The following is a 57,075-nucleotide window of genomic DNA, read 5'->3' on the forward strand; positions in this document are numbered from 1 at the left end:
ACCGACGGCAACATCTCCGTCCGCAAGAACATGGGCACCTACTTCGACGGCGGCACCCACTGGTCCACCGGCTGGGGACGCTTCGTCACCGGCAACGACATGGGACGACTCTACTTCGCCGACATCACCGGCGACGGCAAGGCCGACCTCATCGTCCACGGCACCGACGGCAACATCTCCGTCCGCAAGAACATGGGCACCTACTTCGACGGCGGCACGCTGATGGTCACCCTCTGACCCATGCCTCCTCGTCCCCTTGGCCCAACTGACGCAGCTGCCGTCAAGGGGGCGAGGACTCCCCCGATCACACGCCGGCCCTCGCATAACGAGCCGGTGTGTGATCGGGGTGGAGGCATGAGTGCCTGATCGAGGTCGTGGTCAGGCATCGGCCATGCGGTCGGAGACGAGGCAGGCGATGGCCCGGTAGGAGGTGGGCAGGATCTCTCGCCGGTGCGTCAGCTGGTCAGCTGCTTCCAGCGTTTACGGTCGGCGAGCGCGCGTTCGACCGTGATCCGCTTCGACGAGTGGCGGTGCCGGGCTTCGTCTCTGGCTGCGTGGACGTGCGGCAAAGCGATCTTGTTCGGTTTTCTGGGCGGCGTGACCGCCTGGCCGGGATGATCGTGCCTGAGGCCGGGGCAGTCGTCGTCCAGAAGCACTTCCACGTCCGGGAAGTGCTGGAAACAGGCCTCGATGCCTTCGTTGCGGGCGGCGGTCGCATCGTGCATCCGCCCTGGTCGCAGGGCGTCGGTCCAGAGCGTGCGGCCTTGATGGTCGGCGGTGACGGTGGCCTTCATGGTGTTCTGTTTCTTCTTGCCGGAGACGAACGCGCGTCGTCCGCCGCTGCCGGCCAAGGGTCGGCGGACCTGGACCTCAGTGGCGTCCAGCCGCAGCTCGACGCCTTCGGTTTGGGCATAGGCGAACGCATCCGCCAGGGTCCACAGCCGCAGACCCGAACGTTCGGGGACCGCGCATCCGCGTTCGGCCAAGAGCCCTCGTGTCTCTCCGATCGCACGGGGGACGGTGGAACGGTCGACGCCGTACAACAGGGCAAGGACGGAGTGCGGGAGATCTTGCCGCAGGTAAACCAGCGCGACGACCGACCGGTCGACGAACACCAGCCGATGCCGGGCACCGGCCCCGCCCCACGTTTGCTGGCCACGTCGCCCGCGTGCCGCGTGACGGTGGCCCTCGACCACGGCTGCCACGTTCCGCCCGACTCCTCTACCAAGCAAGCCGGATGCCGCCGGGAGACCCCTGTGAACAGCTGATGCGCGAGGATGTGCCGGTCGACTCTGATCACCACAGGCTGGATCACCCCCCCCCTCACCCGGCCCCCCTTACACCTCAATCACGTACCGGCTCGTTAGAGCCTCTCTCAACTGGTGAGGTGCCGTCGGATGAACGGTGCCGCTCCCAGGACGAGCGCGGCGAAGACGGTCAGCCGCTGAAGGCCGGGCTGAACGGCGAGGCTGCTGTGCTGGATGCCGTAGACCGCGTACAAGTTGGCGGCGAGGTCGGTCGCCAGGATGGCGCAAGCAAGGTCGGCTCCCCGACGTTTGCCCCGGATCAGGAACACGGCGGCGAGCGTGTCGAACAGTGCCAGCGACGACCAGTAGAGGTTGAGCCACCCCGGTGCCCAGTCATAGGGGTGCAGACCCTGGCTGAGGAGGTCGGTGACGTGCGAGGAAGCGCCGACGAAGAGCAGGACGGCCGCGATGACGCAGACCGATATGACCGTCCAGCGCGGGGTGTGGTGCATCCATCCGATCACGCCGTGGATCGTCCCATCCGCGGGCGCTGTCCGTCAGGCCGCCAGCCTGCGGAAGCAGATGAGGTGCAGCCCCGTTGACGACCCGGCTGATGACCGGGTCGAGGCGGGCTCGCCGTCCGACGGGCTCGCGGACGTCGCCACCGTGCGCGGGACGCCGCGATCCTGTTGGCCACCGCCTGACAGAGCTGTCCGACAGGCGGCTCACCCGCGCGCCTTGCGTACGGTACGGGGCGTCTCCGCCGCGGGTCTGAGGGACGTTCGATTCATCGCGCAACGCGAGCCGCCTCGTCGAGCGTCGCGGACTGTCCCGCTGACCTGTGACAGCGAACCTTGCCCGATCGCCACCGAAGATCGACTTCGCAGGTCGGGGATGCCGTGACCGGTCTGTTTCGATGACGTCCAGTGCGACTACCCCCGGCTGTTCCTCGCCCCTTGGACGCCGTTTTGCCGAAGCGGCAACAGGAGTGGCGGGACCGGGCCACGATGGGTGACGTTGGGCGCATGACCGACGACATCACAGCGGGATCGCCCGCGTCCGACACTTTTCTGCCCGGCGACGGATACGTCGGAGACCCCGCGGTGCGGGCGGAGTGGGACAACCGGTACGCCGACCGGCAACAGCTGTGGAGCGGCCGGCCCAACGGTGCGCTCGTGGCTGAGGTCGCCGGGCTCGTGCCCGGACGGGTGCTCGACGTCGGCTGCGGCGAGGGCGCGGACGCCGTCTGGCTCGCGCGCGGCGGCTGGGACGTGACCGCGCTCGAGGTCTCGGGCGTGGCACTGGCGCGGGCGGCGGGGCACGCGCGGGACGCAGGCGTCGACGTTCGCTGGGTACACGCCGGGCTGACGGAAGCGGCGCTCCCGCCGGCCTCCTTCGACCTGGTCTCCGCGCAGTATCCAGCCCTGCTGCGCACCCCCGACGCCGCGGCCGAGCGAGCACTGCTCGCGGCCGTCGCGCCCGGCGGCGTGTTGCTGCTCGTCCACCACGCGGGGATGGACACCCAGCACGCGCACGACAGCGGCTTCGACCCGGCTGACTACGTCTGGCCCTCGATGGTCGCCGCCCTGCTCACCGACGGCTGGAAGGTGGAGGTGAACGAGCAGCGACCCCGTGTGGCACCCGACGGCGGCGCCGGCGCGCACCATACCGACGACCTGGTGCTGCGCGCGCGACGACTGCGCTGAGGCCCTCCGCTCACAACAGGCCCCTCGTCTGGGCAGTCTGGGTGACCGTGCCACCCAGACCGGGCTGTGGCCCCTCATCGATCGAGGGTGTTCTCGCTACTTCGAGACCGCGCAGTCGTTCCGGCTCGGGTCCCCGTGAGCCCGCCTCAACGCCCTGCCCGTTCCAAGGCCACCGACAATCGGGACGGCGTCCAGCACAGCGACTTGGGCGGTCGACCTCGGTGGCACGAACGGAGCAGTGGTCGACCGTGGATGGCAAGCGGTCAACGTTCACCAAGGATCTTCAGCGTCGCCTCTCGAGGGTGAGGACGGCCTTGGTGATTGACGTGAGTCGGTCGGGGCTGATCCGGGCTTCGCGGAAGATCCGCCCTGCCTCGAGCCGGGCGAAGGCGCGCTCGACGGGGAAGCGGAGGCGTGCGTGTACTCGGTTGACGGCTGCTTGTCTGGCGGTGAGGGGCTGGAGGCCGACAACGGCCGTCGGCGGCGAGGGCCGGGAGCGCGAGGCTTCCCGCAGGAGGCGTTGTCGCGCCAGGTGACGCTGTTGTTGGGCCGTGCTTCGCCCCCGGGCCGGGCCGGGGCTCAGGACCTGTGGGCCGTGAGGCCGGCGGGGGTGTCAGGGATCAGGCGCGAGAGGTCGTAGGCAGCGGGGAACAGGTCGGCGGCGATGAGCAGGAGTTGCAAGGGCTGATTCCGCAGGTTCGTCACCGCCGTCCTGTACTGCGGGTCGCCCTGGGGGGCGGGGCAGAAGAGCATGCGCAGGCCGGCCACGTCGGTGAAGGACAGATGTTCCAGGTCCCACAGCAGGTCGATGACGTGGCCCGGTAGCCGCTTCACGGCCGTGTGCAGCGGAGGCAGGGTGTAGAAGTCGATCTCACCGTGCGGGGAGATGCGGGCGCTGGTGCCGGTGATCGTGGTGGTGACGTTCATGCTGGGCACGCCCCCTTTGGGGGGTTGATGAGCCCAAAGACGCAACACCCCCGGTTCGCGGAAGAGGGGGTGGACGACGATGGCGGGGCCCGGGTGCCCGGAGTGGGGGCAACTCCCGAGTCCCAAAGGCTGCCGCCTGTGGCGTCAGCCGGTCTCGTGTCCTTTCAGCGTCGCACACCCATGCCTGCACGCGAAACAGTGAACAGGCCACATTGTTGCCGCAGGGCAAGTTTCCAGGCCGGTGCGACGCGTCCCGTTCTCGTACCCAGCCGGCTTCTCCACGGTCGGTGGATGGCATGCAGCCCGCGCCCGAGGACAAAGACAACGTCGGCGTCCGGGGTGAGCGAGAGAGAAGACGGCCGCTTGCGGGAAGCCCCAGGGCGTCGTCACCTTCTGCGCCTAGGCCGAGTCGAGGGTGTCGGCCAGGACGAGGCGGACGGTGATGCGTTTGCCGACCGGTTCCTGCTCGACGAACAGTTTCTCGGCGACCGCTTTGATGATCTCCAGGCCGTGCTGGCCGACCCGCCCCGGATCGGCGCTCTGGGCCGAGGGAACGGCGGGGTCGCTGTCCCACACCACGATGTCCACGTGGTCGGTGCTGATGCGCAGCTCCATCAGGACGGGGCCGGGGGCGTACTTGTGGGCGTTGGTGACCAGTTCGCTGACGACCAGCGCGGTCAGGTCCCGCGTCCGTTGCGACACCGGCAGCCGATGCTCGGCGCGGGCCCGGTCCAAGAAGGCGGAGGCGTGCTGCCGGGCGGCGGCGATACGGCTTCCCCCTCCGTCCAGCGCGTAGCCGGCGCGCATCAGGAATCTGTCCAGCACGGACTCGGCACCGCCACCCGGGTCGGCATCAGGTCCCACTGCTCTCGTCCTCGTCCTCGTCCTCGTTCTCATCCACACGGCCCGGTTACCCGACAGGCCAAGCCCCATGCGACGAAGGCCCACCAGCGCCACCGTCCGAGTACGGCCGGGCCGGGGTGGTGAGGCGCAATCGTCCGCGCACTCCCCGGGCCGGGCAAGCCTAGACGCAGCGAGGAGACCACGCCCAGCGATGAGGAAACGGCCGGGCCGAACGGCTGTCCGTCGCACACCATATGGTCGGCGGCGTCCGGGGAGGGGGCCGAGGGCCTCTTGCTCTGTCTGCGCCATGAGCGTCCGGGGGCGGAACGCTTCTGCCTACCGCCGCGAGCAGGCCGTCGGCAGAAGCTGCCGGTCGGTCCTGCCCGACGGCGCAGACCAGCTGGTCCTGAGCATGTCCACCGTGCCGAACACGGCCATGCGGCACAGGCCCCCGAGACACTCCAGCCATGACGGAGGAAGTGCGAGAAGCCCTCGGGACACCACCAGCGCCGGCTTCGGGCCATGGGCGGCGTTCGGCGCAGGACCGTGGCGAGCAGAACGACCGCCCCGCGCCCGAAGGTAGGTACGGGGCGGGGCAGTCTAAGGACCACGAGCCGGCGGCGGGGCGAAGGGCCGCGAGCGGGGGCTCCGACCGCATCAGGCCCGTGTCGTCAGGCGCCCGCCTTGATCCCCACGCGAGAGGGGCGGTTCCGACGCAGGGGCGTCGGAGCCTGGCGGGAAGTGTGGGAGGTCAGGGCTTCTGGCGGCCTCGGAGGGAGTCCTTGACGCCCTTGGCCTGCTCCTCCGCCTTGCCCGCAGCCTCGCGCGTCTTGCCCTTGACCTGGTCGGTCTTGCCTTCGGCCTGCATCCGTTCGTTGCCGGTCACCTTGCCGGCGACTTCCTTGGCCTTGCCCTTGGCCTGCTCCATCTTGCCCTTGGCCTTGTCTGCCATGGGAGGTCTCCTTTCCTGGGGAACATTCATCCACAAGCTAGGGCAGATATGCGGGTTTCGCTCTTCGAGTCGAGGAGCGGGTCAGGGGAGGGAGCAGGTACGCATGCAGACCCCCTCAGCGCCCCCTCGACGGGCGCACCATCTGGGTGGCCCGCGAATACATCCACGACTGGACAGCTGGGGTTGGGGTGCAGGGGCCGGTTCGGGGGCCCAGGTTGGGTGGGCTGCTCGATCACCTGATCGTGGTCCGAGATAGCTTCCTGGCGCGGCGCGGTGGGACTGGTCGGTCTGTTGGCCGTAGTCGTACGGGACAGCGATGTCGTCCTTGCCGTCATTGTGGACCTGGTTGATGCCTTCGGCGTTCTGGCCGGAGATATGGAGGTAGGCATCCGCAGGGACGAAAATCCGAGCGCCCTGCCCGGTGACACGTCGCTGACACTCGCGACACGTCACCGCAGGTCAGCGCCAACACCGACGTTCTCACGCCAGTTCGCGTGCGGGAACGAGTGTCCGGACGGAACTGGACAGCGTCCGGCGGCGTTCCGCCAACGTTCACCGACCCGCTGCGATCTGGGCGCGTGATCGGCTGCACTGTTTCCTGGCCCCCTCAGGGCGGTCAGGAACGGTGCAGAGACGAGGGCGCGGGGCGGGAGCGGACTTCGCATGATGACGATCAACGTGGGGGTGCTGATGGCGGTCATCGTGGTGCTGCGGCTACGCCGCAGGACGCAGGCCCGAAGCCGAGTCGAGGAACGCAATACCGCGTTCATCGTCCTGACCCTGGGTATCGTGATCGCACCGACCCCATTGGGCCAGGGCATCTTCAACGTGCTCAAGCAGCTCGTGAGCGGCGTCTCGCAGGCCGGTACATGAGCCCCCGATCACGGCCGGGTACTCGCCGCTCCCCCGCCCCACGCCGGCGCCGTATGTCTTCCGCCTTCCGACGCCGGCCCGTGCCCAGGCGTCGCCAGGTTTCCTACCGTCGTAGGAGTGCCCCCAGCTGGGAGCAGGTCGGTCTGCTGCTCCTGGTGCTCGTCGCGGTGTGGAGTCTGGCTGTCGGCGCCGTGCGGTGGCTGGTCGCGCACCCCTGGGTGCCGACCGTGCTTCTGCTCGTCGCGTTGGCGGCCGGTGGAGTGTGGGTGCGCCGGTATCGGGAGACCGCCCGCTGGAACCGGGTGCGGGAGCAGGGACTGCGGTATGCGCTGCCGCAGATCGATGCCCTGCACCACCGGCAGTTCGAGGAGGCCGTACGGGATCTGATGCGTCGCGATGGCTGCCCTGCGGCGATCCGGGTCGGTGGCGCCGGCGACAACGGCGCCGACGTGAAGGCCACGGACCCGTTCGGACGTCTGTGGGTGATCCAATGCAAGCACCGCAAGGCCGGGCTGTCCGGCTCCGCGGTCGGAACCCCGGACCTGCACGTCCTCAACGGCACCGGCCGACCCGTCCACAACGGTGACGTCGTCGTACTGGTCACCAACGGCCGCTTTACCGACAAGGCCATCGCCTTCGCCCGCTCCCAGCGCCTCCACCTCGTCGATCGCCATCTGCTCGCCCGGTGGGCCGGCGGCTCCGACCCTCTGTGGGAACTCCTGAGCGCGGTTCCCTCCCACCGCCGTCGCGCCTCCGGATCCTGAACGCTGCCGAGGCGCCATGCCATCAGGTGTCCGAGCGCACGGACGATGGTGGAGTCGGTCGAGAATGTCCCCGTCGATCTCGCCGGCGGCGTCGGCCGCCGTCTGGACCTGCTGGAACAGGGTGTCCCCAGGTACCGTCGGCCGACCACAGGCTGCGTGAAGCAGTAGGCCCCACTGGCCTCATCACTCTCCCCCGCACCCACCACAACCGCCGCAACTGCTGTCGCTGCTGCTGCACGAGTCGACGTCGATGGCGGCGCCACCGGCGTCGCCGTTGTGGCCACGAGTGTGGTGTCGGGTGGGCTGCGGGGCTCGCCTGGTGCGGGCGATGGCCTGGCGGGTGGCGTCGGGGAGGGCTGCGCGGGCGCTCTCGGTCCGGTCCTGGCAGACGGTGTCGAGGGCCTTCCAGCGGCGTCGCTTCTCGGAGGGCCAGAGGCATGCCGGGGCCCATTGGACCAGCAGGGCGGCCATGCACACGTAGAGCCAGGACATGCGGTGGGTTCCGGGGAAGAAGGCCGTGGGGGCCAGGGCTCCGCCGGCGTGGACCCCCATGCCGAACGTGGTCAGCAGCGAGGTCGCGAGCATGAGGGACTGGCTCTTGCCCGAGGCGGTCAAACGGATTGCGGGGGAACGGTGTTCCACGTGTTGCCGGAACGCGGCGAAGCGGGCCTCGGTGGGGATCTCGTGGAGTCGGGTGGTCGTGCCCGAGGGGGTGGCGCGGAGGGCCTCCGCCAGGGCGCGGAGGGCGTGGTCGGTCTGTTTCCTTCCGCGGTGGGTGGGGCGCAGTTCGCCGCTGGAGGACACCTTCACGGCGCCGTCGGCGACGAGCATGCAGATCGCGGTCTCGGCGGCCTCGGTCATTCCGCCGAGCAGGAACGAGGCCCTTACGGGATGGGGCTTGAAGGCGAGGAGGCGCTCGACCTCGCGCCGCTCGTCCCGGTCACGGAACCAGCAGTACACGCCGCGCAGGACGTTGCACAGCGCGAAGATCAGCAGCCAGAAGGCCACGATCCCTTCGCTGTCAGTCAGCCACCAGTCCACCTGTCGCCCCCGTCCCGGTCTGGTTCCTGGCCGTAACAGGGGCCTTGGAGAGTGCAGTTGAGCGATCGGCCCCTCTGTCGGTACCAGACCCCTGCGTGCTCGCCGTGGTTCCCGAGAGGGAGGAGGTCGCGGAGGGCTGGGCGGTCAGCCGTCGGAAAGCGGTGGCAGGGGCGAGGCCGCGCCGGGGTCGACCGCATCCTGGACGGCGGGTCCGGGAGCGCTCCCACTGTGGAATCGTCCCCCGTCATGCAGACAGAACCGTTTGTTCGCCGTTATCGGGGATCGGATCGGGCGGAACTCGCCGAGATCTGTGTCAGGACGGCCCATGAGGGCGGGGACTCGTCCGGGATGTACCCGGACCCGGAGTTGATGCCGACGATCTTCGCCTATCCGTATGTGGAGTTGGAGCCGGAGTACGCCTTCGTCCTGGACGACGGGGCCGGGCGGGCGGTGGGGTACGTGCTCGGGGTGCCGGACACGGCCGGGTTCGTGAAGCGGTTCCGTGACGCGTGGCTGCCGGGGGTCGAGGGGAGGTTCCCGGCGCCCGAGGCGGACGGCGGGACGGCGGCGGACATGATGGCGGGGCTCCTGCACACGCCTGAGCGGATGGTGCGGGCGGAGCTGGCCGCGTATCCGGCGCATCTGCACATCGACCTGCTGCCGGAGTGGCAGGGCCGCGGGTACGGGCGGGCGCTGATGGACGTGTTGCTGGCGGCGCTCCGGGAGGGAGGGGTGGCCTCGGTGCACCTGTGCATGGTGCGGGCCAACACGGGGGCGCGGGCCTTCTACGACCGGCTGGGTTTCCGGCAGTTGGAGGTGGCCGACCCCGGGCCCGTCTGGTACTTGGGGAGGTCGACGGCCGCGGAGGGGCCGCCGGGAGAGTGAGAGGCGGCCCGCGGGAAAGGTGTGCGTCAGTCGGTTGCCGGCGTCGGGGAGGCGGGGCGGGGGAAGCGGAACTCCGTGCGGCGGTGGCCGGTCGTCCCGGGGCGGAGGACGGGGCTCGGGTAGGCGGGGCGGTTGGGGGCGTCGGGGAGGTGCTGGGTCTCCAGGCAGACGGCGCCGTGCCGGCCCAGAGGGCGCCCACTCGGGTCGGTGAGCGTGCCGTCGAGCTGGTTGGCCGTGTAGACCTGGAGACCGGGGGCGGTCGTCCACACCTCCATGGTCCTGGCGCCGTCCGGGGTCGACAGGCGGGCGGCGCGGCGCGGCACGGCGGATTCGCGGGAGCCCAGGACCCAGCAGTGGTCGTAGCCCCGGGCGTCGCGGATCTGGACGTCGTCGGCGGCGAGGACGCCGGTGCGCAGGGCGCGGGGGGCGGTGAGGTCGAACGGGGTGCCGGTCACGGGGGCGATCGGGCCCAGGGGGATGCCGGTCGCGTCGACGGGGAGGTAGGCCTCGCCGTCGACCTGGAGGGTGTGGTCGAGGACGTCTCCGCCGTCCGCGGCCAGGTTGAAGTAGGCGTGGTTGCTGAGACTGAGGACGGTGGGGCGGTCGGTGGTGGCGGTGCAGTCGAGGGCGAGGGTGCCGTCGGCGTCGAGCGAGTAGGTGGCCGTGACGTCGAGCGCGCCGGGGAAGCCCATGTCGCCGTGGGGGCTGTGGAGCCGGAGCTGGAGCTCGACGGTGTCGCCTGCGGTGTGCGGGTGCGCCTCCCACACCCGGGCGTCGAAGCCGGCGGGGCCGCCGTGGAGGGCGTGGCCCCGGTCGTTGGCCGGGACGTCGTGGGGCGTGCCGTCGAGGGTGAAGCGCCCGTGGGCGATGCGGTTGGCGTAGCGGCCGATCAGCGCGCCGACGTAGGGGCTCTTCTCCGCGTACTGGTCGAGGGAGGGCAGCGAGAGCACGACGTTCTCGGTGCGGCCGGTCGCGTCGGGTACGCCGAGGGCGTGGAGGATGCCCCCGTACGTGAGGATCTCCGCGTAGGCGCCGGAGGGGGAGGTGAGTCGCCAGAGCGCGACCTCCTCCCCGGTCGGCGTGGTGCCGAACGGCCTGGCGTGGATGGTGGCTCGGGGCATGGGATGTCCTCGTCATGAGTGGGGGGGGAGGCGGCTGACGGGTGGGGGGCTCGGCGCGGGTGCTGTTCCGTGGGTGCTGCCGCCCCGGGCGGGGTGCGGGCGTCGGAGGCGGGCCGGGGTCCTTGCCGCCGTGGGCAGGGAGCCGGTCACCGTGGCGCGGTCCGGCTGACGTGGAGGACGGCCCGACCACCGCGGGCAGGTGGCCCGGTCGGGGGCCGGCGCTCCGGCCCTCGTGGGCGGGTACGGTCCCGTCGTCCGTCAGTCCTCGGCTTCCGGCGTGGGCTTCCCCTGCGGGACGGCGGGGGGTACGGCGCCCGTCGACTCGCGTACGACGAGGCGGTAGCCGGGTCTGATGCGCCGGGGTTCGGAGACGGGGCCGCCGGCGAGGCGTTCGACGAGCCGGTCGACGGCCTGCCGGGCGATGGCCGGCTTGTCGGGGGCGACCGTGGTCAGGGTGATGGCGCCGTAGCGGCTCTCCTCGATGTCGTCGAAGCCGACGACGGCGATGTCCTCGGGGACCCGGAGGCCGCGTTCGGTGAGGGTGCGCAGCGCGCCGAGGGCGATGAGGTCGTTGTAGGCGAAGACGGCGTCGGGGACGATGCCGCGGTCGAGGAGGGCGGTCATGGCGGCGGCGCCGTCGCCGCGGCCGTAGCCGTCGGTGGCGACCACGAGGGACTCGTCGGGTGTGACGCCCGCCGCGGTGAGCTCCTCGCGCCAGCCGCGCAGGCGGAGGTGGGCGGGCTGGCGTTCGCGCCCGGTGCGGGAGCCCAGGAAGGCGATGCGCCGGCGGCCGAGGTCGAGGAGGTGGCGGACCGCGGTGCGGGCGGCGGCCACGTTGTCGATGGCGATCTGGTCGTACGGCGCCTCGTACTCGCGCTCGCCGAGCAGGACGAGCGGCGAGGTCTCCTGGCGGGCGAGGAGGTCGTCGTTCTCCAGGTGGATGGGGCTGAGGATCAGCCCGTCGATGACGTGGGAGCGGAACTCCTGGCACACGAGCAGCTCGCGCTCGCGGAGCCCCGCGGTGTGGTCGACGAGTACGGTGTAGTCGTGCTGGGCGGCGGCGTCGATGACGGCTCCGGCGAGTTCCGCGAAATAGGGGTTGCCGAGTTCGGGAACGGCGAAGGCGATGATGCCGGTGCGGCCCTTGCGGAGGTGGCGGGCGGTGAGGTTCGGGCGGTAGCCGAGCTCGTCGATGGCCTGCTGCACCTTGGCCCGCATCTGCGGGGTGACGTGGGGATAGTTGTTGACCACGTTGGACACGGTCTTGATCGAGACGCCGGCCCGCTGCGCGACGTCCTTGAGGCTGACGCCCACGGAACTCCTCTGGTTCGGCTCTGAACGGTGGGCCGCCGGTTCCGGGGCCGGTGCGGCCCGTCCCCGGTGGGGCTCGGGCGCACCGGCCCCGGGTCACGGGGGCCGGTGGGATGGGTCCGGCGTCAGAGCGTCCTTCTGCTGCGTGAAACGTACCTCTGCGCCACCACGACGAGGATCAGGAATCCGCCGCTGACCACCGATTGGTAGGAGGAGTTCAGCGAGCCGATCTGGTTGATCAGGTTCTGGATGACGGCGAGCAGCAGCACGCCCCAGAGGGTGCCGCTGACCGAGCCGGCACCTCCGACCAGCAGGGTTCCGCCGATGACGACGGCGGCGATGGCGTCGAGCTCCATGCCGGTGCCGATGATGGTGACGCCGGAGGAGAGCCGGGCGGCGTTGAGCGCGCCCGCGAAGCCCGCGAGGAGCCCGCTCAGGACGTAGACCGTCACTTTGGCGCGGGCGACGGGGAGGCCCATGAGGGTGGCGGCGTCGGCGCTGCCGCCGACGGCGAAGAGCGTCTGACCGAAGGAGGTCCGCTGCAGGATCAGACCGCCGAGGCCGAAGAGGGCCAGGGCTACGAGGATCGGGTAGCCGAATCCGCCGACGGTGCCCTGGCCCAGTTCGGCGAAGGCCGAGCCCTTCGGCACGAGGTAGGTCGTCGCGCCCTCGTCGGTGAAGGCGAGCAGCAGGCCGCGCGCGCCGAGCAGCGAGGCCAGGGTGACGATGAAGGGCGCCATGCCGGCCCGGGCGATCAGCAGGCCGTTCAGCGTGCCGATCGCCCCGCAGACGAGGAGCGGCACCAGCAGCGCGGGGAGCAGGCCCCATTGCGAGGCCCAGGCGGCGAGGACGCCGCCGAGGGCGAAGACGGAGCCGACGGACAGGTCGATGCCGCCGGTGATGATCACCAGGGTCATGCCGAGGGCGACGATGGAGAGGAACGACGCCTGGACCAGGACGCCGCGGGAGTTGTCGAGGGTGGCGAAGGTCGGGTAGGCGAAGGAGGCGATGACCACGACGAGCAGCAGGACGGCCAGGACGCCCTGGCGCTGGACCAGGGAGAGGAGGCGTTCGGCCGCGGTGACGCCGCTCGCGGGGCGGTCCGCGTCGGCCTTGCCGCCGGGTCCGGAGCCCTTGACGCCGGTCCCCGGGGCGGTGAGGGAGGAGGTGGGGTTCATCGGGATCGACGCTCCCGTGCGACGTAGACGGCGGCGATGATGATGGCCGCCTGGGCGATCTGGGCGGTGGAGTCGGGCAGGTCGTGCTTGACCAGGGTGGCGCGCAGCAGCTGCATGAGCAGGGCGCCGGCCAGGGTGCCGAGCACGCGGACGGAGCCGCCGCTCAGCGGGGTGCCGCCCACCACGACGGCGGTGATGGCGGAGAGTTCCATCAGGGTGCCGAGGGAGGAGGGGTCGCTGGCGGTGAGGCGTGCGGTGGCGAGGATGCCGGCGAGGGCGGCGAGCGCGCCGCACAGGACGTACACGCCGATGAGCACCCGCTTCACCGGCAGGCCGGCGAGCGCGGCGGCCTTGCGGTTGCCGCCGATCGCGACGACCTGCCGCCCGAAGGTGGTGCGGTGGACGAGGAAGGCGACGGCGAGCGCCAGGATCCCGGCGATCAGGACGACCAGGGGAATGCCCAGGAGGCTCCCGGTGCCCAGGGCCAGCAGGTCGGGGTTGACGATCTGCTTGAGCTGCCCGTCGGCCAGGACGAGCGCGATGCCGCGGCCGCCGACGAACAGGGCCAGGGTCGCCACGATGGGTTGCAGTCCCACCACCGAGACCAGGGTGCCGTTGACGAGGCCGACGACGGCTCCGGCGAGGAGGGCGACGAGCAGGGCGGGCACGAGGCCGTAGCCCAGGTAGAGCGGCAGCAGGGCCGTGGCGAGTGCCATGGCGGAGCCCACGGACAGGTCGACGCCCTCGGTCCCGATCACCAGGGCCATGCCGAGGGCCACGATGACGATCGGGGCGACCTGGATCAGCTGCGTCCGGAGGTTGTCGACCGTGAGGAAGTGTTCGGTGAAGAAGGCGTTGAAGAGCAGCAGCGCGGCCACGGCGGCGTAGACGCCGTACTCCTGGAACCACGCGGTCGTGTTCCGCCGGGTCGCGGTGGCACGGGCGGGCGCCGCGGCGGCCTGGGTGGTCATCGGGGGTCCTCCTCGGCGGCCGAGGCCGGGGCCTGGTGCGCTCGGCGGGTCGTGGGTGCCGCGTCCGGCGGGGAGCCGGGCCCGGCGGGCTGGGTCAGGGGTACGGCTCCGGCGGCACCGGCCGCGGTGTCGGCGGGGGCCGGTGTGCCGGGGTGCGCCGGGTCGGGGGGCTGCGGTGCGCCGGCGGGCTCCGCGGCGTCGGCCGGCGCGGTGTGGTCGGCCAGGGCCGCGAGGAGGGCGTCCTCGGAGACGTTCTCGCCGACGAGTTCGCCCGCGGTGGCGCCGCTCCTGAGGACGACGATCCGGTCGGCGCCCTCGACGAGCTCCTCGATGTCGGAGGAGACGAGCAGGACCGCCAGGCCCTCCTGGGCGAGCTCGTCGATGAGTGCCTGGACCTCGGCCTTCGCCCCGACGTCGATGCCGCGGGTGGGTTCGTCGAGGAGGAGGACCTTGGGTTCGAGGCAGAGCCAGCGCGCGAGGAGCACCTTCTGCTGGTTGCCGCCGGAGAGTTCGCCGACCTTCTGCTCCGGGCTCGACGCCTTGATGCGCAGTCGCTTCATGAAGATGTCGACGACGCGGTCCTGCCGTGCGCGGGAGACGATGCCCGCGCGGGAGAGCCGGGGAAGGGCGGCCAGGACGATGTTCTCGCGGACCGACAGGCCCGGGACGATGCCCTCGGCCTTGCGGTCCTCGGGGAGCAGGCTGATGCCGGCGCGGATGGCGGCGGCGGAGGACGAGCGGCCCAGGGGGACGCCGCCGACGCGGACCTCGCCCGCGTCCAGGGACAGGGCGCCGGCCAGGGCCTTGGCGGTCTCGCTGCGGCCGGAGCCGAGCAGGCCACCGAGGCCGAGCACCTCGCCGGGGTACAGCTCCAGCGAGACGTCGTCCAGCTGGTGGCGCCGGACGAGGCCGGTGGCGGTCAGGACGGGTTCGCGGGCGACGTCGTGTCCCGCGGAGCCGAAGCTGGTCAGGCCGTGGCGGCGGACCTCGGAGATCTCGCGGCCCAGCATCATGGACACGAGGCTCATGCGGTCGAGTGCGGCGAGCGGGCCGGTGTGGATGTGCCTGCCGTCGCGGAGCACGGTGACCCGGTCGCAGATCCGGTAGAGCTCGTCCATGCGGTGACTCACGTAGACGACGGCGATGTTCCGTCGGCGGAGGTCGTCGATGACCCGGAAGAGCGTCTCGACCTCGCGCGGTTCGAGGGACGAGGTGGGCTCGTCCATCACGACGACGTGGGCCTCGACGGAGACGGCCCGCGCGAGGGCGACCATCTGCTGGGTGCCGATGCCGAGGGTGCCCAGGGCGCGGCGGGGGTCGACGGTCACGCCGAAGCCGCCGAGGAGGGCCGCGGCCTCGGCGTGCATCCGCGGGAAGTCGATGAGCCCGAAACGGTTCTTGGGCTCGCGGCCGAGGAAGATGTTCCGGGCCACGCTCATCAGCGGGACCAGGTTCACCTCCTGGTAGATCGTGGAGATGCCGGCGGTCTGCGCCTCGGAGGGGCGGGCGAACCGCACCTGCCTTCCGGACAGCAGCAGTTCGCCGCTGTCCGGGCGGTGCACGCCGGTGAGGACCTTGATGAGCGTGGACTTGCCGGCGCCGTTCTCGCCGACGAGCGCGTGGGTCTCGCCGGCGCGCAGGGTGAACGAGACGTCGTCGAGCGCTACCACGCCGGGAAAGCGTTTCCCGACGCCGCGTGCCTCGAGCACCGTCGGCGCGGCCGAGGGCGCGGTGCCGCTCGTCGCGGTCGGCGCGGCCTCGGGCGGCGCCGCTTCGGGGGGAGCCATGAGCGTGGCCTTCCGGAGAGGGAACGTGGAGAGAGAGGAGAGGGGGCGCGGACGGCCCGGGGTCGGGGCTGATTCCGCGGCCGGCGACGGGCGGGCCCCGGACCGGCTGGGCTCGGGGCGGGAGCGACACCCGGCCGGAGGCCGTACGGGACCCCCCGCGGCCGGTGCGGAACCCGGATGTCACTCGGGCCCGGGTGCGGGGCGCGTGTCCGGGGCCGTACCGGTCGGGCACGGGCCGGAGCGGTACACCCGCCGGGGTGGTACGCCTCGGGCGCGTGCCCGGACGGCCGGTGGGACCGTTCGGGCCCGGTGGCCGCCCGTGCGGACCGGGGCGGGTGCTCCTGGTACCGACCGGGCCGGGTGCTCCTGGTAACGACCGGAGCCGCACGGTCCGGGGGATGCCCGGCCGGACCCGGCCGGAGCCGGGCGCGTCCGCCGTGTGCCCTCGGAGCGGTCGGAGCCGTACGAGCGGGGCGCGCGTACGAACGTCCGCCGGGCCGTACGAGCCGGGCACGGGCCCGAAGGGCTGCCGGAGCCGTGCCGGTCGACCGTCAGGGACGGGGCGGCCGACCGGACGGCTCGCGGTTCCCGCCGGTATCGGCGGTCCCGCCCCGGCCGGTCCGTGACGACCCGCCGGGCCCGGGCGACCGGCCCTGCCGGTCCTGTGGTTCCCGCCGGAACCACGGGGCCGGACCGGGCCGGTCGTGGGTCAGTACGCCCCGCCGAGGGAGGACTTGGCGTTGGACGGGTCGTAGGAGCGGTCCTGGATGATGACGTCCTCGGGGATGCCCTCGCCGGCGTAGAACTTCTGCGCGGTGGCGAAGGCGAGCGGGCCGAAGCGCGGGTTGGACTCGATGACGGCGTTCAACTCGCCGTTGGCCAGGGCCTGCACGGCGTTGCGGGTGCCGTCGATCGACACGATCTTGACGTCCTTGCCGGGGGCCTTGCCGGCCGCCTTGAGCGCGGTGACGGCGCCGAGGGCCATCTCGTCGTTCTCGGCGTAGACCGCGGTGATGTCGGGCTTGGACTGGATCAGCTGCTCCATGACCTGCTGGCCCTTGTCTCGGGCGAACTCGCCGGTCTGCTGGGCGACGATCTCCAGGCCGGGGGCCGCCGCCTCGACCTGGTCGACGAAGCCCTTGGTGCGGTCCGTGGTGACGCTGTTGCCGGAGGAGCCGAGCAGGATGGCGACCTTGCCCTTGCCTCCGGTGGCCTTGATCATCGCGTCGGCGGCGCGCTTGCCCTGCTCGACGAAGTCGGAGCCGAGGAAGGCCAGGTAGTCCTTGCAGGCGGTGTCGTTGACCTTGCGGTCGATGGTGAGGACGGGGACCTTCTTGGCGGCGGCGGCCTGGAAGGCGGGTTCGAGGCCGTCGGAGTTGAGCGGGGCGACGATGAGGAACTGCGCGCCCTGGGCGAGCATGTCCTGGATGTCGCTGATCTGCTTGGGCAGCTGCGACTGGGCGTTGGTGGTGAGGAGCTTCTTGACGCCGATCTTGGCGGCCTCGTCCTTGATGGACTGCGTCTCGGCGATCCGGAACGGGTTGGCCTCCTTCTCCGACTGGGAGAAGCCGACGATCGCGTTCTTGAGGTCGAGCTCGGGGGCGCCGTAGGTGGTGAGGGTGCAGCCCGGGCCGGCGGACGCGGTGGGCGTCTGGACGGTCTGGGCGCCCTGGCCGCTGTCGCCGCCCGCGTTGTCCGTGGTCTCCGACTTGGCGCAGCCGGAGAGGGCGAGCGTGGCGGTGGCGGCGACGACGCACGCGACGGAGAGCGTGCGGAATCTCTGCGGAAGGGTCATCGTGAAGACACTCCTTGGCGGGGGGACAGCACCGCCGAGTGGCGTGCGGTCGCTCAGAGCAGGAAAGCGGAGCCGGTTCGCGCCGTGAAGGGACGGCGGGCCCTTGGTGCGCAGCCTCGTACAGCCCGGATCACGCCCATGAGCTGGGCGGACACGAGTTGGGAGCAGCCTCCCGGGAGGGCGGCGACTCCGGCTTTACAACGTTATAACCGCGCCTCGGCGACCTCTGCAAGAGGCGGGGACGACGTTTCCGGAACGCTTCCGCCGATCGGTTCCGCAGTCACGGCAACGGAGTTGACGGTCGGTCGGAACGAAGGGCGCGCGAGGTCTGGACAGCCTCCGTGGTGCGTGCTGTCATTCCGCTGCACGCAATTTTCCAACGTTGGAATGACGGCCGCCCGCCCCTCACAGCACCGCCGTGATCATGTCCGGGCGGCCCGTTCGACGCTGTCCTTCGCCTGCCGGCGCGACGGTGCGGCAACCGCCGGGCGCCCGCACCCCCGAGGCGGACACGGCATCCCTCAGGGGCACTTCCGCCGACACGCGATCCCTGGGTCCGGCCGCTCCGATCCCCTCTCAAAGAGGAAAGATTCGATGACACGACGAAACACCCGCCCCCGAACCGGAATATGGGCGCTGCTGACCGCCGCCGCCCTGGTGCTGCCCGTCGGCGCCCTGACCCCGACCGCCTCGGCCGCGCAGCCGGACGGCGCCGCCTCCCCCGCGGCCCGGCCGGGCGACGCCTTCTCCTCCCCCGCCGCCCGGGACGCGGCCATCGAAGTGCACGGCCTCAAGGGCGAGTACTTCAGCATGTCGGCGCCCGGCGCACGGGACTTCGACAAGCTGGGCGGCACCTCCCTCGACCCGCAGATCAACTTCTCGGGCCTCACCGGCACCTTCCAGTCGCTGACCGGACGGACCGAGCACACCACCGCCCGCTGGACCGGGCGGATCGAGGCCCCGGTCACCGGCGACTACACCTTCTACGGCATCGGGGACAACGGCTTCCGCCTGTTCGTCGACGGCAAGCCGGTGATCGACCACTGGGTGCCCGACTGGGACCGCGAGCAGACCAGCGCCCCGGTCCGGCTCACGGCGGGCGAGAAGCACGAGTTCCGGCTGGAGATGTTCCAGGACGTCGGCGGGGCCAACATGTTCCTGCGCTGGTCGACCCCGACGCTGGCCAAGCAGCTGGTCCCCGAGTCGGCCTTCACCCCGCCCGCCGACTTCCAGGTCTACCCGGTGGAGCCGACGGTCCCGGCGAGCGGCCGGCAGCTGCGGCTGCGCTTCGACCACCCGGTCGGTGGCCTGGCCTCGGTGGCCGAGCACCTCACGGTGGAGGCGGACACCACACCCATGCCGATCCGCTCGGTCACCGTGGCCGGGGACGACCCGAACACCGCCGTCGTCGAGCTGGAGGAGCCCGTTCAGAAGGGCCAGCAGGTACGCGTCGACTACGACGGCGCCGGCGGCCTGAAGAACGGGGACGAGACCGTCCCCCGGATCCTCCGCTCCGCCGCCAACGCCTCCACCCACCGGCTGACCACCACGTGGGGCGACAAGCTGGACCGCAAGAACCCGCTGCCGGAGTACCCGCGGCCGCAGCAGGTGCGCTCCCGGTGGAAGAACCTCAACGGCCCCTGGCAGTTCGCGGGCGCGGACGCCGGCGAGCAGCCGGTCTTCGGCAAGGACCTCGACGAGAAGATCGTCGTGCCCTTCCCCGTGGAGTCCCAGCTGTCCGGGATCGAGCGGCACGAGGACCACATGTTCTACCGCCGGCTGGTGGACGTGCCCAAGGACTGGAAGGTGGGCAAGGCCGGCAAGGACAACCGGCTGATGCTCAACTTCGGGGCCGTCGACTACCGGGCCACCGTCTGGGTCAACGGCAAGCGGGTGGCCGAGCACACCGGCGGCTACAACGCCTTCAGCGCCGACGTCACCGACGCCCTCACGGCGAAGGGCCCGCAGGAGGTGGTGGTCGCGGTCACCGACACCGGCGGCCCGAACCAGCCGACGGGCAAGCAGTCCACCAACCCGGGCGGCATCTTCTACACCCAGTCGTCGGGCATCTGGCAGACGGTGTGGATGGAGCCCGTGGCCCCGGCGGCCATCGACGACCTCGTCACGACCCCCGACATCGACACGGGCACGCTGGCCGTGAAGGTCGCGTCCGCCCGCGCCTCGGCCGGCGCCCGCGTGGAGGCCGTCGCCCGTGACGCCCGCGGCAAGGTCGTCGGCCGGGTCTCCGGCCCGGCGTCCGCGACCCTGCGCCTGCCGGTCGCGGGGCAGCACCTGTGGAGCCCGGACGACCCGTACCTGTACGACCTGGAGGTACGCCTCAAGGACGGCAGGTCGACCGACCGCGTCAACGGCTACTTCGGCATGCGGAAGATCGCGATCCAGAAGGTCGGCGGCTTCCAGAAGCTGGTCCTCAACGGGAAGCCGATCTTCTCGCTCGCCACGCTGGACCAGGGCTTCTGGCCGGACGGCCTCTACACCCAGCCGAGCGACGAGGCCCTCGCCTTCGACCTCGAGGCGCACAAGAAGCTCGGCTTCAACGCGGTGCGCAAGCACATCAAGGTCGAGTCGGACCGCTGGTTCTACCACGCGGACCGGCTGGGGCTGCTGGTCTGGCAGGACTTCGTCTCGGGCGACCTCAAGGACGACGCCGGCCACCAGGCGTTCGTGGACCAGGGCCGCGAGATGATGCGCCAGCACCACGACTCGCCGTCCGTCATCGGCTGGACCGTCTTCAACGAGGGCTGGGGCGAGTGGAACCGCGAGGAGACCGGCCGGATCGCCGAGGCGGTCAAGGCGGCCGACCCGTCCCGCATCGTCAACGCCCACAGCGGGGTCAACTGCTGCAACTCGAAGGGTGACTCCGGCAAGGGCGACATCGTCGACCACCACGACTACAACAACACCGACCCGGCCTATCCCGACCACCGGGCGGCGCTGGACGGCGAGCACGGCGGCTTCACCCTGCGCGCCCCGGGCCACATGTGGCCGGGCGCCCCGACCGTGATCTACAGCGGCGTGGCCGACAAGGAGGCCCTGACCCGCAAGTACGTGGAGAACACCGAGAAGTACTACCTGGAGGCGGCGGGCGCCGAGCTGTCCGGGTCCGTCTACACCCAGATCTCCGACCTGGAGAACGAGCTCAACGGCCTCTACACGTACGACCGCCGGGAGATCAAGGTCGACCCGGCGCGGGTCCGCGCGATCAACCTGAAGGTCGTCGCGGCCGGCGCGGCCGCCGGGCAGCGCGGCCCGGTCAAGGGCGGCGCCTCCTGGTCCCTGGACGAGGGCGCGGGCACGACGGCCCGTGACTCCGGCCCGGGCGGACGGACGCTCACGCTCAACGAGGGGACGGGCTGGGGCGCCGGGGTCGGCGGAAGCGCCCTGACGTTCGACGGTCAGGGACACTTCGCCCAGACGGACGGTCCCGTCATCGACACCACGACGAGCTACTCCGTGTCGGCGTGGGCGACGCTGGACTCCCTGCCGGGCAACTACGCGACGGTGGTCAGCCAGGACGGCCGGCGCCAGGAGAACCCCTTCTACCTCCAGTACGGCCAGGGCGCCTTCGCCTTCAGCACTCCGGGCGGCAACCGCGCCCGCTACGTCACGACTCCCGAACTCGGCCGCTGGTACCACCTGGTGGGCGTCCGGGACGCCGCGAAGAACGAGATCCGGCTGTACGTGGACGGGGTCCTGGCCGCCACGGCGGCCGCGGGTCCGGCCGATGTGAGCACGGGCCCGTTCGCGGTCGGCCGCGCCAAGTGGGGCGGCGGGAACGTCGACTTCTGGAAGGGCTCGGTCGACGGGGTGCACGCCTTCGACAAGGCGCTTTCCTCCGAGGACGTGGCGGCGCTGCACGCGGCCGAGAAGCCGTAGGCGCGACGTCCCGGTGCCGCGCGGGAGGACCGCGCGGCACCGGAAGTCCCGGACCGCGGGCAGGGGCCCGCGGTCCGGGACTTCGGCATGCCCGGGGGCAGCGCGGCGGGGCTGCCGCCACGACCCGACACGCACCAGGGCTCCCGCCGAACGCGCCCCCCCTGCGCGCCGTCATGGCCGCCGTCGGCCTGGCGGTCGGGGCCGGCGCCCGTCGTCCTCGGCTGGGGCACCGTCCCCGACCAACTCGTCCGCCGGCCGGGGCAACCGCTCCTCCGGCGGCGAGGCATGGTTCCGGCCGGTCGACGGGATCCTCGGCCCGTACGGCCTGCGGCTGCGGACCGTCTGAGTCCGTGACGCCGAACGGGTCCTTCCGGGCACAAGCGCCCGGAAGGACCCGCTGTACGGCTGCCCGTCCGGCCCGCATGGGCCGGACGGGGTTCGCGTCAGGCCGCCCAGGGCGCCTCGACCGACCAGCTGCTGTCGGCGCCGAGGGTCTGGGGGCGGTCGAAGCCCCCGCTTCCCGCGCCCGAGGCGAGGTACACCGCGGAGTCGAAGTGGCGCAGGTAGGAGCCGGGGATGTTCAGCGACTCGAAGGTGACGCCGGTCCCGCCCATGCCCGGGCGGGCACAGAAGGTGGCGTCCTGGCGGAAGAGCGCCGTGCCGTCGTCGGTCGCCGTGCGGACCCGGCTGTCGGCGTGACGCAGGTACCGGCCGGGGTAGTTCACCGACTCGAACGAGTAGCACGAGGAGTCGGCGAGACCGCGGCGCAGCGTGAAGGTGGCGTCCTGTTTCAGCAGGGTGCCGCTGCCCGCGTTCACGATCTCGGTCCACGCGAGGCTGTCGGCGTGCCGCAGGTAGCGGTCGGTGTGCCCCCAGGTGGTGACGCGCAGCGAGCGCCGCACGTCGGTGGGCAGGAGCACCGAGCTGCGCCACAGGGCGGGCTCGCCGGTGTTCCAGGTCGCGTCGGCGGCGAAGGAGGACGCCGTGTCCCAGGCGTTCGGGCCGCCGCTGCGGGCGAGGTACACGCCGTCGGCGTAGTGGCGCAGATAGGAGCCGGGGAAGTTGAGCGACTCGTACGAGGTGCCGCCGGCCGCGAGTCCGGTGCGGGCGCACCAGGTGGCGTCGGCCGCGAACGGGCCGCCGGTGTCGCCGTCGAGGCGGACGCGGCCGCCGGAGTGGCGCAGGTAGCGGCCCGGGAGGTTCACCGACTCGAAGGAGTAGCAGCGGGGGTCGGCGAGTCCGGTGACGATGCGGAACGAGGCGTCCTGGCGGGCACCGTCGGCGGAGGCCGCGGTCAGCGCGTCGGTCCGCGCCAGGGAGTCGGCGTGGCGGAGGTAGCGGTCGGTGTGGCCGGGGGTGGTGACCCGGAAGGAGCGGACGTGGCCCGGGCTGAGCCCCGGTGCGGCGTTGAGGTTGCGGGAGGCGGCGATGAGGGCGCCGTGGGCGGCCCGGAGCCGGGCGGTGTCGACCTTCTGGACCCTGCGGTCGTAGCTGAACAGGCCGTTGTACTCGCCCTCGACGTCGGTGATCTCGGTGTAGACGTACGCGGACAGGCCCTTGGTGAGCATCAGCTGCTGGGTGTCGCGGACCATGCCGGTGTAGCGGTCGTCGAGCTGCGCGGCGCTGGACACCTGCTCGTAGGCGAAGAACCGGCCGTCGGGGCTGTACTCGTGGCCGGGTGTGCGCAGGCCGATGCCGCCGAACTCGCCGAGCACGGAGACGCGGGTGGCGGACGGCCTGGGCCCGTCGGGTCCGGTGTAGACGTGCCAGTCGATGATGTCACCGGTGCCCGGGTCGCCCTTGGATGCGCAGCAGTTGTAGCCGCTGTGCGGGTTCATCAGCCGGCCGGGGTCGTAGTTCTCCAGGTCGGTGGTGATCCGTCGGGTGTCGTCGAGGTTCCACTCCCCCCAGCCCTCGTTGAAGGGGACGTAGGTGACGACGGCGGGCGAGAAGCGGTGTTCGTCGATGATCTCGCGGGCCTCGGTCTCGAACTCGGAGATCTGGGCCGGGGTCCGGTCGGCGTCGAAGGCCGGGGTGGAGGGGATGTCCTGCCACACCAGCAGTCCGAGCCGGTCGGCGTGGTAGTACCAGCGGGCGGGCTCGACCTTGATGTGCTTGCGCACCATGTTGAAGCCGAGGTCCTTGTGTTTCTGCAGGTCGGAGGCGAGGGCTGCGTCGGTGGGCGCGGTGTAGAGGCCGTCGGGCCAGAAGCCCTGGTCGAGGGTGCCGATCTGGAAGACGAACTCGCCGTTCAGGGTGGGCCTCATGACGCCGTTGACCAGCTTCTTGCCGATCTCCCGCATGCCGAAGTAGCTGGTGACGGTGTCCACGGCGGCGCCTGACGGGTTGCGCAGGGTGACCCGCAGGTCGTGGAGGAAGGGGTCGTCGGGCGACCATCGCCGGGCGTTCGGCACGGGGACCGAGAACTCGGTGAAGCCGCCGGTGGCCGTGCCGACGACCTGGGTGCCGTTCAGCGCCTCGGCCTGGACGCTGTGGCCGCTGACGTCGCCCCGGGTGAAGACCTTGACGCGGGCGGTGTTCGTCGCGAGGTCGGCCCGGATGTCGACCGAGTAGATCGACGAGGCGGGGGTGGGTTCCAGCCAGACGGTCTGCCAGATGCCCGAGGTGGGCGTGTAGAAGATGCCGCCGGGGTTGACGGTCTGCTTGCCGACGGGCTGCTTCTCGCCGCGGCCGTCGGTGGGGTCGTAGACGCGCACGATCAGTTCGTTGGCGCCGGCGCGCAGCTGCGGGGTGATGTCGACCTCGAAGCGGTCGTAGCCGCCGCGGTGGCCGGTGACGCGGGTTCCGTTGACCCAGACGGTGGCCTCGTAGTCGACGGCGCCGAAGTGGAGCTGGACCCGGCGGCCGGACCAGTTCTGGGGCACGGTGAAGGTGCGGCGGTAGAACATCAGGTCGCGGTTGTCGTTGCGCATGATCCCGGAGAGCGCGGACTCCACCGGGTACGGGACGAGGATGCGCTCGGGCAGGGTCTGGCCGACCGGCGGCGCGGCGTTGCGGTCGACGTTGCCGGCGCCGTCGACGGGCGGGTTGAGGAACTCCCACTCCCCGTTCAGGGACAGCCAGTCGGGCCGCGTCATCTGGGGACGCGGGTAGTCGGGCAGCGGGTTCGTGGTGGACACCTGGGAGGTCCACGGGGTGGTCAGGGGCGGCGTCTTCGGGACGACGGCGGAGGCGGCGGCGGTGCCGGTGAAGACAAGTCCTCCGGCCATCGCCAACAGGGCCGCCAGACAGGCGACGATGCGTCGCATCGAACTCCTCCTGGGCAGGACGGCGCCCGGACTCGCCGGCGCGCCGACCTTCCGGGAGGTCGAAGTCCGGTGATTCCGTGCGGAGTTGGCGAGCGGCTCAAACGGCGGGGAAGTGCCCCGCTCCTCGGACGGGCCGAGGTGCCGGGGAACCTAACACGTAGCAGTTCTCAACGGAATCCCCCGAAGAAAACCATGAAATCAAACAATTACTGTCGCGCGGTGCGGTCAGGTCCGTACCAGCTCCTTGACATGCACATCTCACCCCTCGATGCTGCCGACAGGTCTTACATCGTTGTACACGCGCCGAGCCACTCACGGGAGTACCCATGCACGATGCACCCCGTCCGAGGGACCTCCGGCCGGCCGGGAGCGGCGCCCGCACCCGGCCCGGGCCCGGCCCTTCCATGCCCTCGGCCGCCCGAACCGCGGCGGGCCGGGTGGGACCGGGTCCGCCGGCGCGACGGCGACGCGGGCCCCCGACGATCGCCCCACAGGACTCCGGGCCGTCCCCGCGCTCCCTCAAGCCGGCCTTAAGCGAGCGTTAAGCCGCAGGCCACCGAGGAAAAGCGCAGGTCAGCAGCGCGTAAGGAGTGACTCCTGACGTTGCCATGACAATCACCTCTCCGTAATACTCACTGCCCACGGACGACTTCGCGTCGGATTGAGAGCGCTCTCAGGCGACGCCCCGCGGGTTCGCCCCGCCCTGTCGCCCTCGTTCCCCACCCCCCAGACAAGGGAGCACGCCCATGGCTGCTGCTCATCGCACACGACGCCGGTCCTTCGGCGGCGTGGTGCTCGTCCTCGCCGCCGCCCTCGTCGCGGCCGTCCTCATCTCGTTCAGCGGATCGGTCGCACCGCGGGCCGATGCCGCGGTCGCCGCGCAGACCTGGTCCGACGAATTCGACGGCGCGGCCGGCCGCGCGCCCGACGGTGCCAAGTGGACGCTGGAGACAGGCGGTTCGGGCTACGGCAACCACGAGCTGCAGTACTACACCAACAGCACGTCCAACGCCGCGCTCGACGGCCAGGGCCATCTGGTCATCACGGCGAGGAAGAACACCGACGCCGGACTCGGCTGCTGGTACGGCCAGTGTCAGTACACCTCGGCCCGGCTGAACACGGCCCGGACCTTCACCCAGGCGTACGGCCGCTTCGAGGCCCGCATCAAGATCCCCCGCGGTCAGGGCATCTGGCCGGCGTTCTGGATGCTCGGCAACGACCTCGGGACCGTGGGCTGGCCCAACAGCGGCGAGATCGACATCATGGAGAACATCGGCCGCGAGCCCAACACCGTGCACGGCACGGTGCACGGCCCCGGCTACTCGGGAGCGGGCGGCCTCGGCGCCGCGTACAGCCTGCCCGGCGGCCGCGCCTTCGCCGACGACTTCCACGTGTTCGCCGTCGACTGGAGCCCCAACGCGATCGTCTGGTCGGTGGACGGCACCACGTACAAGACCCTCACCCCGGCCGACACCGGCGGCAACAAGTGGGTCTTCGACCACCCGTTCTTCATCATCCTCAACCTCGCGGTCGGCGGCGACTGGCCCGGCAGCCCCGACGGGTCCACGGCCTTCCCGCAGACGATGACCGTCGACTACGTCCGCGCCTCCTCCTCCGGCAGCGCGCCGGCCGCCCGCCCGATCCGCGGCATCGGCGGCATGTGCGTCGACGTGGCCGGTGCCTCCAGCGCCGACCGCACTCCCATCCAGCTGCACGACTGCACCGGAAACGCCGCCCAGCAGTGGACCGTCGGCGGCGACGGCACCGTCCGCGCCCTCGGCAAGTGCCTGGACGTGGCGGGCGGTTCCACCGCGGACGGCACGGTCGTCCAGCTCTACACCTGCAACGGCACGAACGCCCAGAAGTGGACGTACACCGCCGCACACGAATTCATCAACGTCGGCGCCAACAAGTGCCTGGACGCCAAGGGCAACTCCTCGGCCGACGGAACCCGGCTCCAGACCTGGACGTGCAACGGCGTGGCCGGCCAGAAGTGGACCCTCGGCTGACCGTTCCGGCCCGGCGGACGGGCCCTCCCGTCCGCCTCGCAGGTCTCGGTGAGGTGAACCTCGTAGCCGTCCCGGAAGACGTGGTGCTTCACGCTCCCCCGCCCCCGCAACCCGGCCCGACCGCTCCTCGGTCGTGACTTCCTGCTTGTTCGACCGGCGGCTCAGTGCGCTCCGCCCGCCGGCCTGTGGTCCAGGCCCAGGCGGTGGGCGTCGCGCTCCGGTCGGATGGAGGTCAGGGCCAGCAGGCCGGCGACGAGCATCACCGCGGTGGCGGTGAGGAAGGCCGCGGTGTAGCCATGGGCGGGGGTCTCGCCCGCGTCGATGAGATGGCCGGTCAGGGACGGGGCGACGAGGCCGGGCAGGGTGCCGATGCCGGCGACGATGCCGAAGACGGCGCCGCGCTGAGAGGTGGGCACGACCTCGGCCGTGGTCATGTAGTGCAGGGGAACGGCGATGGCGATCGTGCCGAAGGCCAGTCCGATCAGGATCAGTCGGGCCCCGGTGCTTTCGATGAACGGGAAGGCGGCCATCGCGCAGGCGGCGACGCACACCGCGATGCTCTGGGCGGCCCCGCTCGACCAGCGGCTGCTGACCCCGCGCGCCTTGAGCGCGTCCACGACCGGGGAGATGGCGAGCAGCAGGAGCAGGCCGTAACCGGAGATGACGCTGATGGTGGTCGCGGCGGACTCCGCCGACATGTCCAGCTCGGTCCTGAGGTAGGCGGGGAGCCAGGCATGGCTGAGGGAGAGCGCCCATGCCGCGCCGAACGCGCTGGCGATGCTGCCCAGGACCGTGCCGGTCGACAGGAGCCTGCGGTACGGCAGCCGGGGGCCGTCACCCTTCCCGGTCCCGGCCCCGGTGCGGGTGCGGGTCCCGGTGCGGGCGTGGTCGTAGGGGCCGTCGTGGCCTGCCTGCCACCACACCAATGCCCAGATCGCGCTGACGGCGGCGAGGACGGCGTAGGCCGAGCGCCATCCGTATGCCTCGATGAGCCAGGTCACCAGAGGTGCCGCGATGAGCGTGCCCAGGGCCGCCCCGCCGATCTGGAGGGCCGAGGGCAGTGCGCGGCGCTCGGGCGGGAACCACTTGTACAGGGCGTGCATGGACATGGAGGCGGCCGGTCCCTCGGCGGCGCCGAGCAGGATGCGGCCGGCGAGCAGGGTGGGTACCGAGGCCACGGCCAGGACGGGCAGCTGGGCGACCGCCCACAGCAGTGTCATGCCGAAGAGCAGGACGCGGCTGGAGAGGCTGGTGGAGAGGAAGCCGACGAGCAGTCCGGAGAGGCTGAAGAGGAAGTAGAAGGAGCTGGAGATCAGGCCGTAGGTGCTGTTGCTGAGGTTCAGCTCGTCCATGATCGGGACGGCGGCGAGGCCGAGTACCGACTTGTCGGCGAAGTTGATGACCATGAAGGTCACGATCAGGGCGGTGATCAGCCAGGCGCGGCGGCGGTCGGGAGCGGGCGCGGGGGCGGCGGTGTGCCGCGCGTGCGCGGCGGTGTGCGGTGCCATGGGGCGACTCCTGCGGATGCGGGTGGAGCGGGGGCGAGCGGGTGGGCGGTTCCCCGTGGTCGCGGACCCCGGCCGAGCGGGGCCCGCGGTGCCGCCCGGACACCAAGGTGGTCGGTCAGATCAGCGCCTTGGCGATGGCGTTCTTGTGCACCTCGGTGGTGCCGGTGACGATCCGGAACATGCGCAGGCTGCGGAAGATCTGCTCGACTTCGTGGCCGCGGGTCAGCCCGGCCTTGCCGTGGATCTGGACGGCCTGGTCGGCGACGCGGAAGGCCGCCTCGGAGGTGAACAGCTTGCACATGTTGGCCTCGACGGAGATGTTGTCGCCCCGGTCGGCCTTGGCGGCGGTGGCCATCACCATCGAGCGAGCGGCGTAGACCTCGGTGGCCATCTCGGCGATCTTGTGGTGGATCGCCTGGTGGGCGAGGAGCGGCTGTCCGAAGACGACGCGGTTCATGGCGTACGCCACCGACAGGTCCCAGGCACGGCGGGCGGCGCCGATCAGGGAAGGGCAGTGCAGCAGGCGGTTGAGGGTGATGCGGCCGATGCCGATGCGCAGGCCCTGGCCGATCTCGCCGAGGAGGCCGGCGGCGGGGATCCGGCAGTCGTCGAAGACGATGTCGCCTTCCATCTGCTGTCCGGACATGGGGACTTCGCCGTCGAGGACGGTGCAGCCGGGGGTGTCCAGGTCGACGAGGAAGGCGCTGTACGTCTCCTCCTCGCCGGCCATGCGGGCGACGACGATCGCGAAGTCCGCGAAGGGGGCGGCGGAGGAGAACACCTTCTTGCCGTTGAGGACGTAGCCGTCCCCGTCCGGGGTGGCGGTGGTCGTCATCCGGCGCACGTCCGAGCCGGCGTCCTCCTCGGTGAGGGAGAAGCAGCACGCCCGCTCCCCCCTGACGACGGGCATGAGGTAGCGCTCCCGCTGCTCCTCGGTGGCGTACTTGACGATCGCGCCGACTCGCAGGGGTCCGCCCATGTCGCCGAGGACGGAGTGGGAGAGCGTGGCTCCGGAGGCGGTCAGCTCCTCCTTGAGGGCGCACAGCTCGAAGAAGCCGAGGCCTTGTCCGCCCAGCTCCGGCGGCAGGCTGATGCCGTAGAAGCCGAGCTCCGCGCTGCGCTTCCAGACGTGTTCGAGGGTGGTGCGGTCGAGCTTCGTCTCCGCGGTGAGACCGTGCTCGCGCTCGTACGGGATGAGCTCGTCACGCAGGTAGGAGCGCAGGCGTACGACGAGGTCCTGGAGGCGCGGGTTGTCGTCGTAGGAGGGTTCGAGGGTGAAGGGCATGCCGGGGTCCTGTTCAGTTGACGCGGCGCTCGGCGCCCGCCCAGTAGCGGTCGCGGATGGCGCGGCGGTCGATCTTGCCGTTGGGGTTGTGGGGCAGCGCGGCGACGAAGTCGACGGAGCGGGGCTTCTTCATGCGGGCCAGGTGCTCGGCGCAGAAGTCGATGAGCGCGGTGTCCGTGAGGGTGGCGCCGTCGCGAGGCACGACGACGGCCTTGACGGCTTCGCCCCACTGCTCGTCCGGGACGCCGACGACGGCGGCCTCGTAGACGTCGGGGTGCTGGTGCAGGACGGACTCGACCTCGACGGCGTAGATGTTGAAGCCGCCGGAGACGATCATGTCCTTCTTGCGGTCGACGATGAAGACGTAGCCGTCCGCGCGGCGGCGGGCGAGGTCGCCCGTGAGGAACCAGCCGTCGCGGAACGTCTCCGCGGTGAGGTTCGGCTCGTTGTGGTAGCCGGGTACGACGTCGGGTCCGCGGACGGCGATCTCGCCGATCTCGCCGTCGGCGAGGGGCTGCCCCGCGTCGTCGACGATGGCGACCTCGGCCTCGGCGAGCGGCCGTCCGCAGGACAGCAGCAGTTCCTCGTCCTCGCCGTCGATCGCCCGGCGGTGGTCCTCGGTGGAGAGGGACAGCACGCCGGAGGTGGTCTCGCCGCATCCGTACCCCTGGGAGAGGACGGGGCCGAAGAGGTCCCAGGCGGCCCTGATGCGGGCCGGTGACATCGGCGCGGCGCCGTAGATCAGCCGGCGCAGGCTGGAGAGGTCGTAGTCGCGGGCGTTCGGCAGCGCGAGGACGGTGTTGACCATCGTCGGCACGACGAAGGCATGGGTGGCGCGTTCGCGCTGGACGGTGGCGAGGAACTCCTCGGCGTCCCAGTGGGGCAGGACGATCGCACAGCCGCCGGCGAAGAAGATCCCCATCAGGGGCATGCCGGAGGCGTGGGTGACCGGTCCGGCCAGGATCTGGCGGCCGCCGGGTCCGACCCGGGCGTCGGCGCTCATCACCGACTTGCGCATCAGCGCGAGCCGGTTGCCGTACGTCTGCACCGCCGCCTTGAGCTTGCCGGTGGAGCCCGAGGTGAAGTGCAGTACGGCGATGTCGCCCTCGTCGCACTCCGCGTCGGCGGGCTGCGGCTCGGTGCCTGCGAGGGTCTCGGCATAGCCGGGGCCGAGATCGCTCGGGCCGTCGTAGCCGAGGACGGTCTTCACTCCCGTGCCGGGGACCGCGGCGCGGGCGATGTCCAGGTGTGCGGCATCCGTCAGGAGGACGGACGCGTCGGACTCGGCGAGCAGGTGGGCCACCTCGGCGGTACCGAGTCTGGCGTTGAGGGGCGCCCGGGTGAGGCCGGCCTTGTAGAGGGCCGTCTCCGTGACGACCAGTTCCGCTCGGTTGGCCGCGAGGGTGGCCACGCGGTCGCCCCGGTTCAGGCCGAGGGCGCGCAAGGCGGTCGCGAGCCGGTCGCTGTGGTCGTCGAGTTCGGCATAGGTCAGCCGGACGGGGCCGCAGACCACGGCCTCGGCATCGGGTTGGTGGCCGGCAGTCCGGCGTACGTACCGCCCGAGGTTCATCGCGCCTCCAGAGTTTCCGAACAGTGTGTCTGTTAACAATCTTGGTGTGCGGCAACGTAAAGGCAGCGTTAGGGTCAGGTCAACGGTTCGGACGAGAAGGAAACGAAGTGGACATGAAGCCCGCGGGAGACCGCCGCGTACGCAGGACGCGCGCCGCACTGCGCCAGGCCCTGGTGGAACTGGTCCTGGACAAGGGGTTCCACGCGGTCACGGTCGAGGAGATCACCGAGCGCGCCGACGTCGGCCGCGCCACCTTCTACGCGCACTACCGCGACAAGGAGGACCTCCTGGTCGGCGTCGTCCGCGACCTCGCCGAGGACCGCGAACGCCTCCTGCCGGCGGTTCGACAGGCCCACGCGGAAGGCTTCACCGGCCTGCCGGTGAAGTACATCTTCGAACACGCCGAACAGGAGAAGCCCGTCTACCAGGTCATCCTGCGGGGCGAGGGCGACGGCCGGGCCCTGCGCGAGTTCACCGACCTCATCCGCACGCACGCCGAAGCCGCCTTCCGCGCGCGGGTCGAGCAGCTGGCGGTGACACCGAGGATCCCGCTGGACATCGTCGCGCGGGCCTGGACCGGTGAGCTCATCGGCCTGCTGACGTGGTGGGTGGAGAACGACACCGGTTACGGCGCCGCGGAGATCACCGCCCACCTGCGCGACCTGTCGGTCTACGGACGCGTCTGGGCCACCGGACTCACTCCGTCCGACGCGCCAGGGGCCCTCGACCTCACCCCCTGAGGCGACTCCGCCGACGCGGCCTCACCGCTCCCCCTTCCACCGCACCTGGTCGAGTTACCGAACACTGTGTACGGTAACGAGTCCGGTAGGCGAACGACCGAAGAGCGGAGCGCACGATGACAGGTCTTTCCTCGTCGGCGGACCTCGTATGGGCCCGGGGATACACCGATCCCGCCTGGGCCCGACGACACACGACCTCGGGCCGGGAGCTCCTTCCGAGCCGACGTGTCTGGCGGGGTGCCGGCAGCCCCTCCCCGCTGACCGCCGCACCGGCCGGGGCCCTCGACGACCTCACGTTCACCGGGCCCCACGGGCGGTCTCTCACGCTCCGGGAACTCCTCGCCGTCGCGGAGACCGACGCCCTGCTGGTCATGCACCGCGGCGCCCTCGTCCACGAGCAGTACCTGCACGGCTACGAGCCCCATGTCCCGCACTTCAACGCCTCCGCCGCGAAGTCCTACCTCGGCCTGCTCGCCGCGACCCTCGCCCACGACGGGCAGCTCGCCCGCGACGCCCGGGTCACGAAGTACGTCCCCGAACTCGCCGGCACCGCCTTCGGGGAAGCCGCGGTCGACGACCTCCTCCACATGGGCACCCGCATGAGCTACGCGGGCCGCCCGTACGACAAAGCCCTCGAAGCACAGCGGTACTTCGCCGTCCTCGCCCCCCAACTGCGCCCCTACGGGTACACGGGGCCCGCCACGATCCGCGAACACCTCGCCACCGCTCGGGCGACCGGCGAGCCCGGCACCGAGTTCCGGTACGAGAACGGCAACGTCGAAGCCCTCGCGGAAGTCCTGCGCCGTGTCACCGGCACGACCACCTCGGCCCTCCTGTCCGAGATGATCTGGTCCCGCATCGGCGCCGAGGAGGACGCCTACTACCTCCTCGACGCCGACGGCTCCGAAGCCGCCGCCGGCGGATTCAGCGCCACCGCCCGCGACCTGGCCCGCCTGGGCGAGATGATCCGCTGCGACGGCGCGACGGGCGGCCGCCAGATCGTCCCCGAAGCGGTCGCCGGCACCATCGTCTCCGGCGTGCCCGACGGCTACCCCCGGCGCGTCCGCTTCCCCGCCGCTCCCCCCGACGCGCCGGCCACCCTCTCCTACCACGACCTGTGGTGGATCCCGAACGACCCCTACGGGTCCTTCATGGCCAGCGGCATCCACGGCCAGCGCCTCTTCGTCTGTCCCGCGCTCGACCTGGTCATCGTCCACTACGCGTCCCAGATCGTCTCCCCGGCCGTCCCCCCGACGCCCCTCGTCCAGGCGTTCCTCACGATCGGCACCCACCTCCACGGATGACCGGACCCACAAGGGACGACGCGGTCCGGGTGTCGCAACGCGGCCTCACGGCGACATCGAGCCCAGGCGTCACCCGGCCCGAGGCGTGGGGGCCGAGCGGTGGGGCGCGGTCAGCGGCGTCGCCCGTGACCGGGCAGCCCGGCGGGAATCGCGTACACGCTGGAGCCGCTGCCGGTCGTGACCGGCCTCGCCCATCCCCGAGTCGGGGCCGGCGGCACCATGCGCGGCAGGCCGTCCACGACGGGACGGGCAGCGGGCGCCTGGATCGGCTCTCCGGACAGAGGACACCGTCCGCCCTCGGGCATGAGGTGCTGGGCGAGTGCGTTCTTGAAGGTCACCCGGGTCCAGCTGCCACATGCACCCGATGCCCATGCCCGTCGTCCCGGTACGTCCAGAGCTTGATCTCCTGGGCTCTTCTACTCGTCCGTGTGCGGGGACGGCAGGATCGCGGTGGCCGCTTTCTGGATCACCCGCTGCCGGTAGACCCGCACGATTCCTCTGATCCGGTCGAGGTCGTCGAGGTCGACTCCGTCGATGTCGGCGTCGAGGAGGACCCGGTCGTCGGCGGCACCGTGGGCAGTGAGGGCTTGGCGGAGTTCGGCCAGGGTGCGCATGGCCGGGATCGTCGGCCAGGGGAGGGTGACGAGCTGCGGACCCGGGTGGGAGCTGAGCTCGATACGAGCCTGAACCGTACGCAGGTCGGTGCGGTGGAGGGTGAGTACGGGTTTGCAGGCGTCGGTCAGGACGGAGGCGGGGTGGTCGATGTCGAGGGTCTGCAGCAGGGAGCGGGAGGTGTCGGGCGTGCTGGGAAGCGCGGTCGTGAAGAGGGAGGGGAAGCTGGTTCTGATCAGCTGGACGGACCGCAGCAGCTCGTCCGCCGGTGTGAGGGGCTCGTGGTCCAGGTCGTCGATCGGGTCGTACCGCTCCGCGTAGGGGTACTCGTCGGGGCTCATCCGGTCGTAGTGCTCGACGACGAGGAACTCGAACTCCCTCCCGCGGTGATGCGCCTGGAGATGCTCGTTGACGCGGGAGGCGGTGGGACGGGCGTCCGTGTCCACCATCAGCAGGGACGGCACGTGCGGCGGCCGGCACGGGGCGCACAGCAGGGTGGGAATGCCGACCTCGGCCGCGTGGACGGCGAGGTCCGTCCCCAGGGAGGCTTCAGGGGTGCCGAGTTCCACGACGACGCCGACCTTGCGCCGGTGGACGAGCTCGGCGACGGCGGAGAAGGACTCCCACGGGGTGGGGATCGGTTCTCGGGGGTCACGCGAGGGCTGGGACCGCTCGTCGAATGGCCCGATGGCGCTGGTCAACGGTTCCTCACTCCGAGAGCTGGGGGCGACGTGTCGTGGACGGTTCGAGAGCAGACACTGCCCAGTCGGGGCCGACGCCATGCGCAGATCACCACGCGGGCGGATCGGAGGCGGGCTGCGCCCACCGGCGGTGGACACGGGTCCTGCGCCTCTCGACCCGGTCGCACTCCCAGCACCGCCATCCCTCGGGCTGCCTGCCCACGGTCGAGTGCCAGCATCCGGGGCCGGCGCACACGGTGTTGTCCCCGGTCGGGCCGTCGTGGATGACGATCTCCTCGCCGGACGGCTTCCGGTCGTAGCCCTCGGGCCGCTCGGTCAGGATGTAGTCGTCGTGCAGGAGCGGGTGGAACTGGATCAGTTCGAACGTGACGTGGTCCGGTGCGCCGGAGCCGAAGTGGTCGAGGCACTGCTGCTTCCACCAGCGGCGCAGGTAGTTGAAGTCGTTGACGACCCAGGCCCACATGCGGCCGCCGGTGACCGTGAGGATCTGCTGCCCCTGCCGGCCCGGCGCGTAGGGAATGTCGACCTCCTCCCACTTGCCCTCGTCGAGGTCGAAGACGCCGTTCACACAGCGCTCCCGCGTCCGCGGGTCGGTCGAGATGCACCGCAGTTCGTGGACCTCGCACGGCGCGAGCCGCAGCGTGCCGTAGTAGGAGATGACGTGCCTCACCTCCTGCGCCTCGTCCGGGTCGGGGAAAGCGACCTGCTCCTCGATGACGGGCTCGATGTACGGGGCGAACTCACCCCGCTCGATACGGCCGCGCATCCGGACGGCCAGGCGGGACACCACCTCCTGAAGCTCCTCGGGGAGGTCCGGGTGATCGGCGGCCGGGCAGATCGCCGGGTGCGGGATGCGGCAATACCCGGTGAACGGGTCCCTTCCTGGATAGGCGACCCCCTTGGACAGGTGCCACTGCATCTTCTGGGGCACCGGCTGCGCCGGGAACTCGGGCGACAACGGGATCCGGAGCGTGTCATACCGCTCGAACCACTCGATCGGCGTACCGCAGAACTTGCAGCGGTCCGCGGCCGTACGGCGCAGCAGGCGGGTCTGGTTCGAACGGTGCAGGTGCAACGACACGGCGGTTCCTCGATCCGGTACCGCGGGGCGCACCCCGCGAACGGGAAGGATATTCCACGGAGTTCAGCCGGAAGGCGGGCTCGGCCGCTTGGCTCGCCGGCGGGAACGAAAGCCCGGCGTCGAGAACGTATCGGTTGGATCGGCCGACGTGGCCGGCGCTCGCGTGCGCGTGGAGCTCCGGACGACGTCCCGGCGAGGCCGCCCGCGGTGTCCGCCGCGCCCCGTGCTCGGCCGGCGCGGCACGGGGCGCTCGGTTCAGGTGAGGCCGGCGCTGTCGCGGTCGGGCACGAGGGTGAGGACCATGTCGGTGCGGGTCAGCTCGAAGAGCCGCCGGATCTGTCCGGTGAAGGGCCCGATGAGGAGGAGGGTCCCCGGGCGCCGGTCCGCCTGCATGAGTTCGTTGAGGAAGGAGGAGTCCCCGAACGTCACCCCGGACAGGTCCAGGGCGATGCGTTCGGCGTTCGCCGCGTAGGCGTCGTCGAGCGCGGCGCGGAGGCAGGGCAGCGTGTCGCGGTCGAACTCGCCGCGGACGTTCAGCAGCCAGACGTCCGCCGGTGCGGCAGGATCGCGGTCCACCCGCGCGACACCCCGGGACTTGTAGGTGTGGGGCCCGGACGCGAGGAAGCCCTGCGGGATGCCGTCCTCGGAGAATCTGCGGCTCTTCGTCATACGCGGTTCGCCTGGTTCCTCCGGTGGGACGCTCGGCTGTCTCGCCCCTTCCAGTATGCGCCCGCCCTTGTGGCGGTGGCGGGCAGCGACGGACGACAGGCCCTGCGCGGGTCAGCCGGTCAGACTTCCCAGGCCGATGCGGACACAGACAGTGGCGTCACAGGCAGGGTCGCGGCAGACGGTCGTGTCCCGTGCGACCCGACTGACCAGATCCCACCAGACCACGTACGGGCGGCTTCCGCCCCGGGGCGGGCCGGGGGGCCGCACACCGCTGACCAGAATGTCGAGACCGTCAGGGGCAACCGTCAGTTCCAGCACGCACCCGCCGCCGGCGGCGGAGACCAGCTCGCTGGTGACCAGAGCCGCGTCGTCCTCCGACCTCCGACTCACCGCGTGCCCGAGAAGCAGGGCCTGGTCGGCCAGAAGGTGCACCTCACGCCGGGCCCGCGCCGCGGCCCCGGGCCCACGGGCCAGCCTTCGTCGCCGCCGCACCCACACCTCCACCCGCAGCACCTCCTCGGTCCGCGCTCCTTCTGCGACTGCCCCCGGCCTGCCTGCGAACGCACACCACCCGGACAAAGCTCACAGTCAGCTCGCCGGAACCGCCGCCTGCATCAGGGCAGGGGGGTGCCTCCGGTGGCGTTGACGATCTCGCCGGTGATGTAGCTCGCCCGGGGGGAGGCCAGGAAGACGTAGGCGGGTGCCATCTCCGCCGGCTGGGCCGGGCGGCCCAGCGGGGACTGGGCGCCGAACTTCGTCGTGTCCGGCATCGTCGCGGGGATGAGGGGGGTCCACACGGGTCCGGGAGCGACGCCGTTGACGCGGATGCCCCGCTCGGCGACCATCTGGGCCAGGCCGTGGGTGAAGGAGATGATCGCCGCCTTCGTCATCGCGTAGTCGAGGAGATGGGGGCTGGGCTGATAGCCCTGCACCGAGGTGGTGTTGATGATCGATCCGCCTCGTGGCATGTGGGCCAGGACCGCCCGCGTGAGCCAGAACATGCCGTACAGGTTGGTCTTCATCACCCGGTCGAACTGCTCCGTGGTGATCGCCTCGATCCCGTCGGGCTGGGACATCTGGTAGGCGGCGTTGTTGACGAGCACGTCCACGCGGCCCAGCTCGTCCACAGCACGGTCGATCAGTGCCGCGCACTGGCTCTCGTCGCGGATGTCGCACGGGACGGGTACGGCGGTGCGGCCCGCTTCCCGGACGAGGCGTGCGGTCTCGGCGGCCTCGTCGGTCTCCTCGGCGAGATGGGTGAAGACGATGTCCGCGCCCTCCCTGGCGAAGGCCAGGCATACGGCTCTGCCGATGCCGGAGTCCCCTCCGGTCACCACCGCCGCGCGGTTCGCGAGCACCTCGTGACCCCGGTAGGACTCCTCGCCGTGATCCGGGCGGGGACGCATCTCCTCGGTCGCTCCGGGGTGGTCCTGCTTCTGGTCGGGGAACGGGGGGCGCGGGTGGCGTGTCACCGGGTCGGGAAGGCCGGGTGCGTTCTCAGGCATGGAAGTCTCCGTAGGGGCGCCCCCGAGTCGGGCCGACGGCCGACGTGCCGCGCCCGAGGGCGGGGCGGAGGAACGGGTTCCGTACGGGCGGCCGGACTTGCGGGCAGTCGCTTGGCGGAATGCAGCGGTCAGTGGCCGAGGGCGTTCTTGAGCTGCTGCTTGGTCATGGTCGAGCGGCCGTGGATGTCGCGCTTCTTCGCCTCCTCGTAGAGCTCGTCCTTGGTCCGACCGGAGGAGCCGCCGCCGGACTTCTCGCCACCCCGCTGCGAGGCGGATTTCCCCTGCGTGGAGCTGCGGCTCGCCGTCTTGCTCTCCCCCGACCTGGCCCGCTCCTTGTTGACCGTGCGCGAGGCCATTTCCTTGGCGCGGCTTTCCGACATGCCGCGCTTCTCGCCGGACTCCTTGATGTGCTCGTACTGGCGCTCTCGCTTCGGGCTGGAACCTCGGGGCATGGCGAAGCCTTTCGTCGAAGGGATGTCGATGTCACGGTGCGGCTACCCCGACCGGCCCGCGCCTCACGCGATGCGGTCGGGTATTTCGTCGCGGCCGCCTTCGCGCACGTGAAGCGAGGTGACGTCGTAGTACACCGCCGAGCTGGGCGACAGGGCGCGGCAGGTCAGGGGGTGCGCCGGTGCCCGGTGGGCGTGAACCTCGACCTCGAAGGTCGACAGCCCGGCGAGCCGGCCGGTGACGCGGACCCGCCAGCGGTCGTCGCCCCTGAGCGTCTCCTCGACGGCGTAGTCGTGCCGGCCCGACGGACCCGCGTGGTGGAGGACGGCGGACAGGGCCGCCTGCTGGGGCGGGGTGAGGTCCGTGTAGCCGCGCAGGTGATCCGGGTGGATGCGGTTCGCCAGGTGGTCTTCCACCACCTTCACCGCCGAACGGGCGTCGAGGTCGCCGTAGTAGACGCCGTCGGGCGCGACGGCGACGTTGGCGGCGAACCGGTCGCCTCCCACGTGCGTGCACTCCCACACCAGCTGGGGCCATTCCTCACTCAGCGCACGTGCCACGGGGCGGCCGCGGACCGCGCAGCAGGTGTCGTGCAGGCCATGGGCGCAGACGAGGACGACGGGCGGGTGTCCCTGTTCTCCGGGCCCGTCCAGGGCGGTGACGATGCGCGCCAAGTCCCTGTCGTCGTCCCAGGTTCCCCATTCCTGACGGTGGGCGCCTCCCCGTTCGTGGCGGAGAACGGCCCACCGTGGCCGTTCGTCGGTACGACCGCGGCCGTGGCGCCTGATCAGCAGCACACGGGCGCGGCTCGCCCGTGCGGCGGAGTTCACCCGTGCCTTGATGCCGGGGTCGAGACCGACTCCGTCGAAGCCGTTGAACGGCCAGCCGGCCCGGTACTCGACGAGGATCCAGACCGAGCCGTACGGTGCCGTGCCGGCGATCGGGTCTCCGCGCAGGCGCGCGGCGTCGGAGCAGAGGAAGCGGGCCGGAGGCGGGGTCGGAGTCGTCATCGGGGCTGTCTCATGACGCGGCGGGGAGGAGTACGCCCGCGCGGAGCAGCCGTTCCACGAAGGGAAGACCCAGCTCGCCGGCCAGGTGAGTACCGCCGTCGAGCACTCGGAGCGCCGGGGGGAGCTCTTCCTCCGAAAGGTCGAGCCACCCGACGCGGGTGGCGAGGCGACGGCCCACCAGCCTCGCTTCCAACGCCTCCCGAAGCCGCACCGGCGAGTCGGGCGCGAGGTCGTCGAGAGCCCCGAGCTGCGCCAGGGGCCCCAGGGGCGCGGGGCGCGCCTGGCCGCGGCGGGCTCGGTGGAACAGGGGCGCGGGATCGGCTTCGGCGAGCGCGGCGACGAGACGTCGGCGTACGAAGTCGACGTCGTCGCCCGGACCGTCCACGCCCAGGGGGAGAGACCCGCGCATCTCCGCGTCCTCGCGCAGCAGCGCCAAGGCGGAATCGGCGAGTTGTCGTGCCAGCGCGTGCCGCGTCCAGACGTGGATGCCGAGGGTCAGGTGGATCGACACGGCGCCCAGCGCCTCGGCTGCGTGCAGCCAGCCGCGCGGCAGGTAGAGGACGTCGCCGGGTTCGAGCACGGTGTCGAGGTACGCCTCGCTCCGCGCGGCATCGGCGATCGCGGCGCGGTGAGCCGTCCAGGGCTGGTCGCGCAGCGGAGCCGGGTGCACGGGCTCGTGGACGATCCAGCGCTTGGTGCCGGTGACCTGCAGGACGAAGACGTCGTGGACGTCGTAGTGGTCGTCGAAGCCGCGGTTCTGGGGCGGGGTGACGTAGGCGTTCGCCTGCACGGGGTGGCCGAGTTCCGTACCGAGCCGCGCGGCGAAGTCCGTGACCGGCTGCCAGGTGCGCTGGAGTGCCTGCAGGACCAGGGTGCTGCCGTCGGCGAAGCTCCGCCACAGCGCGGTGTCGTCCAGCTGGTCCGCGACCGAAGCGCCCACTCCACCCGGCGACGTGTACGAGGACTCGGGGGCGGTGTCGCCGTCCTTGGCCACGCGGAGGAACGGCGTGCGCAGCCCGCGCCGGGAGACCAGCTCGTCCACGGCGGATGCCGAGAACAGGTCGGAGAAGTCACCGACCCCGCGGGTGAGCAGCGGGACCCGCCCCCAGACGCTCGTGGCGAACTCCTCGCGGCTGAGGCCGATCAGGCGCGTCTCCAGGACACGGCTCTCGGCATGCGAGGCCGTATCCCGAAGCGTCCTGGGAACGGTGCTCAACCGCCGTCGCCGGCTTCTTCGGCCCCCGCGTCGGCACCGCCGTCGGCACCGCCGTCATGTACGCCGGGCGTGCCCGCCGCACCGCCATCGGCCGGCCCCTCGGCGCCACCATCCGCACCGCCATCGGCCCCGCCATCGGCACCGCCGTCATGTACGCCGGGCGTGCCCGCCGCACCGCCATCGGCCGGCCCCTCGGCGCCACCATCCGCACCACCATCGGCCCCGCCATCGGCACCGCCGTCATGTACGCCAGACGTGCCCGCCGCACCACCATCGGCCGGCCCCTCGGCGCCACCATCCGCACCACCGTCCGCACCGCCGTCGGCACCGCCGTCATGTACGCCGGACGTGCCCGCCGCACCGCCGTCAGCCGGCCCCTCGGCGCCACCATCCGCACCACCATCGGCCCCGCCGTCCGCTCCCCCGTCGTGGACGTCAGGTGTGCCGTCGGCGCCGCCGTCCTCCGGGCCTTCCCGTCGTGTCGGGTCCTGCTCGGGGTGCGTCATATCTCCTCCTGAGGACAAGGGCTATCGGTGGGGGTGGGTCCCGTGCGGACCTCCTTTCCAAGCTCACCCACGTGTGTGGCACCGGCAACCGGAGGGTGCACGAGTCACACGCGCCGGGCGCTGTGGAGGGTCGCCCGCAGGGCGCGGGGACACAGGGCGGCTCCGGCCGCGTCGGCGTCCGGCGCACCGGGGGCGCCGCCACCGGGACGGGCGGCGGCAGCGGCGAGGGAGAGGTGCGGGAGCGGGGTTTCGGGCCGGCGGGTGCCGGGTGCGGGCCCGGCGCGCGGGTTCGCGACCGCCGGCCCGTGGGGACCGGCACCGATCGCCACCGCGTCAGGCACGGAACACCTCCTCGGGGCGCCGTTCCACCACCCTGGCCAGACGGGCCAGCATGCCCCGGTGCCTGAGCTGGAGGGCCGCCTCGCTCACCGGGTTGTGCAGGGTTCCTCCGAGGCCGCGCAGGGGGTGCTCGTCGCAGACGACGAGCGTCTCCTCGCCCCAGGGCCTGAGCTGGAAGAAGATCCTCGCCGTGCCGAGAGGGGCGAACGCGGCCTCCAGCTCCAGTTCACTGCCGGTCTCCTGGTGCCGGACGGTCGTCACTCCCTCGACGGACCATGGGCCCAGCCGGATCGTGTAGCGCAGCCGAGAGCCCTGTGAGGGCCAGGTGTCGTCCAGAGGGACGGACTCGGAGGGGCCCGCCACCCACTCCCCGTAGCTGCTCGGATCGGCGAGTACGGCCCACACCGTGTGTGGGGGACGTCGGACGAGCTGATGACGGACGGCCACGGCAGATCCTCCTTGCGAACGTCTGGGGGCGCGGCGCGGCCCCGTACGACCCGGCGAGGCGCCGGCCGGGCGCGCCCTCGCGCGTCGGGTGTCTCCAGGGTGAGGGGCCTTGCGTCAGCCTTCCACCGGGCGACCGGAGTCACGCCGGGGCCGAAGGGACCCTCCGTGACGGAGTGGTGTCGCGATCGTGGTGCCCCTACCCCGGGACTCATGCCCCAAGCGGTCGGGGCCCGGCGAGCCCACGACGGACCCACGGCCGTCCCCCCGCGAAGCCGTACAGCAGTGGCGAAGGGCCCGCACAAGGACCCGGTGCGGCGCCGACCCGGTCTCTCGGCGAGCGCGGTCGGCCGGCCCGCGCGGCGCTCCGCAGCACGTACCGAATCCCGCCGTATGTCCGTTTTCATGGTCGGTGCCGGGGCAGGCGCGCGCTATGGATCAGTCGAAGACACCCGTGCTCGATGCGTTGGCGGACTACCACGAGAAGGGCCAGACCCCGTTCACGCCTCCTGGGCACAAGCAGGGAAGGGGAACCGATCCCAGAGTGGTGGACGTGCTGGGCGACGCGGTGTTCCGGGCCGATGTCCTCGCGGTCAGCGGCCTGGACGACCGCACCTCGTCCGGGGGTGTGCTGGAGGAGGCGCAAGCCCTGATGGCCGAGGCCGTCGGCGCCGACCACGCCTTCTTCTCCACCTGCGGCAGCTCGCTCTCGGTGAAGTCGGCAATGCTGTCCGTCGCGGGGCCGCACGAGAAGCTGCTGGTCGGCCGCGACGCCCACAAGTCGGTGGTGTCGGGCCTGATCCTCTCGGGGATCGAGCCCGCCTGGGTGGACCCGCAATGGGATGCCGAGCGCCACCTGGCCCACTCCCCGACGGCCGAGGCGTTCGAGGCGGCGTTCGCCGAGCACCCCGACGCCCGGGGTGCGCTGGTGACGACACCGACCCCCTACGGCACCTGTTCGGACCTGGCCGCGATCGCCGAGGTCTGTCACCGGCGGGGCCGGCCCCTGATCGTCGACGAGGCGTGGGGCGCCCACCTGCCGTTCCACCCCGATCTTCCCACCTGGGCCATGGACGCCGGGGCCGACGTGTGCGTCACGTCCGTCCACAAGATGGGCTCCGCTCTGGAGCAGAGCTCCGTGTTCCACCTCCAGGGCGACCTGGTCCGGCCCGAGGTGCTCAAGAGCCGGGAGGACCTGCTGGGCACCACCAGCCCCAACGTGCTCATGTACGCCGCTCTGGACGGCTGGCGCCGTCAGATGGTCCAACACGGCGAGGCCCTGTTCGACCACGCGCTGGGCCTCGCGCGCAAGACCCGTGAGCGCATCTCCGGGATCGACGGCATCCGCGTCCACGGCCGGGACGACTTCTGCGGGCCCGGTCGGGCCGCGGACATGGACCCCCTCCAGATCATCATGGACATCAGCGCGTGGGAGACCACCGGCTACCGGGCCGCCGACTGGCTGCGTGCGCACCACCGGATCAACCTCCACATCGCCGACCACCGCCGCATCAGCGCCCAGTTCACCCACGCCGACGACACCGACACGGCGGAAGCACTCGTGGCGGGCCTGACGGAGCTGTCCGAGCGGCGGGCGGAGGTGCGCTCGGGCCGAACCGTCGAGATCCCGCCGCCGTCGACGCTGCGGCTGGAGCAGGTGATGCTTCCGCGGGACGCCTTCTTCGGCCGTACGGAGCAGGTGTCCTGGGAGGAGGCGGACGGCCGGATCGCCGCCGAGATGCTGACCCCCTACCCGCCGGGCATTCCGGCGGTGGTGCCGGGGGAGCGCCTGAACGGCGACGTTCTGCGCTACCTGCGGACCGGGGTGGAGGCGGGCATGGTCGTGCCGGATGCCGTCGACACCGCGGTCACGAGCGTTCGGGTGGTGCGCGACGGGTGAGCGGGCGGGCGGCGCCCGCGGACGAGCGATGGCCGGGCGACGCGGACGAGAGACGACGACACGAGCACGACACCAGCACGACACGGTCGATGAGGAGGCGTCATGAGGGCGCTCACGTGGCAGGGCAAGAGGGACGTACGCGTGGACACCGTTCCCGATCCGGTGATCCGGGACGGCGAAGACGTGATCGTCAGGATCACGACGACGGGTCTGTGCGGTTCCGACCTGCACCTCTACGAAGTCCTCGGCGCGTTCCTCGATCCCGGCGACATCCTGGGGCACGAGCCCATGGGAGTCGTCGAGGAGGTGGGACCGGAGGTCACCGTGCTGAAGCCCGGGGACCGGGTGGTGATCCCGTTCAACATCTCGTGCGGGTCGTGCTTCATGTGCGGTCACGGGCTGCACTCCCAGTGCGAGACGACGCAGGTACGGGAGCACGGCACGGGCGCCTCGCTGTTCGGGTACACGAAGCTCTACGGCCAGGTCCCGGGCGGGCAGGCGGAGTACCTGCGCGTGCCGTTCGGGAACTCGCTGCCGATCCCGGTTCCGGACGGGCCGCCCGACGACCGGTTCGTCTACCTCTCCGACGTCCTGCCCACGGCCTGGCAGGCCGTCGCGTACGCGGAAGTGCCGCCGGGAGGCAGCGTCGCGGTCCTCGGACTCGGTCCCATCGGCGACATGAGCTGCCGCATCGCCGCCCACCGCGGAGCCGGCACGGTCATCGGCGTCGATCTCGTCCCCGAGCGGCTGGAGAGGGCGCGTCGACGCGGCGTCCACGCCCTGGACCTGAAGGAGTGCGGCGACGACCTGTCCGACGCCGTCCGGTCCCTCACCGGGGGGCGCGGCCCTGACGCCGTCATCGACGCCGTGGGGATGGAGGCCCACGGCAGCCGCGTCGCCGCGGCCGCCCAGAGCCTGACCGCCCTCCTACCGGACGCGCCGGCCGCGGCGCTGATGAAGCGCGCCGGAGTCGACCGGCTCGCGGCCCTCCGGACCGCCGTCGACCTCGTCCGCCGCGGAGGCACCGTCTCGGTGTCCGGGGTGTACGGCGGCGCGGCCGATCCGCTGCCCCTGCTGACCATGTTCGACAAGCAGCTGACGCTGCGCATGGGCCAGGCCAACGTACTGCGCTGGGTCGACGACATCCTCCCCCTGCTCACCGACGGGGACCCGCTGGGCGTCGACGACTTCGCCACCCACCGCCTGCCGCTCGAACAGGCTCCGGACGCGTACGCCATGTTCCAGAAGAAGCAGGACGGGGCCGTCAAGGTCCTCTTCTCGCCCTGACACGCGTCGACGTCCTGTGGCCCCGCGGGCCACCGACCACGTAAGCGGCTCGTACGCGAGCCGGGTTCGCATCCGGAGACGAGGTACACGATGACCACCACGGATCTGGCCCCGGGGGCCCTCCCCCGCGGCCTGTTCGCCCTCCCGAGCGTCTACCGGCCTCAGGCGGACACGCGTCTGCTCGCCGCCGCGCTCGCCCAGGAGGAGGTCGGGCCCCTCACCGACGTGCTGGAGATCGGCACCGGGACCGGTGCACTCGCCCTCCACGCCGCGCGCAGGGGCGCCGCCACGGTCACGGCGGTCGACGTCTCCTGGCCCGCGGTGGTGACGGCACGGATGAACGCCCTGCTCCACCAGTTGCCGCTGCGCGTTCTGCACGGCGACTTCGCCGAGCGGACTCCTGGGCGACGCTTCGACCTGGTCGTGACCAACCCCCCGTACGTTCCGTCCCCCGGGACCCGGTTGCCCTTGCGGGGTGCGGAGCGGGCCTGGGACGCGGGTCCCGACGGGCGCCTGGTGATCGACCGCATCTGCCGGGGCGCCGCCTCCCTGCTTCGCCCCGGCGGCGTTCTGCTGATGGTGCACTCGGGCATGTGCGGGGCGGAGACGACCGTGGACCGGCTGACCGGCGAGGGCTTGTCCGCCGCGATCGCGGCGCGTGAGTCCGTCCCGTGGGGCCCGGTCCTGCGTTCGCGACGGGCCTGGCTGGAGCGGCGGGGCCTGGCGAGCCCGGACGAGAAGCGAGAGGAACTGGTGGTCATCCGTGCCCGCAACCTCTGACGGCACCCCGGCCCGCACGTCCGCGTGCCGGGTGTTCGTGGACCCCGAGGGGCCCGTGGTCGTGGAGGGCCCCGTCGAGATCGTTCTGGCCGACGGGACGGTCGCCCGTTCCGACCGCTTCTCCGTCGCCATCTGTACGTGTCGGCGCAGTCGCGCGTACCCCTGGTGCGACACCAGTCATCGCCGCCGCGAGCGAGCCGGGCGGCAGGCCGAGGAAAGGAAGCAGTGATGCCCCCTCCGAGCCCGAGCCCGGTGGTCGCCGACAGGGCTCCCCGCCTCGTGGAGGAGCGGGGCGAGCTGTCCCGCGCCGTGACGCGGGCCCTCCGCTCGGGCGCCGCGCCGCGCCACGCGGCCGTGGCGGTGCGGCGCGCCGACCCCTGGGGCGAGGACCTGCACCTCGCCCTCTACCTCCTGTACGAGCTGCACTACCGGGGCTTCGAGGGGGTGGACGACGCCCGGGAGTGGGACCCCGACCTCCTGCGGTTGCGGCGGGCGCTGGAATCGCGCTTCCTCAACGCCCTGCGCGCCGAGCTGACCGATGCGCCGCGGACCGTCTCCGAAGCCTTCGCGCCCCTGCTCGTCGAGCCCGTGGACCTCACCGGCAGCCTCAGCCAGTACCTGGCGACGGACGGGGAGTTGTGGCAGCTGCGCGAGTACGCGGCCCTGCGTTCCCTCTACCACCTCAAGGAAGCCGACCCGCATGCCTGGGTGATCCCCCGGCTCACCGGCCGGGCCAAGGCCGCCATGGTCGCCATCGAGTACGACGAGTTCGGCGCCGGCCGCGCCGACCGCGTCCACGCACGGCTCTTCGCGGCCCTCATGGACGACCTCGACCTCGACAACGCCTACGGCCGGTACGTGGACCACGCGCCCGCCCCGCTCCTGGCGACCGTGAACCTGATGTCCCTGCTCGGGCTCCACCGCGCTCTGCGCGGCGCCCTCGTCGGCCACTTCGCCAGTGTCGAGATCACGTCGTCACCCGGATCCAGGCGCTTGGCCAAGGCCATGCGGCGCTGCGGGGCGGGAGCCGCGGCGGAACGCTTCTACGCCGAACACGTGGAGGCCGACGCCGTCCACGAGCAGGTGGTGCGCCACGGCGTCGTCGACGGGCTCCTGACCGACGAGCCCGCTCTGGAGCCCGACATCGCCTTCGGCTGCGCCGCGACCGTCCTGTTGGAGGACCGCCTCACCGCCCACATCCGCGAGGCGTGGGACCGGAGTGCCAGTGCGCTGCGCCGGCCCCTGCAGTAACGGTCGGTGAGGGGAGAGGGGACGAACGTGTACCGGTCTCACCCGGCGTCGAAGCCGGCGCCTGTTCATCGACGGCCGGCCATTCGGCCTGTGGTGGGCTCCAGCCGTTCTTCGACAGGTGCGAGGGGACGCCGAGGACGGGTGATCAAGAAGTGCCGGGGTAGGCGCGACCTGTGATCACCATGGGCGTGGAAGAGGAGTATCTGCTGGTGGACCCGGTGACAGCCGTCCCGGTCCCGGTGGCGGCGGAGGTGCGCCGCGCGGCAGGTCTGGGACCCTTCGCGGACGGCGTCGAGATTCAGGACGAGTTGCTGCAGGCGCAGATCGAGGTGGCCACGCCCGTGTGCTGGAGCCTCGATGAAGTGGGAGGCCACCTGCTGAGGCTGCGTCACGCGGTCGCCACCGCCGCCGAGGCGAGCGGCGTCCGGGTGGCCGCGACGGGGGCCGCGCCGTTGCGGGGTGACCTGCCCGTGCCCGTGACCCCCACACCGCGCTATCTCATGATGGAGGGAGCGGCTCGCCAGTTGGTCGACGAGCAGTTGATCTGCGGCATGCACGTGCACGTGGGAGTCCCCGATCCGGAGACGGGCGTGGCGGTGCTGAACCGGATCCGGGGCTGGCTCCCCACCCTGCTGGCGATGTCCGCCAACTCCCCTCTGTGGGAGCGTCGGGACACCGGGTTCGCGAGTTGGCGCACCATCATCTTCGGTCGTTGGCCCGTCAGTGGCCCGCCGCCGCACTTCGACGGGCTCTGCGACTACGAGCAGCGGCTGGAGCGGTTGGTGGAGTCCGGCGTGATCACCGACCGGGGGCAGGTCTACTGGCAGGCCCGTCTGTCCGACAGCTACCCCACGGTCGAAGTGCGCTGCCTGGACGTCCAGCTGCGCCCCGACGACGCCGTCATGCTCGCCGGGATCATCCGAGGGCTGGTGGCCACGGCCATCGCGGAGGAGAAGGCCGAGATGCCCCTCCCCGAGGTCGCGCCGGAGCTGACGCAGGTCGCGAACTGGCACGCCGCCCGGCACGGTCTGAACGGGATCCTGCTGGATCCGCTGGGGCGCCCGCACCGCGGCCCGGACGTGCTGTACGCCCTCCTGCGACACATCACCGCCGCCCTGGAGGACGCGGGTGATCTCCGCCTGGTGAGCGGGCTCGTCGATCGGCTCCTGAACCGCGGCACACCGGCCGAGCGCCAGCGCCGTGCTCTGGAGGAGGCGGGACTGCCGGGGCTGATCGATCTGGTGACCGGCGCCGGCGCATCCGCATGATCCGCCCGGACGCCACCTGGACACGCACGTGGTGGGGGCGGTGGAAGAGTACGAGAGCCTGCAGACCCCGTACGGCGGTCGCGCGGTCGGCGACGGCGAGGTCGGCCGCGAGGGTCAGCGCGAGGGTTCCGTCCACGAAGGTGACGGGCGGCATGGCGGGCTGCTTTCCACCAGCCGGACCGGGCCGCGGCCCAGAGGCGCGTGCGCTCTGCGCCGCCGGAAGGACCGGGAAGGCCGGACGTCGGGGACATGCGCGGCGGGCGGGGCCGCCATCGGCGTAGCGACGACCTGAGCCGAGGGACTCCCGGCTGCGCGGCTGGTGGAGATCCGACCCTCCAAAATGGGATGCGGTACGGACCCGTACGGTCCACCGGCCTTCGGACAGCTCTCACGCCACGCCCCTGTCCGCCGCTCAGCCCAGCGACCGCCCGCGCCCGGCACGCGAGGACTCGTGGTCCCTCTCGCCGCCGGCCCGCCCGCGCCAACCCTCACCCCCTGGTCACCGCCCACACCTCCGCCGACCGCACCTCCCCCAGGGGCAACCCCAGCCGTCGGCGAACCGCGCGGCCGCATCGGGCTGCAGACCAGTCGACCACGCACGGATCGGATCCCGGGGCAGGCCAAGCACACAGGTGACCTCGTCCGCCTGATCCAGCTCTTCGGCCCGCCACCGACCACCGCCATGCCCCCGGGGGCACAGCCTCGATGTAGCGATGGGGTTGTGTCTGCGTGGCGCAGGATGGTGCCCATGCACACTCTTTTCGATCCCCCCGAGCCCCGTCGCGTCTCGCCAGGCGAGTACCCCATGTGGGACCGGGCTCTCGCCCTTCTCAACCGGGACCTGGCGGTGACCCTTCCCGAGCAGGAGCCCCTGCAACTGCTGGCTGTTCCACCGTACGATGCGGACGAGCCGGAGAACGTCTACGTCGCTCTGGCCAGCGGCGAGTGGCACGGCAATTACCTGGAACCGGACCCGGCGGACGACCCTGCCTCTGCGCTGGCGATCGTCGCCGATGCCGCGCAGGAGACCGTCACCGAGCTTCTGTGGCAGGCGTGGCCTCTGTGCGCCGAGCATGGCCTGGGCATGCATCCGCGGGAAGCGGACGAGCAGCTGTCCTGGTGGTGCGCGGGAGAGCGGTCGACTCGCGGCCCAGCCCATGTCCTTGCGACCGTGGGCGCGCTCGACGCTCTTGTCCACCCACCTCGCCCCCCTCGCAAGCGGAGACGGGCGAGTTGAGGAGGGTCACGTCTCAGAGGGCGTGTTTCCCACTGGTCCTCTGCCGTGCCCGTGGTCGGGTCGCTACGCTCGTCACATGACCGAGTTGACGTTGTCCATTGAGGACCGCCTGGCGGACCAGGTGGTCGAGTCCGCTCGCCGGTACGGGCTGCCCGTGCAGGAGTACGTGGAACGGGTGCTTCGCGCTGCCGAGACGCCAGGAGCGCCTGATCGTGAGGAGCGCGCGCTGGAACTGGCGCGTGGCGCCTACCGGCATTACGTGGACAGCGGCCGGTCCGAGGACGGGGCGATGTCCATGGCGGAGGTCTTCGGTCCGTGACCGCGATCCCCGCGAGGTTCGCGTCGACCGTCGGCCAGACCATCCGTTCCCTGCCCATGGCCGAACGGGCGGAACTCCAGCAGGCCATCGTCCGCGCCTGTGAGGATCCCTGGTCCTGGCCTCAGGCCGACAAGTACGAGATGGACGAATCCGTACGTGTCATCACCACCCGCGCCGCCCTCGTCCACTACGTGATCCTGCCGGGTCCCGATCCGCACCTGTGGGTCTTCGCGATCGCTGTCTGAGCCCGTCCGCCCGGCGACAGCAGCACGCCGGCTGCGGAGCACCGACCGACGAGCGTGCCGCTCGCGGACGGAGGGCGGGCCGAACTCGGCCCATGGGGTTGAACGTTCGGTCGTACACCTGGCGTAGGCCTCGCGTCGCCGGCCGGTCCAGGGGCTCGCACCGGTCGGCAGGGGCGTCGGTCCAAGGGTGCTGTCTTCCGAGGCCGGTCTACCGGTACCAGTCTCCGGTCGACCGCAGGGCCCGTTCGATGTACTGGTCCAGGCTGTAGGAGACCAGGTAGCGGCTGTCCGTCTCGTGGTCCCAGACGAAGACCTCGTCGCGTTGCGGGGTTCGGACGAAGGCGAACTGGTCCCCTCCCCCGTTGTCGCCGAAGAACATCAGCGGTTCGAAGGGCATGTACAGCTCGGTGAAGTCTCGGGCGCTGCGGAAGTCCGCGTTGTCCTTCGCGATCCGCTCGGCGCTCCAGACGACGTCGAGACCGTGGCGTCCTCGCACGCCGTTGCACTCTCGCAGCAGACCGGCCAACTGCGGGGGCAGCGGCTGTCCGAGCGTGCTTTCGACCACGGCCAGCGCTTGCTCTCCGGCCGGGGCATCGAGCTCAGCACCGGCCATCGTCTGGAGGATCTGTTCCCGCCACATCGAAGAAGCGTCTCAGACGCCGGGACGCCGGATTGCCCCGGGTCGACCCGGGGCGATCCGGCTCCAGTGCCCGATGCGTGCTGTCTGCCCTTCGGGGCCCGCCTGCGGGTGCCTGCTCGGCAGTGTCTGCGACTGGTGCGATCGCGTCGTCACGCGAGGGGGTGGTCTCTCAGGCATGGCGCGCGAGTTGCCCGCCTCCGACCGACCGGGGACGACAACCGATGACGTACTCGCAACCCGCTCTGGGAGGCAGGCTCTACACTCGGTGGCCTGGGAGCGGGGTCGTAGCACAGAGGTAATGCACCGCGATGCCATCTCGGAGGACGCCGGTTCGAATCCGGTCGCCCCGCTCTCTCCTCGTCTCTCCCGCTACGGCGTCGACGTGAACGTCCGCCGGTAGGTACGGGGCGGCACCCCCCGACGGCGCACGAACTGCTCCCGGAGTACCGCCGCGCTGCCGTAGCCGACGCGCCGGGCGACCTCCTCCACGGACAGGTCCGTCGTCTCCAGGAGCTCCTCAGCGGCGCTCAGCCGCAGTCCGCGCAGCCAGGCGTGCGGGGTCGTACCGGTGGCTGCGGTGAAGCGGCGCGCGAAGGTGCGTCGGCTCATGACGGCCCGGCGGGCCAACTCCGTGACGGTCAGCGGCTCGTGGACATGGGCGCGGGCCCAGGCGAGCACCTCGGCGAGGTGCTCGTCCCGGCCCGTCTCGGGGGCCGGCGCGGCGAGGTACTGGGCCTGCCCCCCGTCGCGGTGCGAGGGCAGCACGACGTCCCGGGCTACCGCGTTGGCGAGGGCCGCCCCGTGCTCCCGGCGCAGGAGGTGCAGACACAGGTCGAAGCCGGCCGCCGCGCCGGCGCCGGTGGCGATCGTGCCCTCGTCCACGTACAGGGCCGTGGCGTCGACCGTGATCTCCGGGTGGCGGCGGGCCAGCAACTCCGCGAACCGCCAGTGGGTGGTGGCCCGGCGCCCGTCCAGCAGCCCGGCCGCGGCCAGCGTGAAAGCCCCGACGCAGTGCGCCGCCACCAGCGCGCCGCGCGCGTGGGCGTCCCGGAAGGCGGCGAGCACGGCGGGCCCGGGCGGGGTACGGAAGTCCGCCCCCGGCAGGGCGATCACCAGATCCGCCGAGGCCAGCCGGTCGAGTCCGTGCGGGACCGAGAGCGGTATCCCGCCGTCCGTACGCACCGGGCCCGGCCGGTCCGCGCACAGGGCGAGGTCGAAGCCCGGCACCCCCTCGCCGTGCGGGCCGAATACCTCCGTGACCACGCCGACGGCGAGCAGGCCGACACCGGCGGGCGTGTAGGCGGCGACGGTGGTGAAGGCGGACACGTGGGCAGTCTGCCACGCCCTCCGCGATCCGCCGCCCGCCGCCCGCCGCCCGCCGCCCGCCGCCCGCCGGGCAGCTCTCCGGCCGGGGTGGCACGAATCCCGCGATCAGTGGCATACGTGCCACTCGTTTCCGGTGTGCCGCCCCGGAAGGATCGACCTCATGACCACGAACACGACGCACGCCACCGCCACCGCCACCGACGCGCCGCTTGGCCGGGGCGCCCGCTTCACCGTCCTCACCACCGGCTACGTGGGCTCCACCGGCCCCGGCGTCGCCGCCACCGTCTCGTACATCACGGAGGGCGACCGGCACGTGATCTTCGACCCGGGCATGGTGGCCCACGTGGGCGCCATCCTCGACCCGCTCGCCGCACTCGGCCTCGGCCCCGACGACGTCACCGACGTCGTGCTCAGCCACCACCACCCGGACAACACCCTGAACGCCGGCCTCTTCCCCCGCGCCCGCGTCCACGACCACCGGGTCGAGTACGCGGGCGACGGGTGGACGAACCGGGACGCCGAGGGACACGAACTCACCCCGTCCCTACGGCTGATCCGCACCCCCGGCCACAGCGCCGAGGACATCACCCTCCTCGCCGGCACCGCCGAGGGCGTCGTCGCCTTCGCCGGTGACCTGTGGTGGCACGCGGCCGGCCCCGCCGACGACCCGGTCGCCCCGGACCGCGCCCTGCTGCGCGCCTCCCGGCAGCGGGTGCTCGCCGTCGCGGACCTGGTCGTGCCCGGCCACGGCGCCCCCTTCACACCCGACGGGAACACCCCGCTCTAATACGCCCTCCAGGAGGTCATGAAGCAGGCATTTCCGCTGCATTCAAGGGCGTTGAGGGCTGAGCCGTCACGGGTGGAGACATTCACGGTGTTGCGGCTGCGACAGTTCGGGGGCTGGGGACGGCCGTGTGTGAGCGGGCGAGGGGCGGGCCGACGGGGCCCGTGACCGGAACCGCCAGCTGCTCCGCCCGTCCGGTCGACGCTCCGAACCAGTGCGCGTCAGAGCTCGGGAGTGAGGGGCGGGACGGCGAACGTACCGTCGAAGACAGCCGCCTGAGGCTGGTACATGCGCAGGATGGGACGGAAGGGGCCGGCCGGGGTGGGGAGCCAGTTGGCGCGCTGGGACGGGTCGGCCGGAGCGTCGGGCCCCAGGTGGATCGTCAGCGAGCCGTCGTCGGCGTAGCGCAGGCCCGGAGTGCGGTCGCCGATGGAGTATCGGTCGATGGGGTTGGCGACCAGGAAGTACCCGGGCAGGTCGTACATCGTCACCGACCAGAACGCGCCGACCGGCGGCGGGACGTCGAACCGCAGGGTGTAGGCGCGCCGGCCGTCGAGGGCCTGCCCGGAGCCGTCGTTCCAGGTCATGGCGTAGGCGGCTTCGTATCCGTGGTTGCCCCACAGCCCCGCCCGGGCCGCGGCCGCACGGACCGCGCGGGCTTCGGCGCGGTCCTGGATGATCCACTGCGGGTCGTCCACGGTTCCCGGACCGAAGTGGTCCAGGTTGTAGTCGAACGCGTGGTAGGTGAGCTTCCATCCGTTCTGCTCCGGGCTGCTGCCGTGGGAAGTGAAGTGCTCGACCTGTTCCTCCCCCGCCTTCAGTCCCGAGCGCAGTGCCTGAGCGAGTTCCGGGGCCGGCGAGGCGTACGGGGAACCGGGGTCCAGAAGCCCCAGCGGGGCGAACCGCTGCTGGTACTCGCGCTCGGCCCGGGCGGGCGGGAAAGCCCGCATCCAGCGGCGGAGCTTTTCGAAGAACACGAGATCGGCGGCGGCCGACGGGTCGGGGGCGGGCAGCCCCGCACCGGCGGGAGGCGCCTGGAGGACCAGGGCCTGCTGTAGGGCCGCGACGGCGGGCAGGTCGTCCGGGCCGTCACAGGCCCACCGTCCCACGATGGAGCACACCGAGGTGGGCGAGGCGATGCGGGTGGCCCCGGCAGGAACCTCGCCGTTCCAGTCGGGCGGGGTGAGCAGGAAGTCCCCGGCGCCGGTTCCGGTGGCGCGGCGGCCGACGTAGGCGAAGTTGTTGGTCCAGGCGTCGACGAACTGCAGGACGTAGTAGCGCCCGTCGGTGTCGGGAACGCGCAGCAGGGCCGCCCCACCACCAAGATCCATCTGAGCGATCGAGTAGACGGTGTCGTTGTTGATGCTGACGAAGTCGTCCTCGGGGCCGGCGAGCTGTGCGGCATGGCTGAAGGTGTTGAACGGAGAGGGAGGGAGGCTTCCCAGCCCGTCCTCCGTGAACCGCCGCACCTGCTCCAGGTTGAACACGAGCGGGAACCCGTAGACGTAGGCCTCCGCGGCCAACCGCTCCAGATCCTGCGCCATCACAGCCACCTCGCCCGCGTCCGCACGTCGATGTCCTTCGCATGCTCCACCGGAGTCGCCCGCGACCCGGGAGGGGCATGACGTCACCACCAAAACATTCCGACAACGAGAGCGCGACTTGGCGCACAGCCCGAGCCGCTACGGGTGCCGGCCCCGGACGGCCCTGGCGGCCCGGCACTTCTTCGGCGGTCGCGCCTGAGATACAGCCTTCAGGCACGGACACCGCGCTTCACGTCGCCTTACGTCGCCGCCGCGATCCGGCTGTGGCTCATCCCGTACGTTGCAGCCGAGGATCCGTCGGAACCGGCTTGCCGCAGGACCGGACGGTTGGCGGAGGTGTACTCGTCCGCGACGTTGAAGACGCTGGCGCAGCTCGGGCACTCCGCATGACCGAAGAGGTGGGAGATTCCGTCGGCGAGCGCCACCTGCCCGTCGCGGACGGCCGTCTCGTGCATCCACTTGCCGGTTCCGGTGAGCCTCTCGGCGACCGCCGGGCGCAGGCCGCGTCGCCGCACGTCGCCCAGGTCCCAGTCCCGGATCGCGGAGTACCGCCCGTAGTCGCCGATCGCAATCGTGATCTCCACGCCGCAGTGGGGACAGTCCAGCGGATAGAAGTCATCCTTGAAGTCGCCCAGAACCGCCGCCCAGTGGTACTCCTCCGCGGCTGAGAGCAGGGCTCGGAAGGACACGAGGTAGTCAGTCGGCCGCGACCTCAGGTGCCGGTTCAGCACTTCGCGGAACTGCGCGATGGCGTCGGCACAGCCTGCCACGAGATGATCGCAGCCGTGGTGGCCCGCCGCACGCTCGAGGATCTCCCCCGCGAGGGCCCGCGCCTGAGCACGGCGAGGCGCAAGACGCACCAGGCGAGGCAGCGCTGCGAAACTGGCCGGGGAGACCAGGTCATGCTCAAGGACAAGCCGCCATCCCAGCTCCTTCCACGCGTCTGGGTCGTCATCGCGCTCGACCTGCTCCAAGAGCTCCGGGACACGATCTACCTCGAACCAGCAGTCACGCATCTGCGCCCAGTCCACCACTCCGGCATCGAACCTTCCCCAGGTGTCTGGAGGCGAACTCTCGGTGAGCGCTTCGTCCGGCGACAACCGCCGCAGGAAGCGCTCACGCGGAGTCGAGACCCTTGGGGTCAGTCCTGATCCTGGCCGTACTGGGCCGCGTACCAGCTGGAGTCGATGGCGGGGTTGCGCAGCGCTCCCCAGAATCGGTCGTCAGGTATCGGTGGCAGGGGCTGATGGCCCAGGTCCGCGTGCAGATCCGCACGCCAGTCGAGAGTGAAGTGACTCCTGGTCTCCGCGCTCTCGCACACGGACCTGTACGGGGACCCCCAGATCCCGAGGGCTATCTTCTCCGCGGCCGACCTGCGCGTGTGGTCTCGGCCGGTGGCGGCCTGTGCGAGCACCGCGCGGAGTCGCAAGGCGAGCGGGCCGGTCTGGTCGGGCCGAGGCGGGGCCACACCGCGCTCCCACGCGTCCAGGGCCGTCTTGACCTCCGGGTAGTTGTTCAGGCCCGTGTCGACCGCCAGTCTGCGCAGCTGCTTCCGAGCGGCGTCGACCACCTGCTCGTACGGCAGGGTCGCGATCAGCGCACCGAGTTCCTCATGCCCGTCCAGATGGCTCACGTGGAGGAGGTCGGTGGGGCTGTAGGACAGGTCCAGCTCCGGCAGCCGCTCATCCGGTGCGGGAAGGGGCTCGTCGGCACTGTACTGCGGCCTGGCCGGCGGACGCACCTCCCAGAACAGCCGGCCGTTGAAGGTGACGACACCGGCGTCCTGGCCGCGCTCGAGCGTGTCGGCCAGTTCGGCCAGATACTCCCCCAGCGAGTCGGCCTGCCCGAAACTGGTGCCGGTCTCGTCGAAGAACCGTCCGATCGCACCGAAGGAGTCCCGCCCGGTACGGCAGTCCACCAGAAGGCCGTCCGACGTCACATCGTAAGAACCGAACTTCACGTAATCGTGAAGCCAGTAGTCTTCGTCCTCGCCGTCGGGACCCTGGTCGATGCCGCGCATGAACCCGGTGTCCCCGAGGATTCCGCTCACTCCGAGCAGCCGGTCGCCCGTGCCGAAGCGGAAGGCCTCGGGTCCCTCCAGCGCGCCGTTGTGCCGGAGGAGCGAAGCGACCAGGTCCGGAGGAAAGGTGACCCCCAGTTCCTGTTGCGCTGCCGCGATCTCCTCGTCGCCCGCGGGCGGCCGAAGCGTGGCGAACGTGCGGGGCGCGTGCTCGCGCAGCCACGCGTCGATGCGAGTCCATGAGTCCTGGACCAGGTCTGATGTCATGGGGCCGACCATAGAACCAGCGGCTGACAACAGCTTGGTCGTCGCTCACCGGCCTTGCCGCCGGGTTGGCGTTCGGGCGGGCGGGCTTCGGGCGGCCCCTTGTCCCGGCTCACCGAGCTGCCGGCACCGGATGCTTCAGCTGCCCGTTTCCGTCTGAACTGTCGGGCGCAGCAGACACTTTGGTTCTGGGCTGTTGGTGGGCAAGCGCGCTCGCCGTGGATGCTGCCGGCGGTGTCGCCCGGCAGGCCACAGCCTTGAGGGGCGATGGCGAGCGTGGGAGTGCCGCGTTCGCGTGTCCGCCGGCAGTCCTAGGATGTGGAGCATGAACAAGATCACGCCGGCACACACGAGCACCTGCCGATGACGACGCGGCGCACCCGCTGGCAGGAGGCGGGGAACAGCGGAAACTACGGCAAGCGGTTCGCCGAGCTCGTCTCCGCCGGCGAGGACATCGACGGCGAAGCCCGGCTCGCCGACACCCTCCTGCCGCGGGGTGCCCGAGTGCTCGACGCCGGTGCCGGCATGGGGCGGGTGACCGCGGCGCTTCTGCGGCGCGGGCACGACGTGGTCGCGATCGAGCCCGACGAGGCGCTGGTCCGGCAGGCCCGGGAGACGTACCCCGGGCTGTCGATCGAGGAACGCGACATCCTCGGCCTCGGCCCTGACGACGGCCCGTTCGACCTGGTCGTGT

General features: G+C 71.6%; 49 protein-coding genes, 1 tRNA gene and 4 pseudogenes (1 of these 54 running past the window's edge). 22 read left to right on the top strand and 32 right to left on the bottom strand.

The features are described 5' to 3' along the window. Window positions 1–237: pseudogene (locus tag IE321_RS03605) on the top strand (hypothetical protein); the annotation flags it as partial. Between the two features lie 141 nt (window positions 238–378). Here the strand turns inward: IE321_RS03605 and IE321_RS03610 are convergent. Beyond that, a pseudogene (locus IE321_RS03610) lies at window positions 379–1,315 on the bottom strand (transposase). A gap of 60 nt (window positions 1,316–1,375) precedes the next feature. Next, window positions 1,376–1,771: a hypothetical protein gene (locus IE321_RS03615; protein ID WP_226652899.1), complete on the bottom strand. Its 396-nt coding sequence runs from the start codon at window positions 1,769–1,771 to the stop codon at window positions 1,376–1,378. A gap of 501 nt (window positions 1,772–2,272) precedes the next feature. Between IE321_RS03615 and IE321_RS03620 the strand changes: the two genes are divergently transcribed. After that, window positions 2,273–2,953, top strand: a complete 681-nt coding sequence (locus IE321_RS03620) for a class I SAM-dependent methyltransferase (RefSeq protein WP_190221735.1) — start codon at window positions 2,273–2,275, stop codon at window positions 2,951–2,953. A 283-nt stretch (window positions 2,954–3,236) separates the two neighbouring features. On the opposite strand, the pseudogene IE321_RS41790 reads toward IE321_RS03620, so the two are convergent. From IE321_RS41790 to IE321_RS03635, 4 genes and pseudogenes are all read right to left on the bottom strand, one after another. Then, window positions 3,237–3,407, bottom strand: a pseudogene (locus IE321_RS41790) (IS5/IS1182 family transposase); the annotation flags it as partial. A 125-nt stretch (window positions 3,408–3,532) separates the two neighbouring features. Next, window positions 3,533–3,880: an STAS domain-containing protein gene (locus IE321_RS03625; RefSeq protein WP_190221736.1), complete on the bottom strand. Its 348-nt coding sequence runs from the start codon at window positions 3,878–3,880 to the stop codon at window positions 3,533–3,535. Window positions 3,881–4,279: 399 nt separating this feature from the next. After that, entirely contained in the window at window positions 4,280–4,687 is a 408-nt protein-coding gene (locus tag IE321_RS03630; protein WP_190221853.1) for an ATP-binding protein, read from the bottom strand. 787 nt (window positions 4,688–5,474) lie between these two features. Further along, window positions 5,475–5,675, bottom strand: coding sequence for a CsbD family protein (locus IE321_RS03635; protein WP_190221737.1), 201 nt, complete (start codon window positions 5,673–5,675; stop codon window positions 5,475–5,477). Between the two features lie 663 nt (window positions 5,676–6,338). On the opposite strand from IE321_RS03635, the gene IE321_RS03640 reads away from it, so the two are divergent. Together IE321_RS03640 and IE321_RS03645 are read left to right on the top strand one after the other, a co-directional pair. Continuing rightward, window positions 6,339–6,548 carry a hypothetical protein gene (locus IE321_RS03640; protein ID WP_190221738.1) on the top strand — a complete coding sequence of 70 codons (210 nt, stop codon included), beginning with the start codon at window positions 6,339–6,341 and terminating at the stop codon, window positions 6,546–6,548. Between the two features lie 152 nt (window positions 6,549–6,700). Next, window positions 6,701–7,312: a restriction endonuclease gene (locus tag IE321_RS03645; RefSeq protein ID WP_372470315.1), complete on the top strand. Its 612-nt coding sequence runs from the start codon at window positions 6,701–6,703 to the stop codon at window positions 7,310–7,312. A 183-nt stretch (window positions 7,313–7,495) separates the two neighbouring features. Here IE321_RS03645 and IE321_RS03650 read toward each other — a convergent pair whose 3' ends face one another. After that, window positions 7,496–8,353 (bottom strand): hypothetical protein, encoded by an 858-nt coding sequence (locus tag IE321_RS03650; RefSeq protein WP_190221740.1) that lies wholly within the window; start codon window positions 8,351–8,353, stop codon window positions 7,496–7,498. A gap of 246 nt (window positions 8,354–8,599) precedes the next feature. On the opposite strand from IE321_RS03650, the gene IE321_RS03655 reads away from it, so the two are divergent. Beyond that, the gene (locus tag IE321_RS03655; protein ID WP_190221741.1) at window positions 8,600–9,238 is read left to right on the top strand and encodes a GNAT family N-acetyltransferase; all 639 of its coding nucleotides are present in this window, start codon (window positions 8,600–8,602) and stop codon (window positions 9,236–9,238) included. A 26-nt stretch (window positions 9,239–9,264) separates the two neighbouring features. On the opposite strand, the gene IE321_RS03660 is transcribed toward IE321_RS03655, so the two are convergent. The 6 genes from IE321_RS03660 to IE321_RS03685 all read right to left on the bottom strand — a co-directional run bounded on the left by IE321_RS03660 (window position 9,265) and on the right by IE321_RS03685 (window position 17,401). Further along, window positions 9,265–10,359: an aldose epimerase family protein gene (locus IE321_RS03660; protein WP_190221742.1), complete on the bottom strand. Its 1,095-nt coding sequence runs from the start codon at window positions 10,357–10,359 to the stop codon at window positions 9,265–9,267. Between the two features lie 258 nt (window positions 10,360–10,617). After that, a complete protein-coding gene (locus IE321_RS03665; RefSeq protein WP_190221743.1) occupies window positions 10,618–11,673 on the bottom strand; it encodes a LacI family DNA-binding transcriptional regulator in 1,056 nt (351 codons plus the stop codon). Between the two features lie 122 nt (window positions 11,674–11,795). Further along, complete coding sequence (locus IE321_RS03670; protein WP_190221744.1) at window positions 11,796–12,848, bottom strand: ABC transporter permease; 1,053 nt, start codon at window positions 12,846–12,848, stop codon at window positions 11,796–11,798. Continuing rightward, window positions 12,845–13,819, bottom strand: a complete 975-nt coding sequence (locus tag IE321_RS03675) for an ABC transporter permease (protein ID WP_190221745.1) — start codon at window positions 13,817–13,819, stop codon at window positions 12,845–12,847. The genes IE321_RS03670 and IE321_RS03675 overlap by 4 nt, the downstream gene beginning before the upstream one ends. Then, window positions 13,816–15,606, bottom strand: a complete 1,791-nt coding sequence (locus IE321_RS03680) for a sugar ABC transporter ATP-binding protein (RefSeq protein WP_190221746.1) — start codon at window positions 15,604–15,606, stop codon at window positions 13,816–13,818. The genes IE321_RS03675 and IE321_RS03680 overlap by 4 nt, the downstream gene beginning before the upstream one ends. Before the next feature lie 709 nt (window positions 15,607–16,315). Beyond that, window positions 16,316–17,401 carry an ABC transporter substrate-binding protein gene (locus IE321_RS03685; RefSeq protein WP_190221747.1) on the bottom strand — a complete coding sequence of 362 codons (1,086 nt, stop codon included), beginning with the start codon at window positions 17,399–17,401 and terminating at the stop codon, window positions 16,316–16,318. A 594-nt stretch (window positions 17,402–17,995) separates the two neighbouring features. On the opposite strand from IE321_RS03685, the gene IE321_RS03690 reads away from it, so the two are divergent. Next, window positions 17,996–21,298 (top strand): LamG-like jellyroll fold domain-containing protein, encoded by a 3,303-nt coding sequence (locus IE321_RS03690; RefSeq protein ID WP_190221748.1) that lies wholly within the window; start codon window positions 17,996–17,998, stop codon window positions 21,296–21,298. A gap of 443 nt (window positions 21,299–21,741) precedes the next feature. Here IE321_RS03690 and IE321_RS43125 read toward each other — a convergent pair whose 3' ends face one another. Further along, entirely contained in the window at window positions 21,742–22,218 is a 477-nt protein-coding gene (locus IE321_RS43125) for an AbfB domain-containing protein (protein ID WP_372470316.1), read from the bottom strand. An 18-nt stretch (window positions 22,219–22,236) separates the two neighbouring features. Next, a pseudogene (locus tag IE321_RS03695) lies at window positions 22,237–24,567 on the bottom strand (AbfB domain-containing protein); the annotation flags it as partial. A gap of 746 nt (window positions 24,568–25,313) precedes the next feature. Between IE321_RS03695 and IE321_RS03700 the strand changes: the two are divergent. Further along, window positions 25,314–26,576 carry a glycoside hydrolase family 16 protein gene (locus IE321_RS03700; RefSeq protein ID WP_190221750.1) on the top strand — a complete coding sequence of 421 codons (1,263 nt, stop codon included), beginning with the start codon at window positions 25,314–25,316 and terminating at the stop codon, window positions 26,574–26,576. 161 nt (window positions 26,577–26,737) lie between these two features. Here IE321_RS03700 and IE321_RS03705 read toward each other — a convergent pair whose 3' ends face one another. The 3 genes from IE321_RS03705 to IE321_RS03715 all read right to left on the bottom strand — a co-directional run bounded on the left by IE321_RS03705 (window position 26,738) and on the right by IE321_RS03715 (window position 30,939). Beyond that, complete coding sequence (locus IE321_RS03705; RefSeq protein WP_190221751.1) at window positions 26,738–28,084, bottom strand: MFS transporter; 1,347 nt, start codon at window positions 28,082–28,084, stop codon at window positions 26,738–26,740. A 115-nt stretch (window positions 28,085–28,199) separates the two neighbouring features. Further along, window positions 28,200–29,369, bottom strand: a complete 1,170-nt coding sequence (locus tag IE321_RS03710; protein WP_190221752.1) for an acyl-CoA dehydrogenase family protein — start codon at window positions 29,367–29,369, stop codon at window positions 28,200–28,202. Between the two features lie 13 nt (window positions 29,370–29,382). Continuing rightward, window positions 29,383–30,939 carry an acyl-CoA synthetase gene (locus IE321_RS03715; protein WP_190221753.1) on the bottom strand — a complete coding sequence of 519 codons (1,557 nt, stop codon included), beginning with the start codon at window positions 30,937–30,939 and terminating at the stop codon, window positions 29,383–29,385. Between the two features lie 113 nt (window positions 30,940–31,052). On the opposite strand from IE321_RS03715, the gene IE321_RS03720 reads away from it, so the two are divergent. Both IE321_RS03720 and IE321_RS03725 read left to right on the top strand, forming a co-directional pair. Next, complete coding sequence (locus tag IE321_RS03720; protein ID WP_190221754.1) at window positions 31,053–31,679, top strand: TetR/AcrR family transcriptional regulator; 627 nt, start codon at window positions 31,053–31,055, stop codon at window positions 31,677–31,679. 116 nt (window positions 31,680–31,795) lie between these two features. Then, the gene (locus IE321_RS03725) at window positions 31,796–32,983 is read left to right on the top strand and encodes a serine hydrolase domain-containing protein (protein WP_190221755.1); all 1,188 of its coding nucleotides are present in this window, start codon (window positions 31,796–31,798) and stop codon (window positions 32,981–32,983) included. A 416-nt stretch (window positions 32,984–33,399) separates the two neighbouring features. Here the strand turns inward: IE321_RS03725 and IE321_RS03730 are convergent, their stop codons facing one another. The 7 genes from IE321_RS03730 to IE321_RS03760 all read right to left on the bottom strand — a co-directional run bounded on the left by IE321_RS03730 (window position 33,400) and on the right by IE321_RS03760 (window position 40,227). Then, entirely contained in the window at window positions 33,400–34,296 is an 897-nt protein-coding gene (locus tag IE321_RS03730) for a hypothetical protein (RefSeq protein ID WP_190221756.1), read from the bottom strand. Between the two features lie 88 nt (window positions 34,297–34,384). After that, window positions 34,385–35,377, bottom strand: coding sequence for a DUF6083 domain-containing protein (locus tag IE321_RS03735; RefSeq protein ID WP_190221757.1), 993 nt, complete (start codon window positions 35,375–35,377; stop codon window positions 34,385–34,387). A 255-nt stretch (window positions 35,378–35,632) separates the two neighbouring features. Next, window positions 35,633–36,046 (bottom strand): STAS domain-containing protein, encoded by a 414-nt coding sequence (locus IE321_RS03740; protein ID WP_190221758.1) that lies wholly within the window; start codon window positions 36,044–36,046, stop codon window positions 35,633–35,635. A gap of 614 nt (window positions 36,047–36,660) precedes the next feature. Further along, window positions 36,661–37,551, bottom strand: coding sequence for an SDR family oxidoreductase (locus IE321_RS03745; protein ID WP_190221759.1), 891 nt, complete (start codon window positions 37,549–37,551; stop codon window positions 36,661–36,663). Window positions 37,552–37,679: 128 nt separating this feature from the next. Then, window positions 37,680–38,003, bottom strand: coding sequence for a plasmid stabilization protein (locus IE321_RS03750; protein ID WP_190221760.1), 324 nt, complete (start codon window positions 38,001–38,003; stop codon window positions 37,680–37,682). 63 nt (window positions 38,004–38,066) lie between these two features. Continuing rightward, window positions 38,067–39,011: a ferredoxin family protein gene (locus tag IE321_RS03755; RefSeq protein ID WP_190221761.1), complete on the bottom strand. Its 945-nt coding sequence runs from the start codon at window positions 39,009–39,011 to the stop codon at window positions 38,067–38,069. A gap of 10 nt (window positions 39,012–39,021) precedes the next feature. Next, window positions 39,022–40,227, bottom strand: a complete 1,206-nt coding sequence (locus IE321_RS03760) for a cupin domain-containing protein (RefSeq protein WP_190221762.1) — start codon at window positions 40,225–40,227, stop codon at window positions 39,022–39,024. 56 nt (window positions 40,228–40,283) lie between these two features. Between IE321_RS03760 and IE321_RS03765 the strand changes: the two genes are divergently transcribed. Continuing rightward, window positions 40,284–40,745 (top strand): hypothetical protein, encoded by a 462-nt coding sequence (locus IE321_RS03765; protein WP_190221763.1) that lies wholly within the window; start codon window positions 40,284–40,286, stop codon window positions 40,743–40,745. A gap of 92 nt (window positions 40,746–40,837) precedes the next feature. On the opposite strand, the gene IE321_RS03770 is transcribed toward IE321_RS03765, so the two are convergent. Together IE321_RS03770 and IE321_RS03775 are read right to left on the bottom strand one after the other, a co-directional pair. Then, on the bottom strand, window positions 40,838–41,074 hold the full coding sequence (locus tag IE321_RS03770; RefSeq protein WP_190221764.1) for a hypothetical protein: 237 nt from the start codon (window positions 41,072–41,074) through the stop codon (window positions 40,838–40,840). After that, on the bottom strand, window positions 41,067–41,519 hold the full coding sequence (locus tag IE321_RS03775; RefSeq protein ID WP_190221765.1) for an SRPBCC family protein: 453 nt from the start codon (window positions 41,517–41,519) through the stop codon (window positions 41,067–41,069). Before IE321_RS03775 ends, IE321_RS03770 begins: the two co-directional genes overlap by 8 nt. A 430-nt stretch (window positions 41,520–41,949) precedes the next feature. On the opposite strand from IE321_RS03775, the gene IE321_RS03780 reads away from it, so the two are divergent. The 9 genes from IE321_RS03780 (at window position 41,950) to IE321_RS03820 (ending at window position 49,803) form a co-directional block, all read left to right on the top strand. Continuing rightward, window positions 41,950–43,416 (top strand): aminotransferase class I/II-fold pyridoxal phosphate-dependent enzyme, encoded by a 1,467-nt coding sequence (locus IE321_RS03780; protein WP_190221766.1) that lies wholly within the window; start codon window positions 41,950–41,952, stop codon window positions 43,414–43,416. A 102-nt stretch (window positions 43,417–43,518) separates the two neighbouring features. Continuing rightward, on the top strand, window positions 43,519–44,703 hold the full coding sequence (locus IE321_RS03785; protein ID WP_190221767.1) for a zinc-dependent alcohol dehydrogenase: 1,185 nt from the start codon (window positions 43,519–43,521) through the stop codon (window positions 44,701–44,703). Window positions 44,704–44,793: 90 nt separating this feature from the next. Continuing rightward, window positions 44,794–45,483 carry a HemK2/MTQ2 family protein methyltransferase gene (locus IE321_RS03790; protein ID WP_190221768.1) on the top strand — a complete coding sequence of 230 codons (690 nt, stop codon included), beginning with the start codon at window positions 44,794–44,796 and terminating at the stop codon, window positions 45,481–45,483. Then, on the top strand, window positions 45,467–45,712 hold the full coding sequence (locus tag IE321_RS03795; RefSeq protein ID WP_372470309.1) for a CDGSH iron-sulfur domain-containing protein: 246 nt from the start codon (window positions 45,467–45,469) through the stop codon (window positions 45,710–45,712). The genes IE321_RS03790 and IE321_RS03795 overlap by 17 nt, the downstream gene beginning before the upstream one ends. Next, window positions 45,712–46,734, top strand: coding sequence for an iron-containing redox enzyme family protein (locus IE321_RS03800; RefSeq protein WP_190221769.1), 1,023 nt, complete (start codon window positions 45,712–45,714; stop codon window positions 46,732–46,734). The genes IE321_RS03795 and IE321_RS03800 overlap by 1 nt, the downstream gene beginning before the upstream one ends. Before the next feature lie 173 nt (window positions 46,735–46,907). Further along, entirely contained in the window at window positions 46,908–48,002 is a 1,095-nt protein-coding gene (locus tag IE321_RS03805) for a carboxylate-amine ligase (RefSeq protein ID WP_190221770.1), read from the top strand. Between the two features lie 748 nt (window positions 48,003–48,750). After that, complete coding sequence (locus IE321_RS03810; protein WP_190221771.1) at window positions 48,751–49,239, top strand: hypothetical protein; 489 nt, start codon at window positions 48,751–48,753, stop codon at window positions 49,237–49,239. A gap of 76 nt (window positions 49,240–49,315) precedes the next feature. Next, complete coding sequence (locus IE321_RS03815) at window positions 49,316–49,558, top strand: hypothetical protein (protein WP_158983168.1); 243 nt, start codon at window positions 49,316–49,318, stop codon at window positions 49,556–49,558. After that, the gene (locus IE321_RS03820) at window positions 49,555–49,803 is read left to right on the top strand and encodes a hypothetical protein (RefSeq protein ID WP_043220764.1); all 249 of its coding nucleotides are present in this window, start codon (window positions 49,555–49,557) and stop codon (window positions 49,801–49,803) included. Before IE321_RS03815 ends, IE321_RS03820 begins: the two co-directional genes overlap by 4 nt. A 208-nt stretch (window positions 49,804–50,011) precedes the next feature. Here the strand turns inward: IE321_RS03820 and IE321_RS03825 are convergent, their stop codons facing one another. Next, window positions 50,012–50,416: an SMI1/KNR4 family protein gene (locus tag IE321_RS03825; RefSeq protein ID WP_226652901.1), complete on the bottom strand. Its 405-nt coding sequence runs from the start codon at window positions 50,414–50,416 to the stop codon at window positions 50,012–50,014. A gap of 303 nt (window positions 50,417–50,719) precedes the next feature. Here IE321_RS03825 and IE321_RS03830 point away from each other — a divergent pair. Continuing rightward, a tRNA-Gly gene (locus IE321_RS03830) sits at window positions 50,720–50,794 on the top strand. A gap of 18 nt (window positions 50,795–50,812) precedes the next feature. On the opposite strand, the gene IE321_RS03835 is transcribed toward IE321_RS03830, so the two are convergent. Then, window positions 50,813–51,769, bottom strand: coding sequence for a GlxA family transcriptional regulator (locus IE321_RS03835; RefSeq protein ID WP_226652902.1), 957 nt, complete (start codon window positions 51,767–51,769; stop codon window positions 50,813–50,815). A gap of 160 nt (window positions 51,770–51,929) precedes the next feature. Between IE321_RS03835 and IE321_RS03840 the strand changes: the two genes are divergently transcribed. Further along, window positions 51,930–52,556, top strand: a complete 627-nt coding sequence (locus IE321_RS03840) for an MBL fold metallo-hydrolase (RefSeq protein WP_190221773.1) — start codon at window positions 51,930–51,932, stop codon at window positions 52,554–52,556. 218 nt (window positions 52,557–52,774) lie between these two features. On the opposite strand, the gene IE321_RS03845 is transcribed toward IE321_RS03840, so the two are convergent. The 3 genes from IE321_RS03845 to IE321_RS03855 all read right to left on the bottom strand — a co-directional run bounded on the left by IE321_RS03845 (window position 52,775) and on the right by IE321_RS03855 (window position 56,384). Then, window positions 52,775–54,097, bottom strand: a complete 1,323-nt coding sequence (locus IE321_RS03845; RefSeq protein ID WP_190221774.1) for a DUF1254 domain-containing protein — start codon at window positions 54,095–54,097, stop codon at window positions 52,775–52,777. Between the two features lie 239 nt (window positions 54,098–54,336). Further along, window positions 54,337–55,131, bottom strand: a complete 795-nt coding sequence (locus IE321_RS03850) for a hypothetical protein (RefSeq protein WP_190221775.1) — start codon at window positions 55,129–55,131, stop codon at window positions 54,337–54,339. 107 nt (window positions 55,132–55,238) lie between these two features. Further along, entirely contained in the window at window positions 55,239–56,384 is a 1,146-nt protein-coding gene (locus tag IE321_RS03855; RefSeq protein WP_190221776.1) for an SMI1/KNR4 family protein, read from the bottom strand. Between the two features lie 360 nt (window positions 56,385–56,744). On the opposite strand from IE321_RS03855, the gene IE321_RS03860 reads away from it, so the two are divergent. Continuing rightward, window positions 56,745–57,075: the 5' portion of a class I SAM-dependent methyltransferase gene (locus IE321_RS03860; protein WP_190221777.1), read on the top strand. Its footprint extends 281 nt past the window's final position; only the first 331 of its 612 coding nucleotides appear in the window; its start codon is at window positions 56,745–56,747; the stop codon falls past the right edge of the window.

This window comes from Streptomyces hydrogenans (assembly GCF_014656075.1).
Classification (GTDB): domain Bacteria; phylum Actinomycetota; class Actinomycetes; order Streptomycetales; family Streptomycetaceae; genus Streptomyces; species Streptomyces hydrogenans.

Coding starts and splice junctions, on each gene's coding strand:
- IE321_RS03620 (WP_190221735.1), top strand. CDS start 2,273: ATGACCGACGACATCACAGCGGGATCGCCCGCGTCCGACACTTTTCTG.
- IE321_RS03625 (WP_190221736.1), bottom strand. CDS start 3,880: ATGAACGTCACCACCACGATCACCGGCACCAGCGCCCGCATCTCCCCG.
- IE321_RS03630 (WP_190221853.1), bottom strand. CDS start 4,687: ATGCGCGCCGGCTACGCGCTGGACGGAGGGGGAAGCCGTATCGCCGCC.
- IE321_RS03635 (WP_190221737.1), bottom strand. CDS start 5,675: ATGGCAGACAAGGCCAAGGGCAAGATGGAGCAGGCCAAGGGCAAGGCC.
- IE321_RS03640 (WP_190221738.1), top strand. CDS start 6,339: ATGATGACGATCAACGTGGGGGTGCTGATGGCGGTCATCGTGGTGCTG.
- IE321_RS03655 (WP_190221741.1), top strand. CDS start 8,600: ATGCAGACAGAACCGTTTGTTCGCCGTTATCGGGGATCGGATCGGGCG.
- IE321_RS03660 (WP_190221742.1), bottom strand. CDS start 10,359: ATGCCCCGAGCCACCATCCACGCCAGGCCGTTCGGCACCACGCCGACC.
- IE321_RS03670 (WP_190221744.1), bottom strand. CDS start 12,848: ATGAACCCCACCTCCTCCCTCACCGCCCCGGGGACCGGCGTCAAGGGC.
- IE321_RS03675 (WP_190221745.1), bottom strand. CDS start 13,819: ATGACCACCCAGGCCGCCGCGGCGCCCGCCCGTGCCACCGCGACCCGG.
- IE321_RS03680 (WP_190221746.1), bottom strand. CDS start 15,606: ATGGCTCCCCCCGAAGCGGCGCCGCCCGAGGCCGCGCCGACCGCGACG.
- IE321_RS03685 (WP_190221747.1), bottom strand. CDS start 17,401: ATGACCCTTCCGCAGAGATTCCGCACGCTCTCCGTCGCGTGCGTCGTC.
- IE321_RS03690 (WP_190221748.1), top strand. CDS start 17,996: ATGACACGACGAAACACCCGCCCCCGAACCGGAATATGGGCGCTGCTG.
- IE321_RS03700 (WP_190221750.1), top strand. CDS start 25,314: ATGGCTGCTGCTCATCGCACACGACGCCGGTCCTTCGGCGGCGTGGTG.
- IE321_RS03705 (WP_190221751.1), bottom strand. CDS start 28,084: ATGGCACCGCACACCGCCGCGCACGCGCGGCACACCGCCGCCCCCGCG.
- IE321_RS03710 (WP_190221752.1), bottom strand. CDS start 29,369: ATGCCCTTCACCCTCGAACCCTCCTACGACGACAACCCGCGCCTCCAG.
- IE321_RS03715 (WP_190221753.1), bottom strand. CDS start 30,939: ATGAACCTCGGGCGGTACGTACGCCGGACTGCCGGCCACCAACCCGAT.
- IE321_RS03720 (WP_190221754.1), top strand. CDS start 31,053: ATGAAGCCCGCGGGAGACCGCCGCGTACGCAGGACGCGCGCCGCACTG.
- IE321_RS03725 (WP_190221755.1), top strand. CDS start 31,796: ATGACAGGTCTTTCCTCGTCGGCGGACCTCGTATGGGCCCGGGGATAC.
- IE321_RS03740 (WP_190221758.1), bottom strand. CDS start 36,046: ATGACGAAGAGCCGCAGATTCTCCGAGGACGGCATCCCGCAGGGCTTC.
- IE321_RS03745 (WP_190221759.1), bottom strand. CDS start 37,551: ATGCCTGAGAACGCACCCGGCCTTCCCGACCCGGTGACACGCCACCCG.
- IE321_RS03750 (WP_190221760.1), bottom strand. CDS start 38,003: ATGCCCCGAGGTTCCAGCCCGAAGCGAGAGCGCCAGTACGAGCACATC.
- IE321_RS03755 (WP_190221761.1), bottom strand. CDS start 39,011: ATGACGACTCCGACCCCGCCTCCGGCCCGCTTCCTCTGCTCCGACGCC.
- IE321_RS03765 (WP_190221763.1), top strand. CDS start 40,284: ATGTACGCCGGGCGTGCCCGCCGCACCGCCATCGGCCGGCCCCTCGGC.
- IE321_RS03780 (WP_190221766.1), top strand. CDS start 41,950: ATGGATCAGTCGAAGACACCCGTGCTCGATGCGTTGGCGGACTACCAC.
- IE321_RS03785 (WP_190221767.1), top strand. CDS start 43,519: ATGAGGGCGCTCACGTGGCAGGGCAAGAGGGACGTACGCGTGGACACC.
- IE321_RS03790 (WP_190221768.1), top strand. CDS start 44,794: ATGACCACCACGGATCTGGCCCCGGGGGCCCTCCCCCGCGGCCTGTTC.
- IE321_RS03800 (WP_190221769.1), top strand. CDS start 45,712: ATGCCCCCTCCGAGCCCGAGCCCGGTGGTCGCCGACAGGGCTCCCCGC.
- IE321_RS03810 (WP_190221771.1), top strand. CDS start 48,751: ATGCACACTCTTTTCGATCCCCCCGAGCCCCGTCGCGTCTCGCCAGGC.
- IE321_RS03815 (WP_158983168.1), top strand. CDS start 49,316: ATGACCGAGTTGACGTTGTCCATTGAGGACCGCCTGGCGGACCAGGTG.
- IE321_RS03825 (WP_226652901.1), bottom strand. CDS start 50,416: ATGGCCGGTGCTGAGCTCGATGCCCCGGCCGGAGAGCAAGCGCTGGCC.
- IE321_RS03840 (WP_190221773.1), top strand. CDS start 51,930: ATGACCACGAACACGACGCACGCCACCGCCACCGCCACCGACGCGCCG.
- IE321_RS03845 (WP_190221774.1), bottom strand. CDS start 54,097: ATGGCGCAGGATCTGGAGCGGTTGGCCGCGGAGGCCTACGTCTACGGG.
- IE321_RS03855 (WP_190221776.1), bottom strand. CDS start 56,384: ATGACATCAGACCTGGTCCAGGACTCATGGACTCGCATCGACGCGTGG.